Source organism: Nonomuraea guangzhouensis (assembly GCF_019396345.1).
GTDB lineage: Bacteria > Actinomycetota > Actinomycetes > Streptosporangiales > Streptosporangiaceae > Nonomuraea > Nonomuraea guangzhouensis.
Window position 1 is genome coordinate 288,358 of record NZ_JAHKRM010000012.1, and the last position, 50,794, is coordinate 339,151.

Genomic DNA, 50,794 nt, shown 5'->3' on the forward strand with positions numbered 1-50,794 from the left:
ACCCGTGTACTGATGCTCACCGCCTCCGGCACGATCGAGGACCGGGTCGACGGGCTCAGTCTCGGTGCCGACGACTACCTGCCCAAGCCGTTCGCGTTCGCCGAACTGGTCGCCCGCGTCCGTGCCCTGGCCCGCCGCGCCACCCCGCCGCTGCCGCCCACCCTGGCCTGCGGGGACATCACCCTCGATCCGGCCCGCCGTACCGCGTTCCGGGCCGGGCGGCGCCTTGAGCTGAGCCCCAGGGAATTCGGCCTGCTCGAATGCCTGCTCGCCGTGCCGGGCCTGGTCATCTCCGCCGAAGAGCTGCTCGAGCGGGTCTGGGACGAGGCCGCCGACCCCTTCAGCAGTGCCGTCAAGCACACCATGCACCGGTTGCGGGCCAAGCTGGGCGACCCGCCCGTGATCGAGACCATCCGCGAAGGCGGCTACCGCATCGGACCGTCCTGACCTCACGAAAGCTCAGGCGTCACGCAGCCGCAGCGCCAGCGCTCCGGCGACAAGCGCGGCAGCGGCCCAGGCGGCGAGGATGCCGAGACCTGCCCACGGGCTGACGGGCAGGTTGTGGAGATCGGTGGTGGCCTGGATGGCCAGCCCGGCGCTCATGGGCCCGATCTGCTGAAGCAGGCGCCGCCAGTGCGGATCGCCGATCGCCTGGGAGAGGATGGGGAACAGGTAGAGCAGGCCGAGGACGACCCCGATACTGGCCGCGGAGTCCCGTGCGACTGCGGCGACGCCGAGGCTGAGCAGGGCGATCAGCGCCAGGTAGAGGATCGATCCGACGGCCGCACGCAGCGTGGGCCCGTCGGCCAGGGTCAAGGGCGGGTAGCCGTGGTCAGCGGTGAAGCCGTGGCCGGGCAGGATGAGCCGCCCCGCCAGCAGCGACCCGAGAACCGCGACGGTCCCGGCCGCGGCCACGACGCCGGTGAGGGTGACGGCTTTGGCCGCGAGGACGGTGCCCCGGTGCGGCATGGCCGCCAGGGTGGTACGGATGAAGCCCGAGCCGTACTCGCGGCTGATGACCAGCACGGCCAGGATGGCGACCAGCGCCTGGCCCAGCGTGACGCCGGTGAGGCTGAGTTCGGTCGTGTCGTAGCCGCAGCCGGCGGCGCCACAGGTCATCACCGCGGTCGCCACGGCGCTCACGGCCACGGTCAGCGCGACGGTGCCGAGCAGCAGCCACAGCGAGCCGGCGACCGTCCGCATCTTCGTCCACTCCGCGTGCAGGGCCGCTCTCATGCGTCCCTCCTGCGGAGTACGACGGCTGCCACGGCCAGGCTCACCACCGCGTAACCGGCCAGGACGGCGAGCCCTGCCCACGGCGTCAGCGGGTAATAGCCGTTGTACGGCGTATAGACGCTCGTGACCTGGTGATAGGGCACCAACGTCTGCTGGACGGCGAAGGCCGCGGCCGGTGTCACCCGGGCCAGCACGTCCGACACGCCCGCGGGCAGGAACGGGATCTGGGCGAGCAGGATGTAGGGCAGCACGATGGCCGCGGCCACGCTGGTGACCGCCCCGGCACCGCGCCGGAACATGGCGCCGACGGCGAGAGCCAGGATCGAGGCGGCCGCGAGCAGGGCGGCGGTCCCGAACGCGATCCTCAGCTGGCCCGAGAACGTCACCGGCCACAGGTACACGCCGTTGGCCCGCGCGAGCCCCTCGCCGAGCGGAATCGCGACGGCCGATCCCGCCAGCCCGGCGACGAACGTGACCGCGCCCAGGACGATGGCCTTGGCCGCCAGCACCCGGCCCCGCCTCGGGCTGGCGGCCAGGGTGGCGTAGATCATGCCTTCCCGGTATTCGGCGGTGATGAACTGCGTTCCCACGACGATCACCGCGATCAGCGCGGCGAACGTGCCGGTGAGGATCTCTCCGAGGGTGCCGCCGGTGGTCAGAGCCAGGCGAACGGCGGGCGCTATGTCGCCGGAACCGCTCACCGTGAAGCGGCCGCCAGATTCCGTGAACGAACCCGAGGTGCTGGGGGATTTGTGCCCCACCTGGTCGCCTGTCCAGTTTCCACCGGCCCAGCGCCCCTGGCTACGAAGATCCCCGAAGACGGCCGTGGCCACGGTGGGGACCGTGCCCATGCCGTCCACGGAGGGCGGAGACGCGATGAACAGCCCGCCTTGCGCGGTCGCTCCGAGGCCGCTCACGTGCACGGTGCCCACCTTGGTCCAGCGCGTGCCGTCGGCGGAGGCATAGCCGGTGATCGCGTCGCCGGAGCGGTCCAGCCGCAGCCAGCGGGGAGAGATGGTGAATCCGGCCGTGTCGTTGACGTAGTTGTGCTGCATCCGTACGCCGTGGGCGCCGGTGACCATGATCGCCGCGTACGGTGATCCCTGGCGGGTGCCCCCTTTGAGGATGAGCCCGGCCTTCGCCCACGGCACGCTGCCAGGCCGCAGGTTCGCGGGACCCGTGAGGATGCTGCTCCTGAGCGCGGAGACGGAGACGGTGATGCTGCCGTTTCCGGTCAGCGGCCGGTGCACGAAGTAGAAGCTGTCGGTAACCGGTTCGCCATCGGGTCCGATCGGGACGGCCGGCGCGTCACGCTGATCGCTGCTGACCCCGGCGAGCAGGGCGACCAGCACCATCATCAGCGCCGCGGCCACCATGGCGAGCACCCACGCCCGGACGGAGCGGAACTTGGTCCACTCCGCGTGCAGCACCTGGGGGAAGCCGTCGCGCCCGGCCCGCTGGGCCGATGGCCGCCGCGTCATGGTGGGGGTCACCGCCGCACCTGCGCGGGCGTCGCGGCGCGGAACTCGACCGCCTCGCGGGTGAGCTCCAGATAGACGTCCTCCAACGAGGCGCGATGCGCTGACACCTCGGAGAACGCGACCCCGCTCTCACGCAGCAGCGTCACGACACGATCCGCGGGCAGGCCGGAGACGGTGACGGTGTCCGGGCCGATGGCCTCCACGGTCGCGCCGGCCCGCGCGAGCACCGTCATCGCCTCCGGACGGGCCATGGTGCGCAGGGCGACCCGGTTCTGGGACGCGGCCGCGATCAGGTCGGCCACGCCGGCGTCGGCGATGACCTTGCCGCGCCCGACCAGGACGAGATGATCGGCCGTGTCCTGCAACTCGCTCATCAGGTGGCTGGACGCCAGCACGGCGCGGCCCTGAGCGGCCAGTGACCGCAGGAATCCACGCATCCAGATGATGCCGTCGGGGTCCATGCCGTTGAACGGCTCATCGAGCATGATGATCGGCGGATCACCCAGCAGGGCCGCGGCGATCCCGAGCCGTTGCCGCATGCCGAGCGAGTAGCCGCCGGCCTTGCGCCGGGCCGCCGAGGCCAGGCCGACCTGCTCGATCACCTGGTCCACCCGCCGCGCCGCCAGGCCCTGTGAATGCGCCAGCCAGAGCAGGTGGTTACGGGCACTCCGGCTCGGGTGCAACGCCGCCGCGTCCAGCAGCGAACCGAGGTGGCTCAGCGGCTGCCGAAGGCTGCGGTACGGCTTCCCGTCGATCAGCGCGGTGCCCTCGTCCACCGCGTTCAGGCCCAGGATGACGCGCATCGTGGTCGACTTCCCGGCCCCGTTCGGCCCCACGAAGCCGGTCACCTGCCCCGGATGGACGGAAAAGGACATGCCGTCGAGGGCTTGGGTCGCCCCGTACCGCTTGCGCAGCCCGGCGACGACGATCCCTGGGGCGGTTGGGTGTGGTCTCATGCGGACAGGTGTACATCGCTCCTGGTTCCAGCCCGGTCTCAACTGCCGCGACCCGGTTGGAACCTGCGACCTGGCAGTGTTGGGCAAGTGACACGTCAAAACGGCGACCCGTTCCGCATCGGACCGTCATGACCCCCCGGCAGCCCACCAGGAGGTCCCTGCAGACGCGGCTCGCGCTCGCCTACGCGGCGGGCATCTACGCCGCCGGGGTCCTGGTGGTCGTCTTCGTCGCCGTCCCGCTCGCCAGTGTCCAGGCGACCGTCCCCAAGGGCCACCCCTCATCGAGGGCGATCACCGAAACCGGGCCCGGGATCAGCCTGCCCCAACTCCTCGCCGGATGCGCCGTCGCCCTGGTCGTGCTGATTCCCGTCGCCCTGGCTCTGGGCTGGTTCGTCGCCGGCCGGTTCCTGCGCCCGCTGCGCGCCATCACCGCCACCGCCCAGATCATCTCCGCCGGAAACCTCCACCAGCGCCTCGACCTCGGCGAGCCCGGCGACGAGCTGACCGAACTGGGCCACATCCTCGACGACCTGTTCGCCCGCCTGCAGGCCTCCTTCGACGCCCAACGACATTTCATCGCCAACGCCTCCCACGAGTTGCGCACCCCCCTGGCCGGCCTGCGTACCCTGCTCGAAGTCGCGCTCGCCGACCCCGACGCCGACGCTGACGCCCTGCGCGCGGCCTGCCAGGAGGCCCTCGCTCTGGGCGGACACCAGGAGCGGCTCGTCCAAGCACTGCTCGCCCTGGCCACGAGCGAGCGCGGCGTGACCCGCTGGGACACCCTCGACCTCGCCCACGTCGTCGAAGGAGTGCTCGCCTCCCGCCGCGGCCAGGCAACGGAAGCAGGCATCGACCTCGCCGAACACCTGACGCCCGCGGTGACGGCCGGGGACCCGAGGCTGATCGAGAGCCTGGTCGCCAACCTCGTCGACAACGCCGTCCGTCACAACCACCCAGGCGGGCACGTCCATGTCACCACGCGGACCTCCGGCACCCAGGCGGCCCTCACGGTCACCAACAGCGGGCCGGTCATCCCCGACGACCAGATCCAGCGGCTCCTTCAACCCTTCCAGAAACTGGCGCCTGATCGTCACGGCCGCGACGGCTACGGTCTCGGCCTCGCCATCGTCAATGCCGTCACGCAAGCTCACCACGCCACCCTCACGGTCGGCGCACGCCCCGAAGGCGGCCTGTCCATCACTGTGTGGTTCGCGTAGACAGATAGTCTTCGCGTAGATAGTCTTCGCATAGATTTTCTGTCGAGAGCGGGGAGGGCCCACTGATGTGGACGTACGAGCACAGCATCGAGACCAATGCCATGCCCGAGGCGATCTGGCGCCTGTGGGCCGATGTCGAGAACTGGGGAGCCTGGAACGCCGACATCGAGAGCATCAAGATCAGTGGTCCGTTCGCGGCGGGTGCGGAGATCGTGATGATCCCGGCGGGGGAGGACCCGGTGCGCCTGCGCGTGGCCGAGGCGACGGTCGACGAACTGTTCGTGGACGAGGCTCGTATCGACGGCCTGCTCCTGCGCACTGTCCACCGGCTCGACCGGGGCGAGCGGCTCCGCACCCGGGTGGTGTACCGGATGGAGATCACGGGTGCCGCGGCCGACGAACTCGGGCCGCGGATCGGCCCCGCGGTCACCGCCGACTGGCCTGCCACCATGGCCGCCCTCGTCGAGCGGGCCGGCTCGTTCTGACGCGTCGGTTATTCGAATGACCGCATCCCGAAAGACCGGAACAATCAGCAGGCATGCGCCACTGGCCTCTGCTGAACCTGCGATTGATCACGCCCCGGCTCGAACTGCGGCTCCCCTCCCTGGACGATCTCGATGAACTGGCCGACCGTGCCCTGGAGGGTGTCCACCATCCCGATCTGATGCCGTTCGGCGTCCCTTGGACCGACGCGCCCGCAGCCGAACTACCAGGCAATGTCATCCGGTTCCAGCTCGGCATCATCTCGCAGTGGCGGCCGGAGCGTTGGTGCTGCAACTTCGTCGTCGTTCATCAGGGACGTGTGGTCGGCACTCAGGAGGTGTCCGCCGCCGACTTCCCGGTCACCCGTGAGGTGCATACCGGCTCGTGGCTGGGCCGCGCTCATCAGGGCAACGGGCTCGGCACCGAGATGCGGGCCGCTGTCCTGCATCTGGCCTTCGCCGGGCTCGGCGCCCAGACGGCGGTGTCCAGCGCCTTTCTGGACAACCCGGCTTCACTGGCCGTCTCCGCCAAGCTCGGCTACCAGCCCGACGGCCTGTCGGTGCACGAGGTGCGCGGCCAGCGGGCCGTTCAGCAGCGCCTGCGCGTCGATCGCGACGGCTTCACCGATCCGGTCCCGGTGGAGATCCACCACCTGGAGCCATGCCTGCCGCATTTCGGTCTGTGATGACGCCAACCCCCTCGGAGGACACACTATGACCACCACCCCCACGAACGTGCTGCTCGCCGGCATCGTTGGATCGACCGCGTACGGCCTGGCCGGGCCCGACAGCGACGTTGACCGGCTCGGCATCTACGCCGCCCCCACCATCGACCTGGTCGGCCTGGCCCGCCCCAAGGAGAGCATCGTCTCCACCAACCCGGACCGGACGTTGCACGAGGTCGGCAAATGGTGCGCGCTCACCTTAGGCGGCAACCCGACCGTGATGGAACTGCTGTGGCTACCGGACGACCTGTACGAGACACGCACCCCGCTCGGCGACCAGCTCATATCGATCAGGGACGCGTTCGTGTCGGCGCCGCGGGTCCGCGACGCCTACCTGGGTTACGCCACTCAGCAGTTCAAGCGCCTCGATGACCGCGGTGACGGCTCGTTCTCGGCCGACACCCGTAAGCGCACCGCGAAGCATGCCCGCCATCTGGCCCGGCTCCTGTACCAGGGCCGCGAACTGTACGAGACCGGACACCTGCCGATCCGGCTGCCCGACCCCGACGCCATCCGCGCGTTCGGTGAGCGGATCGCCGACGGCGACACCGAGGAAGCGCGGACGTTGCTGGCGGCCACGGAGGAGGCCTTCGACACCGCGCGCACACCGCTGTCCGCCCAGCCCCAACGCGCCGTGGTGGAGGAATGGCTGCGGCACGTCCGCATCACCTACTGGGAGCCGCCCACGTCGGTGCACGTGGCGATCGGCAGCGAATAAGACGGACCCCGAGACTCCGCTGCTCGGATATCCAGGTGCGGCCGGCCCGCGGTTTGGGTGAAGATGGCCGCGCCTGGCTATGGGAGCCGGCACCCCCGGAAGAGGAGTGTGCCATGAGCGCCATCGGATCCGCAGGCCCGGAGGTCCGGGTGACCACGGGGAGGCTGCGCGGGCGGATGGAGGATGGCGTGGCCGTCTTCCGCGGCGTGCCGTTCGCGCGCCCGCCGGTGGGTGACCTGCGGCTGGCCGCACCCGTGCCGGCCGAGCCGTGGGACGGGGTGCGCGAGGCCGGCGCGTTCGGTCCGCCGCCGCCGCAGTCCAGGTTGCTGGGCAGCTCCGGTGCGGACGGCGCGGACGGCGACTGGCTCACCGTCAATGTCTGGTCCCCTGACCTGGGCGCCGCCCGGCTGCCGGTGATGGTGTGGATCCAGGGCGGGGGCTACATGTACGGGTGGTCCGGCGACCCGGTCTTCGACGGCCGCGTGCTCGCCCGGGACGGCGTCATCGTGGTCACCTTCAACTACCGGCTCTCCGCCGAGGGCTTCGGGCACTTCCAGGGGGCACCGGCCAACCGCGGGTTACTGGACCAGGTGGCCGCCCTGCGCTGGGTGCACGACAACATCGCGGCTTTCGGCGGTGATCCGGACCGGGTCACCGTTTTCGGGGAGTCCGCCGGAGCCGGCAGCATCGCGGCGCTGATGGTGATGCCCCAAGCCGCCGGTCTGTTCCGGAGGGCGATCGCGCAGAGCGTGCCCAGCCTGTTCTTCTCCGCTGAGCTGGCCGCCGACATCGCCGCCGCCGTGGCCGGTGAGCTGGGCGTGGCCCCGATCGCGAGCGAAGTCGCCCGCCTGTCACCGGAGCGGCTGATCAACGCCGGGGACACGGTGGCGGACAAGATGGGCGACTTTCCGCAGTGGGGCCGGGTCGCGTACCTCCAGTCGCTGTTGGCGCCGGTCGTGGACGGTGAGGTGCTGCCCGCGGTGCCGTGGCGGGCACTGGCGGACGGGGCCGCGCGCGATGTGGAGCTGATCGTGGGGCACACCCGCGACGAGTATCGGCTGTTCATGATCATCAAGGGCGACACCGGTCAGATCACCGCCGAGCGGGCGGCCACCGCGCTGCGGGAGCTCGCCCCGGACGCGGAGGCCTACCGGGCCGCCTACCCCGGGGCCGGCGAAGAGCGGCTGTACGAGCTGGTGCACTCCGACTGGGTGTTCCGGATGCCGTCCGTCCAGCTGGCCGAGACCCACCAAGGGCGGGCCCACCTGTACGAGCTGACCTGGCCGGCCTCCGGCATGGGCGGCGATGTCCTCGGCGCCTGTCACGGGCTCGGCCTGCCGCTGACGTTCGGCAACCTGACCGCTGGAGCGGCGGGATTCCTGCTCGGACAGGAGCCGCCACCGGCCGCGGCCGAGCTGTCGGCCCGGGTACGCGCGGCGTGGATCGCCTTCGCCACGACCGGGGACCCGGGCTGGCCGGCGTACGAGCCGCAGAACAGGCATACCTGGGTCATCGACACCGAGCCCGGCATAGCCGCGTATCCGGAAGAGGTCTCCCGTGAGTTGTGGGCCGGGCACGCCTTCGCCCCGCTCACGTTGCGGGCCTGACCTAGCCGGTTCAGCGCCGTCGTGGGGGATCAAGGTCTGGCTGATCCCTCAGCTGGGCGGCGAACAAGGGCTCCAGGGCGTTCACCATGAGCGTTCTGGAGCGCTCGGTTCCGCCGGCGACCCTGCCCGCCATCGCCAGTGACACACAGCCGTGCAGGAACGCCCAGATCGTGTCGACCGCGCCGGGAGGATCGGCCAGCTCGGTGCCCCGCGCTTCCGCGATGCCCTGCAACGCGATGCGGAAGACCCGGAAGGCGTTCTTGGCTTCCCGCGGGGTCTCGGGCGTGCCGAACGGCACCCCGTCCATGCCGTTCATCGCCTGGTAGAGCTCCGGTGAGGCGAACGCGAACGCCCAGTACGCCTCGGCCATCGCGACCAGTCGCCCCTCAGGGGAGCCCGCCGCGGCCAGGCGCAGTCGCTCGGCCAGTTCGGTGAAGCCGACCATCATCAGCTCGACGAACAGTTCCTCCTTGTTCGAGAAGTGCTGGTAGAGGATCGGCGCGCTGTATTCGAGCTTGCCGGCGATGCGGCGGATCGTGACCGCGTTCCAGCCCTCCTCGGAGGCGATGATCCGGGCGGCCTCCAGCAGCCGGACCCGCATTTCCCGTCGCTCCCGCTCGCGCCGCTTCTGGCTGGCGCTCGGTTCGGGCTGGGCCTTCGTCGTCACGTTGCGTCCTCCCATTGACGTCGGCATCCTATCGTCGGTCTAATGTCTATCAATGTTAGATTTATGAACGATGTTAGGAGAGAAGCATGATCGTCGTGTTCGGCGGGACGGGCAGGGTCGGCCGTCAGATCGTGGAGCGGCTCCACCAGGAGGAAAAGGCAGTGCGCGTCGTCACTCGTGATCCGAGCTCGGCAACCGCGGTTCGGGGCGTCGAGGTCGTCGCGGGCGACATCCACGACCAGCGCACGCTGGTGCGGGCCGCGTCCGGCGCGGAAGCGATCGTCTGCACCATCCAGGGCGGCGACGGCAAGGGGAACAACGGCCCCAAGGGCATCGAGGGCGCGGGGATCCCGCGCCTCATCGGCGTCGCACGCGACACCGCGGTCGAGAACTTCGTGTACATCTCGTCCGCCAGTGCCCGCGCCGACAGCCCCGTCGGGTTCTTCCGGCTCAAGTTCGAGGTCGAGCGCCTCCTGCGCGCCAGCGGCCTGCCGTACTCGATCCTGCGGCCCACCCACCTGATGGACACCTGGGTGGAGCTGCTCGCCGGGTCCATCACCGGGAAGGGGAAGGCCACCGTGTTCGGCTCAGGCGCCAGTCCCGTCTCCTGGGTGGCCGGGAAGGACGTCGCCAGGGTCGCCGCCGCGCTCGCCGTCCGCCCCGGCGAAGGCTGGTCCGCCGACCTCGGCGGCCCCGAGGCACTGTCGCTGACGAAGGTCAACGACCTCATCGCGGCCACGCTGGGCCTGCGGATCAAGAGCGAGAACAGGATGCCGGTCGGGATGCTCCGGGCGATGAGCCCGCTGACAAGGCCGTTCAACGAGGTCCTCGCCCGGCGGATGCAGATGGGGGCACTGCTGGACACCCAGCCGCAGATCGTCGACTCCAGCGCGGTCTGGGCCCGGTTCGGGGAGCCGCTGTCCCTGTCGGCGTGGCTGGAGATCAATCGCCCGAGCCTTCCCGTACCCGTGAGCGACGTTGATCGGTGAGGCCGTACGTGATGAGAATCAGATCATGGGGACAGGGGATGCGGGCGGCCTCCGCCGAGCGGAGTCCCGGGAGTGGGATGGGGGGTGCCCGTACCAGGGGTTGGCGCCGTTCGAGAGTGACAGGAGCGAGCTGTTCTTCGGCCGTCGGCGGGCGATCCGCAACCTGCTGGAGCGGCTCGGGCCGAGGTTGACGGAGGACGGGTGCGTCCTGCTGGTGTCGGGTGCCTCGGGTGTCGGCAAGTCGTCGCTGTTGCGGGCCGGTCTGATGCCCGCGCTGGGCGAGGGGACGCTGCCGGTGCCCGGCTCGGGGGAGTGGCCCCGGCTGCTGATCACACCCACCGCGGACCCCTTGCGCGCGCTGGCCGAGGCGTTGACGGAGACGTACGGCGGGCCCGTCGAGACGGTGTACGAGACGCTTCGGGACGATCCCGAGGCGGCTCTCGCGGAGGCCGGCCGCTTCGTCCTGGTGGTCGATCAGTTCGAGGAACTGTTCACCCTGGTGACCGACGAGCAGGAGCGGCAGGCGTACGTACGGGTCCTGCGGGCCATGGCCGAAGGCGCGCCGCGCGCAGGGGTGATCATCGGGGTGCGCGCGGACTACTGGGACCGTTGCGCGGCCTATCCGCAGTTCGCCGGGGCCATCCAGGACGGCCAGGTCATCGTCGAGCCGATGGCGGAGGCGGATCTGCGGCTGGCCATCACCGGTCCCGCCGCCGCGGTGGGCCTGGAGATCGAGCCCGGCCTGGTGGAGACCATCCTGGGGGAGCTGACCGCCGGCGATCGTTACGAGGCAGCCTCCCTGCCGCTGCTGTCACAGGCCCTGCTCAACACCTGGGAGAGGCGCGAGAACGGCAGGCTGACCACCCGAGGCTATGAGGAGTCCGGCCGGGTCCGTGACTCCGTGCGGCGTACGGCCGACGAGGTCCTCGGGCGGCTGTCGGCGGAGGACCGTAAGGCCGCGCTCCGGATCTTCCGGCGGATGGCGCTGATCACCGCGGGCGGGCGGCTGGCGCGGCGCAGGGTGACACTGGCCGAGATCCACGCCGCCGGGTCCGCGCACTCGGCGGAGCGGCGTGCCCAGGTCGAGGAGCTGCTCTCGGCGTTCGCCGACCGGCGCCTGCTCACGCTGCACGAGGACGGCGCCGAGATCGCCCACGACGCCTTGCTGACCGCCTGGCCCACGCTGCGGCAGTGGCTCGAACCCGACATGACCGCGCAGGCGGTGTACGACCAGCTCGTCGAGGACGCCACGCAGTGGGCCGAGAACCACCGCGACCCCGCATACCTCTACCGGGGCGGTCGGCTGCTGGCGGTCCAGGACAGCCGGCCCCGCTGGGACCGCGACCCCGGGAGCTTCCCACCGCCCGGCCCCACGGTGGAGCGCTTCGTTACGGCGTCGACGGGGGCGGCACGGCGGGCGGGCCGCCGCCGGCGCCTCGTCATGGCCGGTCTCGCGGCGCTGTCGGTGCTCGCCCTGGTCGCCGCCGGCGCCGCCGTCAACGCGGCCGGCAACGCCGACCGGCAGGCGGACAACGCCGACCGGCAGCGACGGCTGGCGCTCTCGGGCGAGCTGGCCGCGGAGAGCGAGGTCGCCGATGATCCGGTGACGTCCGCGCTGCTGGCCGTGACGGCGTGGCGGATCGCGCGGACTCCCGATGCCCGCCACCGCATGCTGGACGCGGCGGCGCATGCGGACCGGGGGGTTTTCGCCGCGCGGAACGGCTCCGTCACCGAGCTGCTGTTCAACCGCGACGGCTCGATCATCGCGACCGGAGGCGACGACGGCGTCGTGCGGCTGTGGGACACGGTGTCACACCGGCAGCTCGGCGCCCCGATCGTCCACAAGGGGAACTTGTGCGTCCTGGCCTTCCAGGCGGCCTTCAGCCCGGATGGGAAGGTCCTGGCCACGGCCTGCTTCACCGGCGTCCTGTTCTGGGACGTGTCCACGCGCCGGCCGCTGGGCGGCCCACTGGACGCCAAGGCAGGGGTGTCGGCGATGACGTTCAGCCCGGACGGCAGGACCCTCGCGACCTCGACCCCCGAGGGCGCCGTACGGTTGTGGGACGTGGCCACCCGCCGCCAGATCGGAGCCGACATCGGACGCCCCGACCACGGGTCCGTCCGGAAGGCCATCAAGGAGGTGGCCTTCACCCCGGACGGGAAACGCCTGATCACCGCCGGGGCCGACGACACCGCGCGGATCTGGGACATCGCCACCCGCCGCCAGGTCGGCAAGGCGCTCACCGGGCACACCGGCGACATCAACGGCATGTCCCTCAGCCCGGACGGGTCCACGCTCGCGACGATCAGTGTGGACCGGACCCTCCGGCTGTGGAACCTCACCACCCGCAAGCAGATCGGCGGCGCCCTGCGCGACCCCGGCGGCTTCCGCGGAATCGCCTTCAGCCCGGACGGGAAGAGGCTCGCCACCACCGGAGGAGACGGCCTGACCAGGCTGTGGGACACCGCCGGCCGCCAACCGGTGGGCCCGCCGCTGACCGGCAGGCGATCGAACGTCGCGCGCGTGGCCTTCAGCCCGGACGGCAGGACCCTCGCGGCCGCCGGCGGGGACGGCAAGGTGTGGTTATGGGACCCGAGGGCGCACCGCCAGATCGGCACCGGGATGCCCGCCACCTTGGACGTCGTCTTCAGCCCGGACGGAAAGATCCTGGCCGCCTCCGACCCCGTGGTCGCCCTGGGCACCGGCGCGGCCGATCGTGGCGTCCGGTTCTACGACGTGGCCACCCAGCGCGAAGCCGGACCTCGCCCGCGCCCCGAAGGCGACCCCGCGCCTGATGACAACGCCGTCGTCCACTCGATCAGGTTCAGCCGCGACGGGAGGACGTTCAGCACGGCGAGCACCGACGGCACCGTACGGCTGTGGGACACCGCGACCCGCCGTCAGATCGGCGACGCCGCCCAGCTCGGTCCCAACGCGGAGTTGAGCCCCGACGGCCGGCTGCTCGCCACCTGGGTACGTGGCGGTTCCATCGGATTCTGGGACGTCGTGGGCCATCGCGAGGTCGGGCCCCGCATCACCGTTCCCGGCCACACCGACCTCGTTCCGGCGATGGCGTTCAGCCCCGGCGGCGCCACCCTCGCCGTGGCGGGCAATGACCATACCGTGCGGCTTTTCGACGTGGCCACGCACCGCCAGATCGGCGCTCCGCTGAACGCCGGCGTCACGAGCTTCCACACCGCTCTGACGTTCAGCCTCGACGGCAGGACCCTCGCCACCACGGCGGAGGACGGCACCGTACGACTGTGGGACGTGGCAGGTCAACGCGAGATCGGCGCCATCCTGACCGGTCACACCGACGTCGTCGCCGCGATGGCGTTCAGTCCCGACGGCAGGACCCTCGCCACCGGGTCCGCGGATCACACCGTACGGCTCTGGGACGTGCCGACCCTCCGCCAGATCGGCCCCCCGCTGACCGGTCATACGAAGAACGTGGTCGGGGTCGCCTACAGCCCGGACGGGACCACGCTCGCCACGGTGAGCGCCGACAGGACCCTGCGGCTGTGGAACGTCGCCGCCCCCGCCGACCCCGCCGCCACGGTCTGCGCCGACGCGGGCCGCTCGTTCACCCGCGCCGAATGGCAGCGCTATGTGGTCGGAGAGGCATTCCGGCAGGTATGCCCCTAGGTGGTTAGCCGAGCAGGGAGCGGACGTACTCGCCGACCGGCCTGGTCGGGCGGCCGATGAGGTCGCTCAGCGTGCCGGGGGTGTCGGCGAGCCAGCCACGGGAGATGTTGACGTCCACGTCGGCCAGGAGCCCCGCGAACGGAGCCGGGACGCCGGCGCCGGCCAGGACACCCGCGAAGTCGTCCTTCGGCAGGTTCTGATACGCGACCTCCTTGCCCGAGACCTGGGCGATCTCGGCGGCCAGGTCGGCGAGGGCCCAGGCGGTGTCACCCCCCAGCTCGTACACCTTGCCGTCGTGGCCCGTTCCGGCCAGCACGGCGGCCGCTCCGGCGGCGTAGTCCGCGCGGGCGGCCGAGGCGATCCGGCCGTCGCCGGCGGCGCCGTAGACGGCGCCGAGCTGGGGGGCCATCGCGATCGACTGCTCGTAGTTCTCGTGGTACCAGTTGTTGCGCAGGATCGTGTACGTCACGCCGGACGCCTTGACGTACTCCTCGGTGGCCCGGTGGTCGGCGGCGAGGCCGGCCTCGGTGGTGTCGGCCTTGGGCGCGCTGGTGTAGACGAGCGTGGCGCCGGCCTCCTTGGCCGCGTCCACGACCGCCGCGTGCTGTTGGACCCGGTTGGCGTCGATGCCCGAGATGAGCAGCACCTTGGTGGCGTCCTGGAGCGCGCTCTTGAACGTCTCCGGCCGGTCGTAGTCGAGCTCCCGGACCTCGACGCCCAGGTCGGCGGCCTTCTCCGGGGTGCGTACGGCCGCGACGATCTCCGCTGCCGCCACGCGCTGCTTCAGGTCCTCGATCACCAGTCGGCCCAGATGTCCGCTTGCTCCGGTCACCACGATCATGATTGTTGTGCTCCCTGGAAGTTAGTACTTTCGAAAGGTAAGTGCTTGCTAGGGGGTAAGCTAGCACGTATGGAGGAGTTCGAGAACCTGGTGGCCGATGTCTTCTCACGCAAGTGCACCTCCCGCTCGGTGCTGGAGACCATCACCGGCCGGTGGGCGATCCTGGCGCTGGTGGCCCTGCATGAGGGGTCCTACCGCTTCAACGCGCTGCGCCGCCGCGTCGACGGGGTGAGCGAGAAGATGCTGTCCCAGACCCTCCAGGCCCTCGAACGCGACGGCATGGTGCTGCGCGTCGCCGAGCACACGATCCCGCCCCGGGTCGAATACAGCCTCACCCCGCTCGGCCGCGAAGCCGCCGAGCACCTGGTCCCCCTCATCTCCTGGTCGGAGGACCGCATGCCCCAGGTCGCCGCCGCCCGCGAGGGCTACCAGGGGCGTTAAGCGCGCCTGGCTGTTTCCGGCATGTCACGATTCGGTATCGCGCTCTTGACGTCCGCCGCCTCGTGAGTAAAAGTCGAGCCACATCGTTGAACCGGTTCGCTTGATTTCGAGGAGCCGTAGGCGGATACCCCGCGAGTCGCGGGGGCGTCAGCATGGCAATCCCCAGGGAATAGTGCGTTCTGCTCGACTTTTCTGGCGTTATCGTCGAACCGGTTCGACAGTTATGGAAGGTGAATGTGGCGACGATCGGAGACGTGGCCCGGGAGGCCGGGGTGAGCCGCAGCACGGCGTCGTACGCGCTGTCGGGCAAGCGGCCCATCTCGGAAGAGGTCCGCCTGCGCGTGCTGGCGGCGGCCGAGGCGCTCGCGTACACGCCGAACGCGGGCGCTCGCGCCCTGGCCACCTCCCAGACCAAGGTCCTCGGTCTGCTCGCCCAGTTCCACGAAGACGAGTTCGCGCCCGCGATGATGCAGTACATCCTGGGCGTCACGGACACCGCCCGCGACCTGGGCTACGACACGCTGCTGGTCACCGAGGCCGACGGCGCGCGGGCGCTGCGGCGCATCACCGACTCCCGGATGGTGGACGGCGTCGTCCTGATGAACATCGCGCAGGAGGACTCACGACTGCCCATCCTGCGCGCGGCGCCGCAGCCCGGCGCGCTGGTCGGCCTGCCGGGCGACTGTTCGGGGCTCGACGTGTTCGACCTCGACTTCGAGGAGGCCGGAAGGGGCATGGTGGACCACCTCCACCGGCTCGGCCACCGCGAGCTCATCCTGGTCTCGCAGCCGGAACACGTCGTCGAGCGCGGCGGCGCGTACGTGTGGCGGCTGAGGGACGCCGCACTCGAACGCGCGCGGCAGCTCGGTGTCACCCTGCACGCGGTGTACGGCGAGTCCCGGCAGCCGGCCGTCGGGCGCCTGCTCAACGCCTTGCTAGACGCGCACCCCTCGGCGACGGGCCTGCTGATCAACAACGAGGCGGCCGCCGCGGCCCTGCCCTCCGTCACCTACGAGCGGGGACTCCGGGTGCCCGAGGACCTGTCGGTCATCGGGCGCTACTCCGCGGAGTTCGCCGCCACCTTCTCTCTGCCCTATTCGTTCATCGAGAGCGCACCCGACCGGTTAGGAGCCATGGCGGTACGCCAGCTCGTACGCCGCGTGGAATCGGCGGCGGCCCGGACCGAGCCGTTCGTCGTGCGCTTCATCTCTCCCGAACTGGTGTCCCGGGGAAGCACCGCACCCCCGAAAGCCCCGCCCGCCCGCTGAACTGCGGGCCACAGCCCTGCGACCGTCCGGCCACAGTAAAATGTGAGCGCTAACATTGGAGGAATCCAATGCCCCGTCCATCCACGTCCACGAAGATCGGTGCCGCCGTCCTGGCACTGTCCGCCCTGGCCGCCTGCTCATCCGCTCCCCAGGGCGGCGGCGCCGCCACCAGCAGCGCGTCCGCCGGCGGCGCCTACACGTGGTGGGACCCGTACCCGCAGCACGACCCGGCCTCCGCCTGGGCCAAGCGGGTGAACGCCTGCGGGCAGCAGGCCGGTGTCACCATCCAGCGCACCGCGTACGACACGACCGCGCTGACGAACCAGGCCCTGCTCGCCGGCCAGGAAGGCAACGCGCCCGACGTCATCCTCCTCGACAACCCGGCCGTCTCCACCCTGGCGGACGCCGGGATGCTCACCTCGATGGACGAGTTCGGCCTCGACACGGCGAAATTCGACAAGAACCTCATCGCCGCCGGAGAGCTGGACGGCAAGACGTACGGCATCCCCATCGGCGCGAACACCCTCGCCCTGTACTACAACAAGAAGATCCTCGACGCCGCCGGCGTCGACCCGAAATCGATCAAGGACTGGGCCTCGCTCAACGCGGCGCTGAAGAAGGTCAAGGCGGCGGGCAAGAAGCCGATCACCTTCTCGGCCATCGGCACGGAGGAGGGCTCGTTCCAGTTCCTGCCGTGGTTCTGGGGCGCCGGCGCGCAGCTCACCCAGCTCGACTCGCCCCAGGCCGCCGAGGCGCTCACCCTGTGGAACACGTGGATCAAGGACGGCACCGCGCCCAACTCGGTCATCAGCAACTCCCAGAACACCACCTGGGAGGAGTTCCTCACCGGCGAGTTCGCCTTCGCCGAGAACGGCACCTGGCAGATCAACAGCGCCGCCAAGGTCGGCTTCCCCACCGGCATCGTGCAGATCCCGGGCAAGGACGGCGGGGCCGCCCCCACGCCGACGGGCGGTGAGTTCATCACGGTCCCGGTGCAGAAGGACACCCAGCGCTACACCACCACGAAGAAGATCCTCGACTGCATGACGACGCCCGAGGGCCTGGTGGAGACCGGTACGACGTTCGCGTACTACATCCCGTCCACCGCGGACGGGCAGAAGGCGATCCTGGCGAAGGAGCCCAGCCTGCGGCCATGGGTCGAAGCGGTGCGGTCGGCGAAGGGCCGGACGAGCGACAACCTCGGCACCAAGTACCCGAAGATCTCCGAGGCCATGTGGACGGCGGTGCAGAAGGCGCTGAGCGGCACGGCGAGCCCGGCCGACGCGCTCAAGGCGGCCCAGGCCCAGGCCAAGCGGGCGATCGGCGGCTGAGCCGTGCTGACCAGGACCCGCACCCAGGAGGTGGCGGCCTTCGACGACAGCGTGGTGAGCCGGGCGGCGGCGGGCTTCACCGCCCGGCGCCGCTCGCGGCAGTGGACCGCCTTCGCCTTCCTCGCGCCGCTCGTCGTCTACCTGGCCGTCTTCTACGCCTATCCGCTGTATCGCAACATCGACCTCAGCGTGCACGACTACACGCCGCGCGCCTTCGTGCGGGGCGACCCGGAGTTCACCGGGCTGGACAACTACCTCGACGTCGTCTCCGACGACACGTTCCTGGCGGCCCTGCGTAACACGGCCCTGTTCACCCTGGGGTCCATCGCCGTCCAGTACGCCCTCGGCCTGGCCCTCGCGGTCTTCTTCCACCGCAACTTCCGCCTGTCCGTGGTGCTGCGGGCGATGTTCCTCGTGCCGTGGCTGCTGCCGCTGATCGTCTCCGCCTCGACCTGGTCGTGGATGCTCAACAGCGACAATGGCATCGTCAACACGGTCCTCCAGGCGTTCGGGATCGGCCAGATCAACTGGCTGACGTCCCCCGACACCTCGCTGCTGTCCGTCACGGTCGCCAACATCTGGCTTGGGATCCCCTTCAACCTGGTGATCCTCTACGCCGGGCTGCAGAACATCCCGGCCGACCTGTACGAGGCCGCCGGCCTGGACGGGGCGAACGCGTGGCAGCGGTTCTGGCGCATCACCTTCCCTCTGCTGCGCCCGGTGTCGGCGATCACCCTGCTGCTCGGGCTGATCTACACGCTCAAGGTCGTCGACATCATCTGGATCATGACGAAGGGCGGGCCGGCGGACGCGTCCACGACGCTGGCGATCTGGTCCTACCGAGAGGCGTTCGGCACCGGCCAGCCCGACTTCTCCCCGGCGGCGGCTGTCGGCAACCTGCTCATCCTCATCGCGTTCACCGCCGGACTCGTGCACGTGCGCCTGCAGCGCAAGGAGGAAACATGAAAACAGCGAGGGAGCGCCGTCGCCTGGAGGAGGAGCGCCGGGAGCGAAGCGACCAGAGCGACGGGGGAAGGCGGCGGCATCCAGGCGACCGAGCCGCCGAACGGAGTAAGGCCATGAGCATGCTCGGTGTCGTGCTGGTGGCGGTGATGCTCTTCCCGGTCTACTGGATGTTCAACGTCTCGCTCACCAAGACGGGCGACATGCGGGCCGATCCGCCCCATTGGTTCCCCTGGAACCCCACGTTCGAGGGTTACACCGCGGCGCTCGGCCAGCAGTTGCCCGCCCTCGCCACCAGCCTCTTCATCGGCCTCGGCACCGTCGCGCTCACGCTGGTCGTAGCCCTGCCCGCAGGTTACTCGCTGGCGAAACTGCGGCCGCGCGGCGCCCGCGGGCTCGACTTCGTGCTGCTCGTCGCGCAGATGATCCCGGCCGTCGTCATGGCCATGGGCTTCTACACGATCTACATCAAGCTCGGGATGCTGAACACCGTGGGGGGCCTGATCGTCGCCGACTCGACGCTGGCCGTGCCGTTCGCGGTGCTGCTGTTCCGGGCGTTCATGGCGAGCATCCCGCGCGAGCTCATGGCCGCGGCCCAGATCGACGGGGCGAGCACCTGGCGGACGTTCCAGTCCATCATCCTGCCGCTGAGCCGCAACTCGGTGATCACGGTCTCGCTCTTCTCCTTCCTGTGGGCCTGGTCGGACTTCATCTTCGCCTCGACCCTCAACCGCAACAGCGACACCATCCCGATCACCCTCGGCATCTACCGGTACATCGGCAACAACACCACGCAGTGGAACTCGATCATGGCGACTGCCGTGATCGCGTCCATCCCGGCGGCCTTCCTGCTGGTCCTCGCGCAGCGCTACATCGCCGCCGGGGTCACCGCGGGGGCCGTCAAAGACTGATCGAAAGGCTCACGACATGACCGAAGGCACGCCGGACGGCGTCTGTCCCGTGCTGCCGTCCCACGGCCGGGTACGCCCCGTCGCGCAGGCCGCCATCACCGGCGGCTTCTGGGCCACCCGCCAGGCCGTCAACGCCACGGCGACGCTCGCCCACTGCGAATCGTGGATGGAGCGCCTGGGCTGGCTGGCGAACTTCGATCGGGTCGCCGACGGGACGACCGCGCCCGACCGGCCCGGCTGGCCGTTCTCCGACTCGGAGGTCTACAAGCTCCTGGAGGCTCTGGCCTGGGAGACGGGCCGTACCGGCGATCCCGAGGCGGAGGTCGCGATCAAGCGGCTCACCGCGCGTGTCGCCCGGGCGCAGGACCCGGACGGATACCTCAACACCTGCTTCGGGCACGGCGAGCAGCGGCCGCGCTACAGCGACCTCGAAGGCGGGCACGAGCTCTACAACCTCGGCCACCTCCTGCAGGCCGCGGTCGCGCGCCTGCGCACGGCGGGGGAGGACGACCTGGTACGGCTCGCGCGCCGGGCCGCCGACCACGTGTGCCGGACCTTCGGCGCGGACGGCCTGCCCAAGATCTGCGGGCACCCGGAGATCGAGGTCGGCCTGGCGGAGTTCGGCCGGGCCCTGGGGGAGGAGCGTTACGTCGAGCAGGCCAGCCTGTTCCTCGACCGCCGCGGGCACGGCACGCTCCGCGACATCCCGCTGGGCCGCGCCTACTTCCAGGACGACCTCCCGATCCGGGAGGCCGAGGTGTGGCGCGGCCACGCGGTCCGCGCGCTCTACCTCACCGCCGCGGCGGTGGACGTCGCGGTCGAGCGCGGCGACGACGAGTTGCTGGGCGCCGTGGAACGGCAATGGGAGCGCTCGGTCGCGCGCCGGACGTACATCACGGGCGGCATGGGCTCGCGTCACCAGGACGAGGGGTTCGGCGAGGACTGGGAGCTGCCGCCGGACCGGGCGTACTGCGAGACGTGCGCGGGGGTCGCCTCGATCATGGTCTCGTGGCGGCTCTACCTGGCCACCGCCGACGTCCGCTACACCGACCTGATCGAGCGCACGCTCTACAACATCATCGCGACCTCCCCGAGCCCCGACGGCCGGGCCTTCTTCTACGCCAACCCCCTGCACCAGCGGGCGCCGGGCAGGCCGGCCGACGGGACCGAGGTGAGCCCGCGCGCCGAGGGGGGCAGCCGGGCCGCCTGGTTCGACGTCTCCTGCTGCCCCACCAACGTCGCGCGGACGCTGGCCGGCCTCGGCGGCTACCTCGCCACCGCCGACGGCGACGGCCTCCAGATCCACCAGTACGCGCCGTGCACCATCAGCACCGAGCTGCCGGACGGCAGGCGGGTGGCCGTGGACGTCGAGACCGGCTACCCCGAGACCGGGACCGTCCGCGTCCGGATAGCGGCCGACGAGCCGTCACCCTGGACGCTCGCGCTGCGGGTTCCGGCATGGGCGGCCGGAGCCACGCTGATCACCGACGCGGTGGCCCGGCCCGTCGAGCCCGGCATGGTCGAGGTACGGCGCGTCTTCCGCGCGGGCGACGTCATCACCCTCGAACTGCCGATGGCGCCACGCGTCACCTGGCCGGACCCCCGCATCGACGCCGTACGCGGCTGCGTCGCCGTCGAGCGCGGCCCGGAGGTCCTGTGCGTCGAGTCCCGCGACCTCCCGCACGCCGACGCGCTCGACGCCCTGGTGATCGACCCCCTGTCCGGCCCGCGTACCGACGCCGGCGGCGTCCGGGTCCGCGGCCGGCTGCCCCGACACCCCGACAGGCCCTGGCCCTACCCCTCCGCCACTGATTCCGTCGACAACCCCGAATGGTTCGACGTGCCGCTGCGGCCCTACCACTCCTGGGCTCATCGCGGTCCGTCGAGCATGCGCATCTGGTTGCCCGCATCCCTACCCCCCGAAGGAGAGCAACGTGCGTAAACCCCTCTTAGCCGTGATCACCGCGGCCGCGACCCTGGCGACCTTCGCACCCCCGGCCGAGGCGGCGGGCGCGACACTGACCGTCAACGTCGCCCAGCCGTTCCGGCCGGTGACCCACGTCGCCTCGGGCGGCCTGTACGGCCTCGCGGAGAACAGCAGGCCGGCCGACTCCACGCTGTTACCGATCAAGGTGAACTCGCTGACCCAGCCCGCACCCGGCGTGGGCCAGCGCCCCAACGGCCAGCCACCCGGCGGCGACTCCCTGCTGGTGGCGCCGCAGGCCACCCGCGTCGGCGCGGGCGAGTTCATCCGGATGCCCGACATCTACCCGGACTTCCCCTACCGGTGGGTGAGCTGGAACGACTGGCTGGCCAAGGTGAACACCATGGTCAACGCCCGCCTCTCGGCCACGACGGTCACGAACGTGATCGGCTGGGAGCTCTGGAACGAGCCCGACTGGACCTGGAACACCGCCGCCGCGGGCGCCTTCAACGACGGCTGGGTACGCACCTACCGGGCGGTACGCGCGCTCGACACGCTGACGCCGATCGTCGGCCCCAGCACCGCGACGTACAACCGCTCCTGGATGCAGTCGTTCCTGACCCGGGCCAGGGACACCGGCACGCTGCCCGACGTCATCTGCTGGCACGAACTGGTCAACCCCGACCGGATCGCCGCCGACCTCGCCGACTACCGGAACCTGGAATCCTCGCTGGGCATCAGCCCGCGCCGCGTCTCCATCAACGAGTACGCCGCCACCAGCGAGGTGGACGTACCCGGCCGGATCGCCAGCTACGTCGCCAAGTTCGAGCGCGGCGGCGTGGAGTCCGCGCACCGGGCCTTCTGGTACGAGTACGGCACCATGAACGGCCTGGTCGTCAACAACAACCAGCCGACCGGCACCTGGTGGCTGTACAAGTGGTACGGCGACATGGCCGGCAGCATGGTCACGACGACGCCGGCCACGCAGACCGGCCTGGACGGATTCGCCTCCTACGACGGCAGCCGCAAGATCGTCAACGTGGTGTTCGGCAACGAGTCGGGCACCAACACCGTCAACCTGACCGGCATCGGCGCGCTGGGCGCGAGCGTCCGCGTCACGCTGCTGTCCACCCCGTCCAGTGGCCGCTTCACCGCCGTGACCGCGCCCACCACGATCTCCACGACGACCCGGACGGTCAGTGGCGGGCAGCTCAGCGTGTCGGTGCCCAACATGTCCGTCAGCAGCGCCTACCAGCTCGTCGTCGAACCGGTCAGTGGCGTGCCCGCCTACCAGCAGCGGTACGAGGCCGAGAACGCCTCGGTCTTCCGCGCCCAGCGGCTGAGCGCCGCCGGCGCGTCGGGCGGCGGCTACGTGGGCCGGATCGACAACTCGGGCACGCCGCGTACCGACAGCTACGTCGACTTCGTGGTGAACGTGCCGGCCGCCCGCGCGTACACGATGACCATCGGCTACGCCAACGCCACCGGCGCCACCGCCACCCAGGGCCTGGCGTACAACGGCGGAGCCTGGAGCACGGTCAGCTACCCGCCCACCCCGGCCTGGGGCCAGTTCGGCGCCACGATCGCCACCTCCGTCACGCTCGCGGCCGGTTACAACGTGATCCGCCTGGCCAAGGGCTCTCCGCACTTCGCGGGCGGCACCGGATACGCCGAACTGGACTACATCCAGCTCACCTGACGGCGTTCTCAGCCGTCGACGACGGTGAGGCTGGTCGCGTCGTAGCGGGTGCCGGGGATCGTCGCCACGTCGCCCCGATGTCGAGCGCGGCCCGGAGATCCTTTGCGTCGAGTCCCGCGACCTCCCGCAGGTCGGCGGGCTCGACGCTCTGGCGATCGACCCCCTGTTCGACGTGCCGCCCCGGCCCTACCACTCCTGGGTTCATCGCGGCCGTGAGCTGACCGACCGGGCCTGGCAGCGGATAGAGCCGTTACCGCCCACCGTCCTCCCGCCTTCGACGACCGCAACCTGGTCGAGCGGTGTTTCGCCAAACTCGGGCAATGGCCGGCCATCGCCACCCACAGAGATCCGCCGACCGTCGCAGGGGCCGTTACCCGATCTCCGTCACGACCACGAACCGTAGCCGATCTCTGCGCGTGCCGGAGGGGTGCTGATGTCGTTGGGCAGCGATCTTGGCAGGCATGGGCACAGCCCGTCAACCCACGCTGTCACGACCGGCCGCCAAGGGTCCGGACCTGTTGATCACAATCTTTTGAATCTTGACGCGTGAGTGATCGACTCGGTGCTATAACGGCCTGACGCGCACGAATGCTCGGATTTGCACGAAAAGCGGGCCGCCGATGAAAGGGGGCGCGGGCATTGACGACGTCGAGTCCTGCGGGCACGCAGCCTGGTCTTGTGTCCGACGATGGGATCCCGCAGTCTGCTGAACTGCTTGTCTGCTTTGATCGCGGGGATGCCGGTGATGGGGTGATGACCGGTATCGCATGCCGGCTGAGGTGGCATCACGACGAGCAGTGGCAGGCCGAGGATCAGTCCCGGGACGCGGCCGACGACGACGAGGTGCTCGCCAAGATCAAACGGCACATCGACACCATGAATCTGACGCGCAGCCGGTTGGTCGATGAGCTGGACGCTTGGCTGACGGAGTGCCTTTCGCAGAACCTGTCAGCGCCGCTGCACACCGAAACCCTGGGCTCCGTGGTGGATCGGCTGTCCATTGCCTGGGTCCGTGCGGATCGGCTGGGGAGGCGAGAGGATGGCGGATCGCGGAGCCAACACGCCGCACGACAGCTTGAGGAGCTCGCCCACGCATACGACGTTCTCGTGAGTGAGATCCGCGCGGGTTCTCGGCGGGTTCCCGATTGGCGAGCGCTGAAGTCCTATGGGGAGCGTTCTTGACGTGAACTTCGACGGTTGGCGCGTTCGGGACACGCAGTGCCTGCGTGGGGGGCCGCTTCGCGTTCCGCCCGGTGATCTCCCCGTGGGATGCCGCCTTCCCTATCGCCGTGCTGTGGGCGAGGTGCCTCCTGGCCCTTCCGAACTACTGGATCGGGTGCTGGCGGACGGCTGGCGGGTGGAGTTCCTCACCAGGTCGGAGATCCCCAGTGGGCCTCCTACCGAGCCGATCCGGCTTGGTGACTTCCTGCTGTCCATGGTCGTCGTTCGTGCATTGCGGGAGGCAGCCGAGATCGTTGGTGTGGAGGTCCCGCCGATGTCCTACACGGGCAACCGCGGCCGGCTGATGCGCCGGTGTGAAATCCCGGTGACGGTCGAGGAGGATGCTCCGGGCTGTATGGTCGCCGCGAAGGGGCGAGATCCGATAAGGATCGAGGTACGTCCCGTGCGGCCGCCACGCTGGGTTGGTTTTCCCCGTCATGCGGATCGCATGACCGTGGCGATGCCGATCTGGCATGACCCGTGCGGTGACCTCGTGGACGTCCACGCGACCATGCCGCTCCGTCTCTATCTCCAGATGGAGCAGGATCTTGGCGTACGCCTCCCCGGCAGCGGAGACATTGTGCCGCGCTACCGATCCGAGGTCGTCGAGCCCGATGCGGGGCATGTCGTCTTCGTCGGCACGACGAGCAGTCCTACCGGCAAGGACTACGGAGTCGATGGATTCGCCGACGTGGCGCGTCACCTTCTCCGGCGGACGGGGCTTGATCTGCGCTTCACCCTGCTGACCAACGATCCGGACCTGCCTCCGGTGCCGATCGCGCCGGGCGTCCGCATGCGAGTGGTCTGTGGAATGGACGCGGCGGACTGCGTGGACTTGTTCGGCTCAGCGGAGCTGGTGATCGGCAATGACACGGGCCTTACTCACCTCGCCGCTCTGTCGGTGCGTCCAGGAGGTGGCGGTCCACACGTGGTCGGGCTCTACAACATCTTCAGCCCGTTGAAGTGGAACACCGGCTCGCCTCGCCACCACAGCGTGTCCACGCCGCTCGCCCAGATGCTCGCGCTCGCTGACATCGACATCTACATCAACCAGTCGGGCTTCTACATCGACCCCTCGCTCTGGGCCGAAGGGGCGGAACTCTCGACCGCACCCGCGCACATCGTGGCGGAGTTCGCGGCGAACTGCGTCGGCTGGATGTAGAGGATGGTCCTGTCTGCGCCGCTTCGTGGCCTCGCCATGGCATTGGTCCTGCGGAATCTCGCCCTCGGACTGGTCAACGTCTTCCTGCCGTTGCTGTTGCTCGAGCGGGGCGCGCAGTTGTGGCACATCTGCTTGTTCTACATCGGCTACGCCTTGTGCAAGCTCCTCATCAACTACCCCAGCATCGTCCTGGTGGAACGGCGCCATCCAGGTTTTGGCCTGGGGGTGGCACTGCTGGCCTCTGCGGTCTATCTGATGCTTCTTGAGGCTTACGTCAGTGGTGCCGGAGACTGGCTGATTGTCCTGGCGCCGGCGGCCCTCGCCTGGATGAACGCCTTCTTGTGGAACTCCCAGCACATTCACATCTCACGGGCGCTGGACGTCGCACGGCGTGGCCGTGACATGGCGCTGCTGAATACGTTCACCCACCTGGCGCTCCTGGCCGCCCCGCTGATCGGCGGGATCCTGATCGCCCTCGTCGGACAGCAGGCGCTCCTGTACGCAGCCATCGGGATCATCGTTGTGGCGGCGTTCCCAGCAAGATCAGCTCGACACCTCCCCAGGTTCCCCGTACCCAGCCTCGGGGACCGCCGCCCCGCGCCGACCCGCGATCTCCTGGCCAACCTCTCCTTCAACGCGCACAACATGGTCCATTTCCTCGTGTGGCCGGTCTACCTCGCCGTCGTCATCGGCGAGTTCGCCACCATCGGCATCCTCACCGCGGCGGCCGAGGCGGTCGGCCTCATGCTGCTGATGGTCGCCGGCAAGCGCGGAGACCGAGGCGCGACGCGGCGCGTCCTGGTCGAAGGCACAGCGGCGACCACGGTCTTACACATCGCACGACTCGCGGCCGTAACCACTCCTGCGGCGATCGTCCTCATCGGCGGAGCGGCGGCGGCGGCCATCGGCTACCAGCAGATCCCCTGGGTGAGCACCTACTACGCACACGCCCGGCGACGCGGCGCGGGCTACGTGCTCTGGATGGAAATGGCCGGTGACATTGGGTATGTGCTGGCCTGGTCGGCACTCCTGGTCATCGCACTGGTGTCGGCCACCCCGCAGGCCTTCTTCGCCATGGCGTTCCTGCTGGCCGCATTCTTCACCCTGGGATGCCTGCTCCTCGGCAAGGAACACAAAGAGGATGTCCCAGGCAGTGTCCACAGTCCGAAGGGTCCCATGGCGACGAGCAGGACATAAACGGAGGTCATTAATGACCCTGCCATGACAGGCAGGCCTTTCGGCCGACCCAAGATCAAGCCTTGACGACAGACCCTTTTCTACCTATTGTTTCGCCCAGAATAGCAAGATCGATCCGGTACGAGAATACAGACGCGCCTCTATCCGCGCCCTGTCGGCGCAAACTTCTTGGCCACCTCGTTGAGGTAGATCAGAAAGCGAGGAATCGCTTGCCGAAGCGTGCTCATATAACGGATGCCATGCAGCGGCCACTCGGCCAGCTTCGACTCTCGGTCACTGACAGATGCAATCTGAGATGCCAGTATTGTATGCCGGAAGAAGAATATGAGTGGCTTTCGCGGTCGGACATTCTCGACTTCGACGAATACCGGCGCCTGGTCGAGGTGTTCGTCGGGCTGGGCGTCGACAAGGTTCGGCTGACCGGTGGCGAGCCGCTGCTTCGAGCCGATCTGCCGAAGCTGGTGGAGGCCCTCTCCGCCATCCCGGGCGTCGAAGACCTCGCGCTTACGACGAACGGGGTGCTCCTGCGAAAGCACGCCCAGGCGCTGCGCTCCGCCGGTCTCGATCGACTCACCATCAGCCTCGACACCTTGAGTCCAGATCGCTTCGTCAAGCTCTCTCGGCGCACCACCCATTCCAGCGTCTTGGATGGATTCCAGGCCGCGATCGAGGCAGGCTTCACCCAGACCAAGATCGACACCGTGGTTATGCGTGGCACCAACCACGACGAGTTACCACAACTTATCGAATTCGGAAAGAACGTCGGCGCCGAGGTGCGCTTCATCGAATACATGGACGTGGGCGGCGCGACCAACTGGAACCAGGAAATCGTCTTCAGCCGCGCGGAGATGCTCGAGTCCCTGACCGCCACGTACGGAAGCATCAAAGAGGTGCCCAAGCTGGATCGTGCCCCCGCCGATCAGTTCGAGCTTCCGGACGGCACCGTGTTCGGCATTATCTCCTCCACCACCGAGCCTTTCTGCGCTGCCTGCGATCGCAGCCGTTTGACGGCGGACGGCACCTGGTATCGCTGCCTGTACGCCATGGCCGGCACGGACCTGAGGAAACCGCTACGAGAGGGTGCGACGACCGAAGAACTTACGGAGTTGGTGGCGACTATCTGGAGTCGCCGCCGTGACCAGGGTGCCGTGAACCGCCTCAACGAGCAGGAGCGATCAGTGTTCGTCGGCCTTGATCGGCTCAAGAAGGATCCGCGGCTTGAGATGCATACACGCGGCGGCTGAGTCTCGCTCAAGGAGTCATGAATGCCAGAAGAAGCCGATTCCAACCACCTCGACTCGGCGGGGAACGCCCATATGGTCAACGTTACGGAGAAAGCGACGCGACGCCGTCGCATCGGGCGAAGCGGCCACTACACACGGCAAAAGAACTGATACACGAAGGGTCGTGGAGGCGACGGGTGGCATCGACTGACGTGGCCGTCTTCGACCTCGACGGCACACTTGTCCGCGGGGATTCCCTCCGCCAGTTCAACAAATGGCTGCTGCGCCGCGGCCGAGTTCGCCATGTGATCTCGTTCCTGACGAGCCCGATCTTCAACGCCCTCATGGCGATGCGACCGACCCACATGGCGGGCCACACCATGCAACTCTGGTTTGCCACCTTCGGGCTTTCAGAGGACGGCCTCACTACGGCCGCCGAGGAATTCGCCGCACTCCACGCAGGCCCCGACAGCGGGAACCTGATGAGCGCGACTCTCAACCGGCTATCAAAGCATCTGGACGACGGCGATACCGTCATCGTGGCCACAGGCACGCTACGCCCACTGGCCGAGGCTCTCTGCCGCCAGATCGGACTCACAGGGGTGCACGTCCTGGCGTCCACACTCCGCAAACGCGTCGGCGGACACGTCCCGGATCAACACTGCTTCGCGGAGACGAAAGTAGACAGACTCCGGGATGCCGGATTCAGCCTCCCGATCGCGTACGCCTACTCGGACAGTCCGTCCGACATACCCCTCCTGCGAGCTGCACGTCACGGGGTCGTCGTCGATCCAGATCCACGACACATTCGGCGCATCCAGCAGGCCACCGGCCACACATGCGAGGTCCTATGGAATCAAGCCTCAAATCCGTAGGTTTCCCTGGGGGCCCTATACAAGGCTGGGAGTCGTAGTACCTCCAAGAGTTGGGTGATCGAGCCATGAGAATGGTGTTCGATCTGCGCGAGGAGACCGGCGGCAAGGCCGGGACGATCGCCCGGGTGGCCGACCGGCTCGGCGTGCACCGTGAGGTGCCGCACTCATGGGTGCGGCAGACGGAAATCGATGAGGAAAAGCGTTCGGGTGCTACGTCGAGCACGCGCAGCGGATCGCCGAATTGGAGTGGAAGTCCGTGAGCCGCGCCGATCAAACGATATTCTGAAAGCCGCGTCGGCCTATTTTGCCCGAGAACTCGGCCCGAGACCGCCGCGCTAATCGAGTTCGTCGACCTACATGAGGCCAGTAACAGATCTTGGCAAGAGTGCTGCGAGTGCGCAATAATTCTCAAAGTTGGCAAGCTATGGATGCTTCGATCCCTGAACCAGGAGATGCGCATATGTCGACGACACCGTACTGCCTCCTCACGGAGGCGCCGCTGAGCCTCGACGAGGTTATGGGCGCGGTAACCTGGCCCGGCCAAGGCGGCACAGTGGTCTTTGTCGGCTACGTTCGGGACAACAATGAGGGACGATCTGTCACCCGGCTCGAATACGAAGCCTACGGAACGATGGCGCAGAATAGCCTGGTGGATATCGTGGCTCGTTGCGAGGGCACCGCAGAAAATGTCCGGGTGGCAGTGGCGCATCGAACAGGGAGCCTCCAGGTCGGCGAGGTGGTAGTGATCATCGCAGCATCCGCGCCACACCGCGGGGAGGCATTCCACGCTGCTCGGCTCTGCGCTGAGCTTCTGAAGGCTGAGACGCCGATCTGGAAGAAAGAGATCGGGCCTGACGGCGAAGAGTGGATCGGTGCTCCTGACGATCTTTCAGTGACGAGCACCGATTAGCCGGCTGCCCAGAAGTCCTCCTTCAGGCGGGACGGATGCCCCGAGCCACCGGCCGCCCTGGATCCGAGATCCAATGGCTCCATGAGCCCGGATACAGGGCAGCTTTTACCCCTGCCAGCTCCAGCGTCAATATGGTGTGTGTAGCGAGGATGCCAGAACCGCAGTAGGCGCCGACTTCGATACCTGCCCGGCAGAAACCGAGATCTCGAAACTTCCGCTGCAGCTGATCGACCGGCAGGAAGGTTCCGTCGGCTCGTACATTCTCCTCCGCCGGGATGCAGACCGCGCCCGGGATATGACCCCCGGTAAGATCTGATGCTTTTGCTTCACCCTCATATCTTGATCGAGACCTGGCATCGACCAGGGTGCCACTCTCGGCTATTGCGTACGCTGTATCAGCGTCAACAATAGTCATTCCCCCGGGTTGGGATTGGAAGTCGCCCAAGGCTGATTTGTGGCCGTCGCCGATTTCAACAGAGTGGCCGGCCTCGTACCAGGCGGCAAGCCCTCCGTCCAGTACACGCACATCGGAATGGCCAAAGTAGAGCAGCAACCACCAGGCTCTCGACGCGGACGTCGAATCAGCGCCATCGTAAACGATCACGGGATTTTCGGCACGGACTCCATGCCGCCGCATGTCTCCTGCAAAGCGGTCTCCGTCTGGGATCGGCCGACGTCCGTCCGAACTGGGCTGACCGCACAGCTCTCGATCCAGGTCGACGAACACTGCCCCGGGCACGTGCCCTTGCCGGAAAGTAGAGAGACCTTCCGACCCATCGAATCGCCATCGGACATCGAGAAGGGAGAGAGGATGACTGTGATCGAGCAGCGCTTTCAGTTCAGATACCGTAATTAGCGGGTTGCGCCTTGTGTCCATCTACTCCCTTTCGATCGGGCGCCGCGGAGTGGCTTCGGCTCGAAACGTCAATCGTCAGGTGCTTCGGTGATGGGAGATGGCTCATTACGGCTGCGGCATCTCCACGTCTGGTGGCTTCCCAGGCGAAGTCATTCGTATGCTGGAAGCCCGAGAACATCGCCTCTGTGCTTGAGGAAGGCAGCGAACTAGCCGCCGGCCACCGGAGGAATGAGGGCGACATCGTCCCCTTCATTTAGCGCTTCGCTTATTTCTACTATGGACTCGTTAACAGCGATACGGACGTGACTACGAACCTTGTTGAGTCCAGGATGCGCTACGTTGAGCTGCTGCAGGAGATCCGACACGGTCGCTCCGGATTCAAGAGTTACCATCTCGGAACGAACCTTCGTCACCCTGTCGTGAATTGCACCGAAATAGAGGACCCGCACATTCATGGTCAGTCGTCTCCGTACGTTAGGGTTCGCTGTCTTTACCGGATCGTCCGGCGCGCCTGAGAGATGGCTAGGTTGCCTTGGCCGCCCGTCGATAATGGCCGCTTCTGCCGCCGATCTTCTCCTTGAGGTGTATCCGTCCTACCTCCATCTCCTTGTCGACTGCCTTGCACATGTCGTAGACGGTGAGACCAGCGACGGCGACTGCCGTCAATGCTTCCATCTCGACGCCTGTGCGCCCGGTGACACCGACGGTGGCCGTGATGAGTAGTTGATCTTCTCCCGCAGGCTTGAGCTCGACGGCCACGCTCTCGATGCCAAGCGGATGACAGAGTGGGATCAGATCTCCGGTTCGCTTGGCCGCCATGATGCCGGCGACTCGTGCCACGGCGAGGACGTCCCCCTTTGCGGCTTTGCCCGACATGATCAGGGACAGGGTCTCCGGACGCATGGTTACGCAGCCCTCGGCTATGGCGAGCCGGTGAGAGACGGTTTTTTCGGATACATCGACCATGCGGGCGTTTCCGGCCGCATCAATATGGGTCAGGTCAGGCCCTACCGCGGTAGTTGGCTGCTCGTCCGATTCGATCAACGTGAAACTCCCTACTGGGGACGGTTGCTTGCTGATGGACGGAGGCCAGAGGCCTGTCCGCCCCGGGCAGTCAGCGCGGACAACTCGGCCTCGATCGCACCCTCCCCAAGGGGATTACGCGGGTCGGCTCCATTCTTGGCATACAGGCACCTGAACCGAAGCCCATCCGCGGTGGGTCTGCTCCGATCACCGTTGGCACAGAATGGCATCGTGGCCGCCGCTGTGATGCCGAAGATTGCTCCATCCGGCATCAGACAGGGTCCGGCAGTTGCGAGCGGATAAGGGGCTCGCCACCGGTTGTCCGCACCTTGTCTACGCCCCACCGGTAAATACGGCTGCGATTCGAGGTGGCTCGTCAAAGGTCAACAGCCTGTCTTTCTGAAGCCAGTTGTACTCCTCTGGCATGCAGCATTGACATCTGAGATCGCACTTGTCGATGACGGACATCGGGAGCGCGGCCGGCGGTCGCCCAAATGTATCGATGGCCTCTTGGCGAGGAGGGCCCGGCAGGCTGGTCGGTCCCGGTCCAAGCTCTGTGGCGTGCGAGGGACGTACTTCACCTGCCTGATCGGGCACCGGCCAGCCTCCCAAGGTCTGTTTACGGATCATGATCCGCGCCTCGACGGAAGGTTAGGGCATGATCGGGTTCAACGGAAGGGGCGGACTTGACCTGCACTGGAGGCGAGCAGAGCTGCCCAAGGCAGCCACAGAGCCGCTACTAAACGTGCTTCTGATATTGCATTAAGTGATGAGCTGGGTCCCAGTATTTTGAAGGTCAAGCTGACGTGTTTCCGACGATTCCGGCTGCAAAGGAGCTTGTTCTTTATCCTCCAGATTGTTGTAGCGCCGCCAGGGCGCGGCCGCGTTTGACGGCCTTGCCGACGTCGTAGCGGGGCGCCGGTCGGCGATTAGGGATGTCGGGCGGGCGTCCGGGGCCGGGCCTGGCAGGTTCAGGTGCGGCGGCTGGCAGGGCGAGTGCGGGGCGGAGGTTCCGAAACGCGCGCCGGACGCGGGCGGGAGTGAGCCGGCCGGACGGAGTGGGCTTCTCTCATGGGTGTCGCAGGTCCTCGATCAGTCGGCGAGCGAAGCGAAGCCGTCGACGAGGGCAAGGCCGCGGGCACCGGGGATCGGTGCGGACCGGTCAGGAATCGAGAAGCGCGCACCCTCGAGCCGCACCTAGCCTGACCGTCATGGACATCACCACCACGACGTCAGGAGAGATCATGACCGGCTCCACCACCCAGGGAATCAAGACCGTGCTGCACCCCGTCTCCGACCTGGCGGCGGCCAAGAAGGTGTACGCCGCGCTGCTCGGCATCCAGCCACAGGCCGACGGGCCCTACTACGTCGGCTTCGAGGCCGAGGGCCAGCACATCGGGCTGGTGCCGGGCGGTGGGCCGCAGGGCATGAGCTCGCCGGTGGCCTACTGGCACGTACCGGACATCGAGGCGAAGCTGGCCGAGGTGACCGCCGCGGGCGCCACCGTGAAGGAGCCGGCGCACGACGTCGGCGGTGGCCGCCTGGTGGCCACCGTCATCGACCCCGACGGCAACGTCCTCGGGCTGCTCCAGGACCAATGAGCGGCCGCAGCCCCGAAGAACCGGACGTACTGCTCGAAGCTGGTTAGATCGACCCTGACGACGTCGTGACGGCGGCCCCTGCGTTAACAGATATGGAGACACGATGAGCACCACCACGAGGACGGACACGCAGTCGCCTGCGCCGCACATCGCCGACAGTCACGATCTGATCCGCGTACACGGCGCGCGGGTGAACAACCTCAAGGACGTCAGCGTCGAGATCCCCAAGCGCCGGCTGACGGTGTTCACCGGTGTCTCCGGCTCGGGCAAGAGCTCGCTGGTGTTCGGTACGATCGCCGCGGAGTCGCAGCGGCTGATCAACGAGACGTACAGCGCCTTCGTACAGGGCTTCATGCCGACGCTGGCCCGGCCCGAGGTCGACGTGCTCGAAGGGCTGACCACCGCGATCCTCGTCGACCAGGAGCGGATGGGGGCCAACGTCCGCTCCACGGTCGGCACCGCCACCGACGCCAACGCGATGCTGCGCATCCTGTTCAGCCGGCTCGGGCAGCCGCACATCGGCTCGCCCAACGCGTACTCGTTCAACGTCCCCTCGGTGCGGGCCAGCGGCGGGATCACCATCGAGCGCGGCGACGGCAAGACGAAGACCGAGAAGGCGACGTTCAACCGTCTCGGCGGCATGTGCCCGCGCTGCGAAGGCATGGGCTCGGTCACCGACTTCGACCTGACCGCGCTGTACGACGACAGCCTGTCGCTCAACGAGGGCGCGCTCACGATCCCCGGCTACAGCATGGACGGCTGGTACGGCCGCATCTACCGCGGCAGCGGCTTCTTCGACCCGGACAAGCCGCTCCGCAAGTACACCAAGAAGGAACAGCACGACCTCCTCCACAAGGAGCCGACCAAGATCAAGGTCGATGGGATCAACCTGACGTACGAGGGGCTGATCCCGAAGATCCAGAAGTCGATCCTGTCGAAGGACGTCGACGCGCTGCAGCCGCACATCCGCGCCTTCGTGGAGCGGGCGGTGACGTTCACGACCTGCCCCGAGTGCGACGGCACCCGGCTCGCCGAGGCGGCCCGGTCGTCGAAGATCAACGGGATCAACATCGCGGACGCCTGCGCGATGCAGATCAGCGACCTGGCCGAATGGGTCCGCGACCTCGACGAGCCGTCGGTGGCGCCGCTGCTCACGACGCTGCAGCGGACTCTCGGCTCGTTCGTGGAGATCGGCCTTGGCTACCTCTCGCTCGAACGGCCGGCCGGCACGCTGTCCGGCGGCGAGGCGCAGCGCGTCAAGATGATCCGCCACCTCGGCTCCTCGCTCACCGACACGACCTATGTCTTCGACGAGCCCACCGCGGGTCTGCACCCACATGACATCCAGCGGATGAACGACCTGCTGCTGCGGCTGCGGGACAAGGGCAACACGGTGCTCGTCGTGGAGCACAAGCCGGAGACGATCGGGATCGCCGACCACGTCGTCGACCTCGGCCCCGGCGCCGGTACGGCGGGCGGCGCCGTCTGCTTCGAGGGGACCGTCGAGGGGCTGCGGGCCAGCGACACCATCACCGGCCGCCATTTCGACGACCGGGCCGCCGTCAAGAAGACGGTGCGCAAGTCCACCGGCACACTGGACATCCGCGGCGCCAGCGCGAACAACCTGCGGGACGTCGACGTCGACATCCCGCTCGGCGTGCTGGTCGTCGTCACCGGGGTGGCCGGCTCCGGCAAGAGCTCGCTGATCCACGGATCGATCCCCGCCGGCGCGGGTGTGGTGTCGGTCGACCAGGGCGCGATCCGCGGCTCGCGACGGAGCAACCCGGCGACCTACACCGGGCTGCTCGACCCGATCCGCAAGGCGTTCGCGAAGGCCAACGGTGTGAAGCCGGCGCTGTTCAGCGCCAACTCCGAGGGTGCCTGCCCCACCTGCAACGGTGCCGGCGTCATCTTCACCGACCTGGCGATGATGGCCGGCGTGGCCAGCACCTGCGAGGACTGCGAGGGGAAGCGGTTCCAGGCCTCGGTGCTGGACTACCACCTCGGTGGCCGGGACATCAGTGAGGTGCTCGCGATGTCGGTGAGCGAGGCCGCGGAGTTCTTCGGCGCCGGCGAGGCGCGTACGCCGGCCGCGCACACCATCCTCGGCCGGCTGGCCGACGTCGGCCTCGGCTACCTCAGCCTCGGCCAGCCGTTGACCACGCTGTCCGGCGGTGAGCGGCAACGACTCAAGCTGGCCACCCACATGGGCGCCAAGGGCGGCGTCTACGTCCTGGACGAGCCGACCACCGGCCTGCACCTGGCCGACGTCGAGCAGCTGCTCGGCCTGCTCGACCGGCTCGTCGACGCCGGCAAGTCGGTCATCGTCATCGAGCACCACCAGGCGGTCATGGCACACGCCGACTGGATCATCGACCTCGGCCCCGGCGCCGGCCACGACGGCGGCCGGATCGTCTTCGAAGGCACCCCCGCCGACCTCGTCGCCGCCCGCTCCACCCTCACGGGTGAGCACCTCGCGGCTTATGTCGGCAGCTGACCCTGGCAACTTCGGGGCTGGTTGAAGCGCAGCAGGTTGCCGGAGGGGTCGCGGAAGGCGCAGTCGCGGACGCCGTACGGCTGGTCGATCGGCTCCTGCAGCACCTCGGCACCCGCGGCGCTGATGCGTTCGAAGGTGGCGTCGCAGTCGTCGGTCCTGAAGATGACGCCGCGCAGCAGGCCCTTGGCCAGGAGTTCGGCCATGGCCTGCTTGTCGGCGGGGGAGGCGTTCGGGTTCGCGACGGGTGGTTCGAGGACGATGTCCACGTCGGGCTGCGACGGCGCCCCGACGGTCACCCAGCGCATCCCCTCGAACCCGACATCGTTCCGCACCTCGAGGCCGAGAACGTCCCGGTAAAAGGCGAGCGCCTTGTCATGGTCGTCGACCGCGATGAAGCACTGTGAAAGCTTGATGTCCATAAATGTCACGATACGGAGCGGGGGTCAGGCTTCGTTTCTCCGTTCCTGACCGGTCGCGTGTGGATCTTGGCGACGCATGCCGGAATGGCGGCGCCCTCGTCATGGGGACGGGCCCGGTATGCGCTCGGGCTCTCCCCGACCAGCTCGGTGAACCGCGAGCTGAACGACCCCAGCGACGTACATCCGACCGCGAAGCAGACCTCCGTCACCGTCAGGTCACCCCGCCGCAGCAGCGCCTTGGCCCGCTCGATCCGGCGCGTCATCAGGTAGCTGTACGGCGTCTCGCCGAAGGCGGCGCGGAAGCTGCGGGAGAAATGGCCTGGTGACATGAAGGCACCGTGCGCCAGCGCGGGAACGTCGAGCGGCTTCGCGTAGTCGCGGTCCATCCGGTCACGGGCCCGGCGCAGCCGTACGAGGTCCTCCAACGTCACGCGACCAGCATCGCACAGCGCTACCGGCGCGTCGGCGGTGGCTAGAGTTGGGCGCCTTGATCGGCGAGAAGGGGGCGGCAGGACATGCGGGTGACGATGACGAGTGCGGCGGCACGGACCGGCCGGGCGAACGAGGACTTCACCGGCGCCGTACCGACGGCGGCGGTGCTGATCGACGGCGCCGGCATCCCCGGCACCGAATCGATCTGCCGGCACGGCGTGGCCTGGTACGCCAGCCGTCTGGGAAGCGGGCTCTTGTCACTCGCGGGGGACCGCAGCCTTTCGGCTGTGCTCGCCGAAGCCATCGAGCAGGTGACGGACGATCACCGGGACACCTGCGACGTCGCCGACCCCATCAGCCCGTCGGCGACCGTGGCCATGCTGCGCCTGGCCGACGGCCTCATCGAGTATCTGGTGCTCGGCGACTCGTACCTCGTGCTCGACAGGGTGGAGGGGGCGCCGCTCGTCGTCTCCGACCCCCGGGAGGTGATCATCAGCCGGTCGTACGAGCCCGCGCTCGCGGCCGCCGCCGCGGGTAGCGAGGAGTACCGCCGAATCCTGCGAGACCTGCGCGCCAACCGGAACCAGCCGGGCGGCTTCTGGCTGGCCAAGGACGACCCGCGGGCAGCGGACGAGGCGATCACCGGCAGCTGCCCGATCTCCGAACTGACCGGTGCCGTCCTGCTCAGCAATGGAGCCAGCCGCATCGTGGACCGGTTCCGGCTCACCGACTGGCCAGGGGTCATGGCCGTCCTGGCGTCGAGCGGGCCGGCCGAGATCATTCGTCGGGTCCGGGAGGCGGAGGCGCGCCACGCGGTGACGGCGGACGATGCGACGATCGCCCACTGTACGGACCTCGGCGAAGCCGGAAACTAGTCGTCTTCGTCGACGGTCATGGCCGCCTCATAGGCCCGCAGAGTTCGGACGAACATCTGCCGCTCTTCGGGGGCCAGCGGACCCAGCGCCTGCCGCCAGGCATGCGCCCCCCGCGCCAGCCAGCCGTCGATGGACGGGCGTTTGCCGTCGGTGATGCTGATGATGCGCCGACGCCGGTCCGATTCGTCCTCGCGCCGCTCCAGGATGCCCTTGCGGCTCAGCTCGCCGACCATGAGGCTGACGGTGGTCGGGGCGACCTCCAGGCGGGTGGCCAGCTCGTTCACGGTCATCGGGCCGTCGAACAGCAGGTAGGACAGCAGCGACAGGTGCCGCGGCGCCAGCGCGAGCGACTGGAGCTCTTCGGGCACCCGGATCCGCTTCGCCCGCCCGACCATGCGGGGCATGAGCAGCAGCAGCGCCCTGATCGCGTCGTCGACTCCCGGCTCTGGTGCGCCCCGGTTGCCCTCGGTTGACATCGATCACTCTTCCATTTAGCTTTGGAGGCAAATATATTTGGCTTGCAAAGCAAAATCGTCTTCATGGTAGCGAACGGAGCTGTGATGCCGCACTTCGAAGTACGGATCCACGAAGAAGAGCTTGACGGAAAAGCCGAGCCGAAACTCATCGCCGCCCTGACCGACGCGCTGGTCAAGGTATACGGAGAGCGAGCACGTTCGATGGCGGTCGTCGAGCTGTTCGGCATCCCACGCCACCGCTGGGGCATCGGCGGCGTACCCGCCACGGTCAACGCCCCGATCGTCTCGCTGAACCTACGTGAAGTGGCGTTGAACCGTCCGGGTGTCGACAACGCCCCCACGCGGCTGATCGCGTCCATCACCGATGCCGTGGTCGAGGTCTTCGGCGAGTCCGTCCGGCAGCATGTGACCGTGTACGTCGTCGGTGTTCCCGCGGGACGTTCCAGCGTCGGCGGCGAAGTCGATCCGCCCCCGGGCGGCTGAGCGTCAATCGCGGGTGGAGCCGCTTTCGCCGTCCTTCAGGCGCTTGCGGAGTTCCAGATAGTCCGCGCCGTCATCGGTGATCTCCACGTAGTTCTTCAGGTCGAATTCATTGGGATCGACCGCGTGGTCATCCACTACGGCGTTGAGGCCGCGTACCTCGTCCTTGGGCCTGATGAAGCCCATCGCGTCGAGCCGCTCGAGTTCCAGCTGGAGTTTTCGGTCCTCGCGGAACCTGACCATCACCATCGGCTGTTCCATCAGCCGCCGCAGATGATCCCACTCGTATTTCGTCACCAAGCCGGTCAGCGCGATCCGTAACGCGTTCACTTCGGCTTCGAGTGAATTCTGGCGCTGCTCATACTGGGCGAGTCGCGCGCTGAATCCGCTCGGTCCGATCGTGAAATCGGTGATGGAGTAGGTGGAAGCCGAGAAACTCGCACCGACGAGCAACGTGATGGCCAGCACGATCTCTGGAAGCTCCAGCCGGTCACCACTGTCGACCAGCCCGAAAGGAATCACCGCCAGATAAGCGAGATATGCGATCACCAGCACCACGGCGCAGACCGCGCCGGCCCGGCGCAAGGCCACGCTCGCCGTCCTTTGGCGTGCCGGTTGGTCGCTGCTGGGGTCGGTGGTCGCCATGTCATTCCCCCTTGTTCAGGCATCGAACGGAGGCGTATCGGTGGTGTTCGGCCATCATCGACCACGTGTCGTCGCCGATCCAGCCGAAATCGGTTGACCGAGGTCAGGGTGTCTGTGGGACGGTGTCGCTGTGCTCAAGCGACTCCCGTACACCGTGGACGAGGCGATCGCCGCCGAGCAGGCGGGCCAGATCCTGCGTTACCTGTTCTTCTGGGGACACCGGCCCACCCGTGATGGGAGCGTCGGTCCCGGGTGCCTGTCGCAGTGGTGGCCGGTCTCCTTCACCGAGGCCGGGCACGTCTTCGCCTCGGCCGAGCACTACATGATGGCGCACAAGGCCTGGCTGTTCGACGACCACGCCACCGCCGCCCAGATCCTCGCCGCGGGTCACCCGGGGGAGGCCAAGGCGCTCGGCCGGACCGTGGGCGGCTTCGACGAAGCGGTGTGGGACGCTCGCCGGTTCGACATCGTGGTCCGCGGCAGCACCGCCAAGTTCGGGCAGCACCCCGAGCTACGGGAGTTCCTGCTGGCCACCCGCGACCGGGTCCTGGTCGAGGCCAGCCCGGTGGACCGCGTCTGGGGCATCGGCCTGACCGCCCACGACGAGCGCGCCGCCTCCCCGGCAACCTGGCGGGGCCCGAACCTGCTGGGCTTCGCCCTGATGTCCGCCCGCGACGCGCTGGAGGCAAGCGGATGAGTTCCGGCACCTAGAAATTTTGTCGGACCGTCGGCTCACACTCGCCATGACGTCACCCATTCAGGAGGCACTCATGGCGAGGGGATCCAGGCGGGGAACCGGCAGGAAAAGGCCACGGAGCAGGCAGGACCTTTGGCTCCTGGGAGCTGTGGGCGTGGTCATCGCAGGGGCGGTCGTGGTGCAGTTCGTCCGCCACTACCCGGGATGGGCGGCCATGATCGCCTGCCTGGCCGTGGCGGTGCTCGGCGGCGGGCTCTTCCTCCGCTACCGGGTCATCGAGGCACGGAGACAGCGGTTCCTGGCGGCCAACGTCGAGTTGGAGAAGGTCGACCGGATGTCCGGGCCGGAGTTCGAACACCTGGTGGCCGAGCGGATGATCGCCGACGGCTTCCGCCAGGTCCGGGAACGAGGCCGCAGCGGCGACGGCGGGGTGGACATCACCGCCATCGCCTCGGGACGCGGGAAGTACGCCGTCCAGTGCAAGCGCTACAGCAAGACCGTGGGTGCGCCCGAGGTCCGCAACTTCCTGGGAGCGCTCGCCAACACCTTCGCCGGGCACACCGGAGTCCTGGTCACCTCGGGGCGGCTGACCCGGCAGGCCCGGCTGGAAGCGCTCGGCGCCCGGGAGCCGTTGATCCTGGTCGAACGCGATCGGCTGGCGGACTGGCTGCTGGGCGCGGCCTCGCTCCTGCCCGTACAGCCGGCCGGGATCCTGATCGAAGGCGACGAGCCCGCAGGCTGATCTCATGAACTTTCGGCGCAAATATTGGGTCGAAAGTGAAATTTGGGGAATGACATGATGCCCGGGTGACGGGCATCATGGATCGCTTTCGGCAGCTCATCGGGCATAAAGTCATGCCCGATGAGCCGATCGTCGACTCGATTCATCGATTGACAGCCGAGGCGGTCGACGGGCGCCGCCCCGCTTTCGCGGAACTCGCCGACGCTCTGTTCGCCGTCGCCTCAGACGCCGAGCTCGCGGACTCGGCCCTGGATGTCCTGGCCGCGGCGGGGCCGAAGATCTGGATCGATCTCGACGTCGTACTGAGACCCGGCCGGTACGGCTACCGCGACCCGCGCATCACGCAGCCGACCGCCGTACACGAGTTGAGCAACCCTCTCGCCGTCGCGTTGGCCGCGTGCGGGCGGAACGGCCGCGAGCGACACCGAGCCATCGGACATCCGGCCATGCGCACCGATGTCCGCCTCTTTCCGGTGCTGGCCATCCGGACCGCTGACTGGGCGGAGACCGTACAAGATCGGGCGCTGCGTGTCCTTGGCGACGTGCTCACGGACGCGGACGCGGCGGCGCTGTTGGCCGTCGTGCCGGTGGTGGCGCGTATCGGCGACCGCAGCCGCGGGAACCGAACCGTCGAGACGGTCCGCGACGCTCTCCGCCGCGCCGACGACAGCACGCTGAGCATCGTCCGCGGATGCGCGGATCTGCACGGGCGGCGATTCGTCTTCGACGTCTCGCTGGAGGCCGGTCGGATGGACCCGCGGCAGCTCGCCGCCGCGTCGCTCCACGAATCCGACATCATTTCCCGTACGCGCTGCGCTGAAGCCCTCGCCGCCCGGGCGATCGACCGTGACCAGCCCGAACTCATGGAGGAGCTCCTGGCCGGCAGGTCGGCGCGGGTCCGCGTAACAGCGTTGACGACCTTGGTGCGCCTCGGTCATCCGCGGCACGGCGCGCGCTTCCTGGACGACGACGCCTCCATGGTCCGGCTGACCGCGCAGTGGGCGGTCCGGCGCGCGGGCGGTGACCCGGCCGAGCTCTACCGGCAACGCCTCCAGGACGCCGCCGACCGGGGACGGCGACGCGGGCTGCTCGCCGGCCTCGGTGACTGCGCCACCAGCGCCGAAGCTGCCCTGGTTCTTCCGTATCTGCGTGACCACAGCTCACGCGTCCGGACGGAGGCGGTACGGACGCTGCGCCGCCTGGATGCGCTGGCCGACGTTCTGGACGCGCAGGGCGACGTCGTCGCGCTGCTGGAGGACCCGGCACCGGTGGTGGTCCGCAACGTGGCCGACCTCCTGCGGGCGTCTGGTTCGAAGGCGCCGGCCGAGCGGTTGTGGGGGCTGCTCGGGGACGCCGACCGGCCCCGTCATGTACGGGAGACCGCCCGCCGGTTGCTCGCCGACCGTGACGCCTGGACCCGGATCAAGGCCGACCTCCTCCTGAGCGGCGATCCGGATGCGCTGTTGAGCAGCCGCGCCAGCGCCGACCTGGCCGCCTTGTGCGGGCGCGACGCGGCGTATATCCACCAAAGATGCCCGGCCGAACTCCGCGGTGAGCTGGAGGAGCTGCTGGTTGCGGCGGAGGATGCCGTAGGGCCGGAGACCACGCGTCTGCTCCGCTGGCTGGTCCGGTCCGGCCGATGATGGAGTTCACCGGCGTCTTCGACATCCACCTGACCGTCGCGGCATCCGACGACCTCGAACTGCTGGGCCGGTGGGCGGCCATGAGCGATGCCAAGCTCACCCATATCGTGCTCGCGCGGGGCGAGGTTCCTTCGCAGCCCATGCTCACGCTCGCGGGTCGCGGCACGCTGACCGAGCAACGGGCGATCGTGGTCAGGTGCACGGAGCGGCTGCAGGTCGCGGGGTTCGACGTCGTCCGCGGCAAGATCGAGGCGGCCCCCTGGAACGAGGACGTCCCGCAGACCGCCGCGGCGGCGGCGACCCTGGCCGGGTGCTACTTCGAACATCATGTCAAGGTCGTGGCCCTCGATGACGTGGCGGGGCTGGCCGAGATCGCTCAGCGGCACGCGGCACACGTGTCGCGCAACGCCCGGCGGCAGTGCGCGGACGGCCACCACGAACGGTTCGTCACCCAGCGCTGCCGCGGCATCGGACTGCCCACGGCCCGGCGCAGTGGGTCGCGGCCCGAGGGCTGCCGGATTTTCCCCCGACCTACCTGCCTGTCGCGCACAGCGAAGGCGTCCGCCAGCCGCCGATCTTCGACCCGGCGTTGAAACAGTTCTCCCGGGCCTTCCGAGCGGGTGAGCCGGCCTTCGAAGAGGAGGAGACCGGACGACGCTGGCGGCGGGCCCGGCGGTCGGCGATCGACCATCTGGTCCGCGTCGTCGCCGAGTCCCCGTGGAGCGAGAACCTCGTGCTACGTGGCAGCCTGCTGCTGGAGGCATGGATCGGAGAGCAGGCCCGTGACCCGGGCGATCTGGACTGGGTGGTGGTGCCGCACACCGTCGACCTGGAGAGCCCCCTGACGGTGACGATGTTCAAGGGGCTGCTCGCCGCGGTCATGGCTGTTCCCGAGATGTCCGGCACCGTGACCTTCGACCCCGCCGACATCGCGGTCGATGACATCTGGACCTACGAACGGGCTCCGGGACGGCGCATGGTGTTCACCTGGCATGCCGAGGGTCTGCCGCCGGGGACGGTCCAGCTCGACTTCGTCTTCAACGAGCGCCTGCCGCTGCCACCGGCGACGGCGCCGATCCCGCGGTCCGACGGGGCGCAGCCGACGCTCGTCCAGGCCGCCACCCCCGAGCTGTCCCTCGCCTGGAAGATCCTCTGGCTGGCCTCCGACATCTGGCCCCAGGGCAAGGACCTCTACGACGCCGTCCTGCTCGCCGAGCGCGTCACGCTCCCACGCGACCTGCTCCGGTACGTGCTGGTCGAGGCTCTGGGCGTACGGGACACGGTCACGTTCGACGCCGAGACGGTCCGATCGTGGGAGATGAACGACTGGGCGGACTTCACGGCGGAATATCCCGACGTCGAAGGGGATGCGAACGCATGGCTGGAGCGCCTGTCCCGCGCGCTCCGTCCGACGTTCGAGACCTGATGAACAGCGATCATTGGATCTGCTGGAGGATGGCCTCATCGGTGATCTTCTTGTCGTGGGCGAGGAGGAAGGCTTTGTTGAGAATGAGCGCCAGCCGGCCGTCCTCCTCGAACGGCAGGAACAGCTTGGCGTCGCGCCTGCGGGCGGGGACGATGCAGAGGTAGACGTCGCCGGGGCTCATCAGGACGTTGCCGCTGCCCAGGTGGATGCGGTAGGTGCGCAGGTCGCCGCGGACGACCAGGTAGCGGTCGGTGAGCGTGCAGCGGTCGGCGACCGCGGTACGGGGGAGGATCCGGGCCAGCGCGTCGCGGCGGACCTCGGCCGACGGAGGCAACGGGCCGACGGAGACCTCACGCCAGTAGCCGCCGAAACGCTCCTCGCCCCGGTCGATCCAGTCCGGGTCGGCGGCGATCGAGGTGACCGCGACGAACAGGTCCACGTCCCGCATCGCCTCGCTGAACACCAGCGGCGGCACCTGCGCCAGTGGCGTCTCCCGCCAGGCACGTCCGTGGCGCCGGTCGAAGCGGACCTGGTCGGTGGCGGCCAGGGTCACCTCATAGTCGGCCACGGCGGCGGTCTCGTACCGGAAGCGGACCCGCCAGGCGCCCTCCGCCAGCTCCTTCCTGGCCACGGCATCGTGCTCGCCGGAGGCCCGGAGCCAGGTGGTCTGCCAGCCGCGCGTCTTGAGCAGCGCGTACAACCGCGGGTGGCCGACTATGTGGGCGGCGAACCGGTTGGAGTAGACACCGGTGGTCTCCTCGGCGGGGGTGAGCAGGTAGACCTCCCGGAAGGCCTGCTTGTACGGCTGGCGCACCCGTCGCTCCGTCAGCGTCTCCCGCCAGGCCGCCACCTCTTCCAGCGGGGCACGCGCCGGATGCCACAGCCGGACCTCGGCCCCGGCCGGGGCGTCGCCGGGAAGGAAGGTCTTCCCATCCGTCTCCCAGATCAGCCCGCGCGCCACCACCGCGGTGATCGGATGGTCCAGGTAGTGACGGACCCAGTCCTCAGGTGACCAGGTCCGGTCGACGGTGAACAGGCCCTCCAAGCGGGCCCGCTCGGCGGCCAGCGTCTGGCGGACCTCTTTCTGGACGGTCTTGATCGCCTTGAGCTCCTTGGCATGGGCTTCACTGACCGCCGGGGGCAGGGCACGGATCGCGGTGTCGTCGGGGGCGGTGAAGCCGAGCCGTACGGTGACTGCGTCCCGGACGGTCAGCACTACGGTGTGGTCACCGAGGCGCCACGACCGGGTTCCGTCGGCGGCGAGTCCGTGTGTCGGCACGCCCTGCTCCAGCAGGCGGGCCGGTGTCGTCCCGACGTGTTCGGCGGCCGTGGCGAGCGCGGCGTCGACCTGCTTGCGCAGCGCCCGGTTCTTGAGCGAGGTCCGCAGCCGCCAGAGCGGCTGTGGGTCTTCGCACTCGCCGAGCGCGTTGATCGCGGCACCCGCGACCGCCAGATCCTGGACGAATCCGGTGCGGTCACCACCGAGCTGGTCAGCCAGCCAGGTCAAACCGGCCACCAGACCGTCGACCCGGGCCAGCGTCGCCGCCCAGATGACCCCGCGGGCCACCTCCGTGTTCGAATCGGACACCACGCGCCGGCACCTGCCGGAGGACGGCTCGCAGACGAACGCCGCCAGCGCGAACCGCACGAGCTCACGCGCGTCGGCGGGCTCCAGCAAGGTCAGGCACCGGGTGCGCCACTTCTGACCGGGCCGCGGCGTTCGCAGCTCGCACAGATGCTCGACCAGCTCGACCAAGTGCGGCGCGGGCGCGTCACCGAGATGTTCGCGCACGGACGAGGCCCAGGCATCGGCGCGTATCAGCGCCGACAGCGGCAGAGCCGCCGGATCGTCGCGCAGGGCCAGCGCGATCCGGCGCTGCAGGTGGCGCCGCTCGTCGGCGGCCAGGCAGCTGTCGGCCACGCCTTCCATCAGCCGGGTGAGCGGTTCCCGCAGGGGATGCCGCTCGGTGATGTCGAACTCCAGCGCCAGATCCACGACCCGGGACACCCAGGTGTCGTCCCAGTGGTAGGACTCCCGGCGGTGCAGGACCGAGATCAGCGCGGCCACCTCGGTGGCGGTCCAGCCGCTCGAGCCGGACAGGGCCAGCTCCAGCGCCCGGGAGTAGTCGGCCAGCTCGGGTCGCGCCAGGCAGATCGCGGCGGCCCGGCGCTCGGCGCCCTCCGTATGGTGCAGCCGCCGCGACAGTTCCCGCCGGACGTGCTCGGCTTCGCGCCAGAGTAAGGAGTGGTCGATCATCTCCATGACCCAGCTCGCGGAGGCGAAGGCGGCCGTGACCGTCTCATCGACGGTGAATTCGCGCATGCCTGGATCTTGCCGTGACCCTCCGACAGAAAGACCGGTCGCACAATGTATCCATGCGATTTCACTAAGTGATATACGCTGGTCAGGTGGCTTCCGAACCCCCCACGGGCGCATACATCCCAGGCCGCTTCGACACCGCACAAGGCGCTGCCGCCGGCCTGCCGCTGGCGCTGATCGAGCAGTGGCGCAACAGCGGTCAGACCGCCACGGACGCGTGGCGGCTCCTGAGCCGGCATGCCACTCGCGGCTACAACGTGGTGTCCGACTCGGCCGGGCTGACCAAGCTCAGTCAGCGACTGGGCCTGCTGGAGGTGCTGGCGGTCATCGACCGGCCCAAGCGGATCCTGTACGCCGGCACCAAGGCGATCGGGGGCGAGGCGGTGGGCGTGTGGGCGGCCGACAACGCCCAGATGTACCACCCGGACACGACGGACGCGCGGGTGCTGCTGTCGGCCCTGTTGCGGGTCCAGGACGAGATCGGACGCCGTTGCCGGGCCCGGGTCGGGATCGGCGTGCATCACGGACGTTTCTACGACCTGTCCGGTGGCCTGTACGGCGCGGAGGCGGACGCGATCGAGGACATCGCGGAGAACCACACTGAAGGCGGGGAGATCGCGGTGACGGCGGCGGTCCTCGACCGGCTGCCCCATGACCATTCCTTCGTCATACAGCGTAAAGACGGCCCCGAGAGTCCGGTCGGCGCCGTCTACCAGGTGCTCGACGGTCCCCGGCTGGATGATGTGCGACCGGTCGAGGATCAGCGCTACCCCATTCCCTACTCCGCGGCCTTCTACGCCGACCTGCTGCGGCTGGAGCACAGTCCCGAGGACGCCGAGCTGGCCGAGCGGCTCACCGCCGAGCACCTTCAGCACCGGACCGTGGTCCTGGTCGAGCGGAGCGTCGCCCCGGCGGAGACGCCGGAGCTCGGGTTGCTGAGGGGGCTGAGCCTGTCGGCGGTGATGAAGGAGACCGGGCTCCGTCTCATGCCCGAGCGGGGCGCCGTGGAGATCAAGATCGCCGGTCCGCTGGCCATCTACTTGTTCGAGGATCCGGGGCCGGCCGTACGGTTCGCGCAGGGCCTGCGCGCGGGGCTGGCCGAGCACGAGATCGGTTGCCGGATCGGGGTGGCCGACGGGCCGGTGCTGGCCGGACAGACGCCTGGTGGCGGCTGGGACATCGCCGGCGCGCCGGTGAATCTCGCCTCCAAGATGGCGCAGGATCTCGGCACGCCCGGTCGCGTCTATCTGAGCGAGGCTCTGCGCGAGCACGTCCACCTGGACGGGTTCGCCGCCGTCCGGCGCACCGTCTCCGGGGTGCAGATGGCCTATTTCGAGGGATGACGGCTCGGCCGTCTCTGGAAACGAAGTCGAAACTCGCTCTTCCCCAGTTCGGGGTCCTTCTTTATCCTCAACCTCAAGAGAGTCTGTGAACGTTCACAGCATATGAGGAGGTTGATTACGCCTAAAAGAGCGAAATGTCCAGGTCTATAGCCGGTAGTAAATCCGTGAACGTTCACAAGGAGAGTCCATGACTTTATCCCGCGTTCGGAGGACTGGGGGCGCGCTGCTGCTGACGCTGGCGACGCTGCTCGCGGTCGTCCTGGTGAACCCCGCGCCCGCCTCGGCCGCCACGCTGACCATGCGCGGCGCCGACATCTCGTCGGTCCAGCGGAGCCTGGACCTCGGCGCCAAGTACTACAACGCCGCCGGTACGGCCGCCGACCCGCTGGACATCCTCGCCGGCGTCGGCGTCAACTACGTCCGCTTACGCATCTGGAACAACCCGGCAAGCGGCTACAACAACAAGGCGAAGGTCCTGGCCTACGCCAAGACGGTCAAGGCCAGAGGGCTCGGCCTGATGATCGACTTCCACTATTCGGACACCTGGGCCGACCCGGGCAAGCAGTACAAGCCGGCGGCGTGGGCGAGTCACGGCATCAGCCAGCTCCAGACCGACGTCTACAACTACACCTACGACATCTGCAACAGCCTGAAGGCGCAGGGCACCACGCCGGACAGCGTGCAGATCGGCAACGAGATCAACGTCGGGATGCTCTGGAACGACGGCAAGGTCATCAACAATGACTTCACCAACCTGAGCCTGCTGCTGAAGGCCGGCTACAACGCGACCAAGGCCTGCAACAGCGGCACCCAGGTGATCATCCACACCGCGGACGCCGACAGCCTCGCGAACGCGCGCTGGTTCTATGACGGCATCAAGGCCAAGGGCGTGCCATGGGACATCACCGCCCTGTCGTACTACTGCTTCTGGCACGGCTCCCTGTCCACCCTGTCCAGCGTGATCACCGACGCGAGGTCCCGGTACGGCAAGCCGGTCATCGTGGCGGAGACCGCCTACCCGTTCACCGCGGCCAACGCCGACAGCGAAGGGAACGTCGTGACCGGCTCGGCGCCGTGCTCGGGCTACCCGGCCACGTGGGCAGGGCAGGCGAGCGAGTTCACCGCGGTCCAGAACACCGCCCGTAGCGCGGGCGCGATCGGCGTCTTCTACTGGGAACCCACCTGGTACGCCATCTCCGGCAACGGCTGGGACCCGGCCAACATCAACGGCACCGGCGACCAATGGGACAACATGGCCACCTTCAACTGGACCGGCGGCATCAACCCCAACATCAGGTGGAATCCGTAGCGAGAGCGGCGCGCGCCCGGACGCCGGGGTGATGGGCGCGGATGTTCACCGCCGCGAGGCTGACCGTCCGGCTGATCCGGCGCTGCCGGGTGTCCGGCCGTTTCGCCTTCGCCACCCACTCCAGGATCAGCCGTTTCGAGGAGGGCGGGAAATTCTGGAAGTTCCGGGCGGCAGCCTCGTCACGGTCGAGCGCTTCCTGGAGATCGTCAGGTATGACGTCCGTGTCGGGCACGACCTCCCAGGTCCCCGTGGCTCTGGCCAGGTCGATCAGGGCCTGACCGTGCTCGGTCATCAGGCCCAGCTCGGTCATCTTCGCGGCACGCTGCCGGTTCGCCCTGCTCCACGTGCTGCGCGGGTTGCGGGGGGTGAAGCGGAGGTGGGAGCTGTTCGCGTCGCCTCTGCGGGCCTGGCTGTCGATCCAGCCGTAGCACAGCGCGTGTTCGATGGCCTCGTGATACCGCATGCTCGGAATGCCGCTGTCCTTGTGGTACATGACCAGCCAGATCTCCTTTTCGGACTGGCAGTTCCGCGCCAGCCAGGCCCGCCAGTCGGCGGTGGTGCTCGCGTAGAAGGTCACGCCTCCGCCCGCGAGCCGAGAACGTCCAGGTAGTGCTGGTTGTACATCACGCCGAGGAGGTTCCCGAAGGGATCGACCACGGACGCGGTGACGAATCCGGGGCCGCGCTCGACCGGCTTCTCATGCGCCGTGGCGCCCAGGGACAGCAGCCGCTCGAAGGCGGCCTGGACGTCGTCCACGTGCCAGTAGGTCACCGCGCCGCCGGCCTGGCCCGAGTGGCCGTGGGGGGCGAATCGGCTGTCGACGATGCCGAGCTCGTGCTGGTAGTCGCCGATGCGGAACTCGACGTACGCGGGCGGCCCCTCGATCGGGCGGACGAAGTACGGCTCGATGCCGAGCAGTTCGGTGTACCACTCCTGGGCGGCCTTGATGTCGTCGGCGAAGAAGCTGACGGTGGTGAGTCCTCGCAGCATCGCTGGTTCCTTCTTTCCGGTCGAGGGTCGGTGACAAGGACTATCCTCCAAGCTAAAGTGCTCACCAATTGAGCACTTTCCTGGAGGGATATGCGCGCTGATCGACTCGTCGCCACCCTCCTGCTCATGCAGAGCCGTGGCCGGGTGACCGCCGCCGAGCTGGCCGACGAGCTGGAGGTGTCCGTCGCCACCGCGCGCCGCGATCTGGAGGCGCTGTCCGCGGCGGGCATCCCGGTATATCCGCAGGCCGGACGTGGTGGCGGCTGGTCGCTCGTCGGCGGCGCCCGTACCGACCTCAGCGGCTTGTCGGCGACCGAGGCGCAGGCGCTGTTCCTGCTGGTCGGCCCGGCCGCGGCCGTTTCCGGCGAGGCCAAGGCGGCGCTGCGCAAGCTCGTACGAGCGCTGCCGCAGACCTTCCGGGCCGACGCCGAGGCAGCGGCCAGCGCCACGATGATCGACCCCACCCGGTGGGGCGAGCGCGATCGGCGCCGGCCCGAGATGGTCGACCTGCTGCAGGCCGCCGTGATCCGCCGGCGGAAAGTCCGCCTGACCTACACCAGCGGCGCCCGCGAACGGACCGAACGGCTGATCGACCCGTGGGGCCTGGTCGACAAGGACGACATCTGGTACCTGATCGCCGGGACCGAACGCGGGCAGCGCACTTTCCGCGTAGACCGGATCGTCGAGGCCGAGCCGACCGGCCGGCCCGCCGAGCGCCCGGACGACTTCGCGCTCGATGCCGCCTGGCAGCAGGTCGTCGGCGAGGTGGAGCAGAAGCGGTCACGTACCTGGGCGACCGTGCTCATCGAGGCGAGATTCGTGCCGATACTGCGTACCCACTTCGGGCGCCACTGCCACACCGACGGCGAGCTCGATGACGGCCGGGTCCGGGTCCGCCTCGCCGCACCGACCCCGCTGGACATCGCCAGGAACCTCGCCGGCTGGGGTGCGATGATCGAGGTGGTCGAGCCGCGATCCGTCCAGGCCGAGCTGGCGCGGATCGGCGCCGAACTGACGGGCCGCTACGCGGGCGAGCACTGACGGAGCAATCCGCCGGAAGTTCCGGGCGCAGACTTTCCGAAAGTCCGCAGAAAGTCTCGGTCTTCAGGACTCCGTTGCCCAATTCGGCGTGTCTTCTGGGAAGCCGATGATGTCCTGAATCAGGATGATCTGCCGCGCGGTTCCTCGTCTGCGAGCGGTGAGAGGATGGTGGACTGATGTCGATGCAGCCGCGTCCGTGGCCGGAGATTCCCGAGTTGACAGCGCGTGTGGCGCGGGCGGCGTTTCCCAAGGGGACGATGGCGATGCGGGTTCGTGACGCGCTGGGTCC

Annotated in this window: 49 protein-coding genes (1 of these 49 cut by a window edge); 34 read left to right on the plus strand and 15 right to left on the minus strand. The window is 68.6% G+C overall.

The window, feature by feature from the left end:
* Positions 1-447, plus strand: partial view of a response regulator transcription factor gene (locus KME78_RS25985; RefSeq protein ID WP_219531943.1) — the 3' portion only. The gene continues 216 nt to the left of window position 1, outside the view; 447 of the gene's 663 nt are visible here — the last part of the coding sequence; its start codon lies off the left edge, out of view; it ends in the stop codon at positions 445-447.
* A 12-nt stretch (positions 448-459) separates the two neighbouring features.
* Here KME78_RS25985 and KME78_RS25990 read toward each other — a convergent pair whose 3' ends face one another.
* From KME78_RS25990 to KME78_RS26000, 3 genes are read right to left on the minus strand one after another with little or no spacing between them, the layout of a single operon-like run.
* On the minus strand, positions 460-1,236 hold the full coding sequence (locus tag KME78_RS25990; RefSeq protein WP_219531944.1) for an ABC transporter permease subunit: 777 nt from the start codon (positions 1,234-1,236) through the stop codon (positions 460-462).
* Positions 1,233-2,729 carry an ABC transporter permease subunit gene (locus tag KME78_RS25995; protein ID WP_308127137.1) on the minus strand — a complete coding sequence of 499 codons (1,497 nt, stop codon included), beginning with the start codon at positions 2,727-2,729 and terminating at the stop codon, positions 1,233-1,235. Before KME78_RS25995 ends, KME78_RS25990 begins: the two co-directional genes overlap by 4 nt.
* Complete coding sequence (locus KME78_RS26000) at positions 2,726-3,673, minus strand: ATP-binding cassette domain-containing protein (protein ID WP_219531945.1); 948 nt, start codon at positions 3,671-3,673, stop codon at positions 2,726-2,728. The genes KME78_RS25995 and KME78_RS26000 overlap by 4 nt, the downstream gene beginning before the upstream one ends.
* 128 nt (positions 3,674-3,801) lie before the next feature.
* Between KME78_RS26000 and KME78_RS26005 the strand changes: the two genes are divergently transcribed.
* The 5 genes from KME78_RS26005 (at position 3,802) to KME78_RS26025 (ending at position 8,422) form a co-directional block, all read left to right on the plus strand.
* Positions 3,802-4,890 carry a sensor histidine kinase gene (locus KME78_RS26005; RefSeq protein ID WP_219531946.1) on the plus strand — a complete coding sequence of 363 codons (1,089 nt, stop codon included), beginning with the start codon at positions 3,802-3,804 and terminating at the stop codon, positions 4,888-4,890.
* A 65-nt stretch (positions 4,891-4,955) separates the two neighbouring features.
* Positions 4,956-5,375: an SRPBCC family protein gene (locus KME78_RS26010; RefSeq protein ID WP_219531947.1), complete on the plus strand. Its 420-nt coding sequence runs from the start codon at positions 4,956-4,958 to the stop codon at positions 5,373-5,375.
* 53 nt (positions 5,376-5,428) lie between these two features.
* Positions 5,429-6,058, plus strand: coding sequence for a GNAT family N-acetyltransferase (locus tag KME78_RS26015; protein ID WP_219531948.1), 630 nt, complete (start codon positions 5,429-5,431; stop codon positions 6,056-6,058).
* 28 nt (positions 6,059-6,086) lie between these two features.
* On the plus strand, positions 6,087-6,815 hold the full coding sequence (locus KME78_RS26020; protein WP_219531949.1) for a nucleotidyltransferase domain-containing protein: 729 nt from the start codon (positions 6,087-6,089) through the stop codon (positions 6,813-6,815).
* Between the two features lie 113 nt (positions 6,816-6,928).
* Positions 6,929-8,422: a carboxylesterase/lipase family protein gene (locus KME78_RS26025; RefSeq protein ID WP_219531950.1), complete on the plus strand. Its 1,494-nt coding sequence runs from the start codon at positions 6,929-6,931 to the stop codon at positions 8,420-8,422.
* Positions 8,423-8,432: 10 nt separating this feature from the next.
* Here the strand turns inward: KME78_RS26025 and KME78_RS26030 are convergent, their stop codons facing one another.
* A complete protein-coding gene (locus tag KME78_RS26030) occupies positions 8,433-9,089 on the minus strand; it encodes a TetR/AcrR family transcriptional regulator (RefSeq protein WP_219531951.1) in 657 nt (218 codons plus the stop codon).
* An 86-nt stretch (positions 9,090-9,175) separates the two neighbouring features.
* On the opposite strand from KME78_RS26030, the gene KME78_RS26035 reads away from it, so the two are divergent.
* Positions 9,176-10,078 (plus strand): SDR family oxidoreductase, encoded by a 903-nt coding sequence (locus KME78_RS26035; RefSeq protein WP_219531952.1) that lies wholly within the window; start codon positions 9,176-9,178, stop codon positions 10,076-10,078.
* Between the two features lie 25 nt (positions 10,079-10,103).
* Positions 10,104-13,724, plus strand: a complete 3,621-nt coding sequence (locus KME78_RS26040; protein WP_219531953.1) for an NACHT and WD repeat domain-containing protein — start codon at positions 10,104-10,106, stop codon at positions 13,722-13,724.
* 4 nt (positions 13,725-13,728) lie between these two features.
* On the opposite strand, the gene KME78_RS26045 is transcribed toward KME78_RS26040, so the two are convergent.
* Positions 13,729-14,565: an NAD(P)H-binding protein gene (locus KME78_RS26045; protein ID WP_219531954.1), complete on the minus strand. Its 837-nt coding sequence runs from the start codon at positions 14,563-14,565 to the stop codon at positions 13,729-13,731.
* 69 nt (positions 14,566-14,634) lie between these two features.
* On the opposite strand from KME78_RS26045, the gene KME78_RS26050 reads away from it, so the two are divergent.
* From KME78_RS26050 to KME78_RS26115, 14 genes are all read left to right on the plus strand, one after another.
* Positions 14,635-15,006: a winged helix-turn-helix transcriptional regulator gene (locus tag KME78_RS26050; RefSeq protein WP_219531955.1), complete on the plus strand. Its 372-nt coding sequence runs from the start codon at positions 14,635-14,637 to the stop codon at positions 15,004-15,006.
* Positions 15,007-15,242: 236 nt separating this feature from the next.
* Entirely contained in the window at positions 15,243-16,274 is a 1,032-nt protein-coding gene (locus KME78_RS26055) for a LacI family DNA-binding transcriptional regulator (RefSeq protein WP_219531956.1), read from the plus strand.
* Between the two features lie 68 nt (positions 16,275-16,342).
* Positions 16,343-17,605, plus strand: coding sequence for a sugar ABC transporter substrate-binding protein (locus tag KME78_RS26060; protein WP_219531957.1), 1,263 nt, complete (start codon positions 16,343-16,345; stop codon positions 17,603-17,605).
* Positions 17,606-17,608: 3 nt separating this feature from the next.
* Positions 17,609-18,571 carry a carbohydrate ABC transporter permease gene (locus tag KME78_RS26065; RefSeq protein ID WP_308127138.1) on the plus strand — a complete coding sequence of 321 codons (963 nt, stop codon included), beginning with the start codon at positions 17,609-17,611 and terminating at the stop codon, positions 18,569-18,571.
* Positions 18,568-19,479 carry a carbohydrate ABC transporter permease gene (locus KME78_RS26070; RefSeq protein ID WP_246651856.1) on the plus strand — a complete coding sequence of 304 codons (912 nt, stop codon included), beginning with the start codon at positions 18,568-18,570 and terminating at the stop codon, positions 19,477-19,479. The genes KME78_RS26065 and KME78_RS26070 overlap by 4 nt, the downstream gene beginning before the upstream one ends.
* A 16-nt stretch (positions 19,480-19,495) precedes the next feature.
* Positions 19,496-21,421, plus strand: a complete 1,926-nt coding sequence (locus KME78_RS26075; protein ID WP_219531958.1) for a glycoside hydrolase family 127 protein — start codon at positions 19,496-19,498, stop codon at positions 21,419-21,421.
* Complete coding sequence (locus tag KME78_RS26080; protein WP_219531959.1) at positions 21,414-23,102, plus strand: carbohydrate-binding protein; 1,689 nt, start codon at positions 21,414-21,416, stop codon at positions 23,100-23,102. Before KME78_RS26075 ends, KME78_RS26080 begins: the two co-directional genes overlap by 8 nt.
* 678 nt (positions 23,103-23,780) lie before the next feature.
* On the plus strand, positions 23,781-24,284 hold the full coding sequence (locus KME78_RS26085; protein WP_219531960.1) for a DUF4254 domain-containing protein: 504 nt from the start codon (positions 23,781-23,783) through the stop codon (positions 24,282-24,284).
* Positions 24,285-24,405: 121 nt separating this feature from the next.
* Positions 24,406-25,485, plus strand: coding sequence for a glycosyltransferase family 9 protein (locus tag KME78_RS67305; RefSeq protein ID WP_219531961.1), 1,080 nt, complete (start codon positions 24,406-24,408; stop codon positions 25,483-25,485).
* 36 nt (positions 25,486-25,521) lie between these two features.
* The gene (locus KME78_RS26095) at positions 25,522-26,682 is read left to right on the plus strand and encodes an MFS transporter (protein ID WP_219531962.1); all 1,161 of its coding nucleotides are present in this window, start codon (positions 25,522-25,524) and stop codon (positions 26,680-26,682) included.
* A 239-nt stretch (positions 26,683-26,921) separates the two neighbouring features.
* Complete coding sequence (gene moaA, locus KME78_RS26100; protein WP_219531963.1) at positions 26,922-27,926, plus strand: GTP 3',8-cyclase MoaA; 1,005 nt, start codon at positions 26,922-26,924, stop codon at positions 27,924-27,926.
* 176 nt (positions 27,927-28,102) lie between these two features.
* On the plus strand, positions 28,103-28,780 hold the full coding sequence (locus KME78_RS26105; RefSeq protein ID WP_219531964.1) for an HAD family hydrolase: 678 nt from the start codon (positions 28,103-28,105) through the stop codon (positions 28,778-28,780).
* Between the two features lie 71 nt (positions 28,781-28,851).
* Entirely contained in the window at positions 28,852-29,040 is a 189-nt protein-coding gene (locus KME78_RS26110; protein WP_219531965.1) for a hypothetical protein, read from the plus strand.
* A gap of 200 nt (positions 29,041-29,240) precedes the next feature.
* Positions 29,241-29,690, plus strand: a complete 450-nt coding sequence (locus KME78_RS26115; protein ID WP_219531966.1) for a molybdenum cofactor biosynthesis protein MoaE — start codon at positions 29,241-29,243, stop codon at positions 29,688-29,690.
* Between the two features lie 22 nt (positions 29,691-29,712).
* Here the strand turns inward: KME78_RS26115 and KME78_RS26120 are convergent, their stop codons facing one another.
* The 3 genes from KME78_RS26120 to moaC all read right to left on the minus strand — a co-directional run bounded on the left by KME78_RS26120 (position 29,713) and on the right by moaC (position 31,590).
* Positions 29,713-30,567 (minus strand): sulfurtransferase, encoded by an 855-nt coding sequence (locus KME78_RS26120; RefSeq protein ID WP_219531967.1) that lies wholly within the window; start codon positions 30,565-30,567, stop codon positions 29,713-29,715.
* A gap of 185 nt (positions 30,568-30,752) precedes the next feature.
* The gene (gene moaD, locus KME78_RS26125; RefSeq protein WP_219531968.1) at positions 30,753-31,001 is read right to left on the minus strand and encodes a molybdopterin converting factor subunit 1; all 249 of its coding nucleotides are present in this window, start codon (positions 30,999-31,001) and stop codon (positions 30,753-30,755) included.
* A gap of 67 nt (positions 31,002-31,068) precedes the next feature.
* Positions 31,069-31,590, minus strand: a complete 522-nt coding sequence (moaC, locus tag KME78_RS26130) for a cyclic pyranopterin monophosphate synthase MoaC (protein ID WP_281428854.1) — start codon at positions 31,588-31,590, stop codon at positions 31,069-31,071.
* Positions 31,591-32,780: 1,190 nt separating this feature from the next.
* On the opposite strand from moaC, the gene KME78_RS26135 reads away from it, so the two are divergent.
* Both KME78_RS26135 and KME78_RS26140 read left to right on the plus strand, forming a co-directional pair.
* Positions 32,781-33,170: a VOC family protein gene (locus KME78_RS26135; protein ID WP_246651858.1), complete on the plus strand. Its 390-nt coding sequence runs from the start codon at positions 32,781-32,783 to the stop codon at positions 33,168-33,170.
* A gap of 103 nt (positions 33,171-33,273) precedes the next feature.
* Positions 33,274-35,667, plus strand: a complete 2,394-nt coding sequence (locus tag KME78_RS26140; protein ID WP_219531969.1) for an ATP-binding cassette domain-containing protein — start codon at positions 33,274-33,276, stop codon at positions 35,665-35,667.
* Here KME78_RS26140 and KME78_RS26145 read toward each other — a convergent pair.
* Positions 35,652-36,086: a VOC family protein gene (locus KME78_RS26145; protein WP_219531970.1), complete on the minus strand. Its 435-nt coding sequence runs from the start codon at positions 36,084-36,086 to the stop codon at positions 35,652-35,654. The genes KME78_RS26140 and KME78_RS26145 overlap by 16 nt on opposite strands.
* Before the next feature lie 5 nt (positions 36,087-36,091).
* Positions 36,092-36,472, minus strand: a complete 381-nt coding sequence (locus KME78_RS26150) for a helix-turn-helix transcriptional regulator (protein WP_246651909.1) — start codon at positions 36,470-36,472, stop codon at positions 36,092-36,094.
* A gap of 141 nt (positions 36,473-36,613) precedes the next feature.
* Between KME78_RS26150 and KME78_RS26155 the strand changes: the two genes are divergently transcribed.
* Complete coding sequence (locus tag KME78_RS26155; protein ID WP_246651910.1) at positions 36,614-37,393, plus strand: protein phosphatase 2C domain-containing protein; 780 nt, start codon at positions 36,614-36,616, stop codon at positions 37,391-37,393.
* On the opposite strand, the gene KME78_RS26160 is transcribed toward KME78_RS26155, so the two are convergent.
* Positions 37,390-37,869 carry a MarR family winged helix-turn-helix transcriptional regulator gene (locus tag KME78_RS26160; protein ID WP_219531973.1) on the minus strand — a complete coding sequence of 160 codons (480 nt, stop codon included), beginning with the start codon at positions 37,867-37,869 and terminating at the stop codon, positions 37,390-37,392. The genes KME78_RS26155 and KME78_RS26160 overlap by 4 nt on opposite strands.
* Positions 37,870-37,953: 84 nt before the next feature.
* On the opposite strand from KME78_RS26160, the gene KME78_RS26165 reads away from it, so the two are divergent.
* Positions 37,954-38,352, plus strand: a complete 399-nt coding sequence (locus KME78_RS26165) for a tautomerase family protein (protein ID WP_219531974.1) — start codon at positions 37,954-37,956, stop codon at positions 38,350-38,352.
* Positions 38,353-38,355: 3 nt separating this feature from the next.
* On the opposite strand, the gene KME78_RS26170 is transcribed toward KME78_RS26165, so the two are convergent.
* Positions 38,356-38,994 carry a hypothetical protein gene (locus KME78_RS26170; protein ID WP_219531975.1) on the minus strand — a complete coding sequence of 213 codons (639 nt, stop codon included), beginning with the start codon at positions 38,992-38,994 and terminating at the stop codon, positions 38,356-38,358.
* 130 nt (positions 38,995-39,124) lie between these two features.
* Here KME78_RS26170 and ybiA point away from each other — a divergent pair, with 130 nt between their 5' ends.
* From ybiA to KME78_RS26195, 5 genes are all read left to right on the plus strand, one after another.
* Entirely contained in the window at positions 39,125-39,691 is a 567-nt protein-coding gene (gene ybiA / locus KME78_RS26175) for a riboflavin biosynthesis intermediates N-glycosidase (protein ID WP_308127139.1), read from the plus strand.
* Between the two features lie 154 nt (positions 39,692-39,845).
* Positions 39,846-40,433 (plus strand): restriction endonuclease, encoded by a 588-nt coding sequence (locus tag KME78_RS64650; protein WP_219531976.1) that lies wholly within the window; start codon positions 39,846-39,848, stop codon positions 40,431-40,433.
* A 113-nt stretch (positions 40,434-40,546) separates the two neighbouring features.
* Positions 40,547-42,076: a HEAT repeat domain-containing protein gene (locus KME78_RS26185; protein WP_219531977.1), complete on the plus strand. Its 1,530-nt coding sequence runs from the start codon at positions 40,547-40,549 to the stop codon at positions 42,074-42,076.
* On the plus strand, positions 42,073-42,669 hold the full coding sequence (locus tag KME78_RS26190) for a hypothetical protein (protein WP_219531978.1): 597 nt from the start codon (positions 42,073-42,075) through the stop codon (positions 42,667-42,669). Before KME78_RS26185 ends, KME78_RS26190 begins: the two co-directional genes overlap by 4 nt.
* Positions 42,666-43,502 (plus strand): nucleotidyl transferase AbiEii/AbiGii toxin family protein, encoded by an 837-nt coding sequence (locus KME78_RS26195; protein WP_219531979.1) that lies wholly within the window; start codon positions 42,666-42,668, stop codon positions 43,500-43,502. Before KME78_RS26190 ends, KME78_RS26195 begins: the two co-directional genes overlap by 4 nt.
* A 10-nt stretch (positions 43,503-43,512) precedes the next feature.
* Here KME78_RS26195 and KME78_RS26200 read toward each other — a convergent pair whose 3' ends face one another.
* Positions 43,513-45,825, minus strand: a complete 2,313-nt coding sequence (locus KME78_RS26200; RefSeq protein ID WP_219531980.1) for a DUF4132 domain-containing protein — start codon at positions 45,823-45,825, stop codon at positions 43,513-43,515.
* Between the two features lie 86 nt (positions 45,826-45,911).
* Here KME78_RS26200 and KME78_RS26205 point away from each other — a divergent pair, with 86 nt between their 5' ends.
* Complete coding sequence (locus KME78_RS26205; protein ID WP_219531981.1) at positions 45,912-47,165, plus strand: nucleotidyl cyclase domain-containing protein; 1,254 nt, start codon at positions 45,912-45,914, stop codon at positions 47,163-47,165.
* A gap of 187 nt (positions 47,166-47,352) precedes the next feature.
* A complete protein-coding gene (locus KME78_RS26210) occupies positions 47,353-48,474 on the plus strand; it encodes a glycoside hydrolase family 53 protein (RefSeq protein WP_219531982.1) in 1,122 nt (373 codons plus the stop codon).
* Here the strand turns inward: KME78_RS26210 and KME78_RS67310 are convergent.
* Together KME78_RS67310 and KME78_RS26220 are read right to left on the minus strand one after the other, a co-directional pair.
* A complete protein-coding gene (locus KME78_RS67310; protein ID WP_219531983.1) occupies positions 48,458-49,051 on the minus strand; it encodes a YdeI/OmpD-associated family protein in 594 nt (197 codons plus the stop codon). The genes KME78_RS26210 and KME78_RS67310 overlap by 17 nt on opposite strands.
* Positions 49,048-49,464: a VOC family protein gene (locus KME78_RS26220; RefSeq protein ID WP_219531984.1), complete on the minus strand. Its 417-nt coding sequence runs from the start codon at positions 49,462-49,464 to the stop codon at positions 49,048-49,050. The genes KME78_RS67310 and KME78_RS26220 overlap by 4 nt, the downstream gene beginning before the upstream one ends.
* 90 nt (positions 49,465-49,554) lie before the next feature.
* Here KME78_RS26220 and KME78_RS26225 point away from each other — a divergent pair, with 90 nt between their 5' ends.
* Positions 49,555-50,505 carry a helix-turn-helix transcriptional regulator gene (locus KME78_RS26225; protein ID WP_219531985.1) on the plus strand — a complete coding sequence of 317 codons (951 nt, stop codon included), beginning with the start codon at positions 49,555-49,557 and terminating at the stop codon, positions 50,503-50,505.
* Positions 50,506-50,794: the final 289 nt, after the last annotated feature.

Coding starts and splice junctions, on each gene's coding strand:
- KME78_RS26050 (WP_219531955.1), top strand. CDS start 14,635: ATGGAGGAGTTCGAGAACCTGGTGGCCGATGTCTTCTCACGCAAGTGC.
- KME78_RS26165 (WP_219531974.1), top strand. CDS start 37,954: ATGCCGCACTTCGAAGTACGGATCCACGAAGAAGAGCTTGACGGAAAA.
- KME78_RS26005 (WP_219531946.1), top strand. CDS start 3,802: ATGACCCCCCGGCAGCCCACCAGGAGGTCCCTGCAGACGCGGCTCGCG.
- KME78_RS26170 (WP_219531975.1), bottom strand. CDS start 38,994: ATGGCGACCACCGACCCCAGCAGCGACCAACCGGCACGCCAAAGGACG.
- KME78_RS26120 (WP_219531967.1), bottom strand. CDS start 30,567: ATGGACACAAGGCGCAACCCGCTAATTACGGTATCTGAACTGAAAGCG.
- KME78_RS26075 (WP_219531958.1), top strand. CDS start 19,496: ATGACCGAAGGCACGCCGGACGGCGTCTGTCCCGTGCTGCCGTCCCAC.
- KME78_RS26225 (WP_219531985.1), top strand. CDS start 49,555: ATGCGCGCTGATCGACTCGTCGCCACCCTCCTGCTCATGCAGAGCCGT.
- KME78_RS26135 (WP_246651858.1), top strand. CDS start 32,781: ATGGACATCACCACCACGACGTCAGGAGAGATCATGACCGGCTCCACC.
- KME78_RS26160 (WP_219531973.1), bottom strand. CDS start 37,869: ATGTCAACCGAGGGCAACCGGGGCGCACCAGAGCCGGGAGTCGACGAC.
- KME78_RS26145 (WP_219531970.1), bottom strand. CDS start 36,086: ATGGACATCAAGCTTTCACAGTGCTTCATCGCGGTCGACGACCATGAC.
- KME78_RS26095 (WP_219531962.1), top strand. CDS start 25,522: ATGGCATTGGTCCTGCGGAATCTCGCCCTCGGACTGGTCAACGTCTTC.
- KME78_RS26190 (WP_219531978.1), top strand. CDS start 42,073: ATGATGGAGTTCACCGGCGTCTTCGACATCCACCTGACCGTCGCGGCA.
- KME78_RS26185 (WP_219531977.1), top strand. CDS start 40,547: ATGCCCGATGAGCCGATCGTCGACTCGATTCATCGATTGACAGCCGAG.
- KME78_RS26045 (WP_219531954.1), bottom strand. CDS start 14,565: ATGATCGTGGTGACCGGAGCAAGCGGACATCTGGGCCGACTGGTGATC.
- KME78_RS26150 (WP_246651909.1), bottom strand. CDS start 36,472: ATGGACCGCGACTACGCGAAGCCGCTCGACGTTCCCGCGCTGGCGCAC.
- KME78_RS25990 (WP_219531944.1), bottom strand. CDS start 1,236: ATGAGAGCGGCCCTGCACGCGGAGTGGACGAAGATGCGGACGGTCGCC.
- KME78_RS26040 (WP_219531953.1), top strand. CDS start 10,104: ATGGGGACAGGGGATGCGGGCGGCCTCCGCCGAGCGGAGTCCCGGGAG.
- KME78_RS26110 (WP_219531965.1), top strand. CDS start 28,852: ATGGTGTTCGATCTGCGCGAGGAGACCGGCGGCAAGGCCGGGACGATC.
- KME78_RS26220 (WP_219531984.1), bottom strand. CDS start 49,464: ATGCTGCGAGGACTCACCACCGTCAGCTTCTTCGCCGACGACATCAAG.
- KME78_RS26010 (WP_219531947.1), top strand. CDS start 4,956: ATGTGGACGTACGAGCACAGCATCGAGACCAATGCCATGCCCGAGGCG.
- KME78_RS26000 (WP_219531945.1), bottom strand. CDS start 3,673: ATGAGACCACACCCAACCGCCCCAGGGATCGTCGTCGCCGGGCTGCGC.
- KME78_RS26015 (WP_219531948.1), top strand. CDS start 5,429: ATGCGCCACTGGCCTCTGCTGAACCTGCGATTGATCACGCCCCGGCTC.
- moaD (WP_219531968.1), bottom strand. CDS start 31,001: ATGAATGTGCGGGTCCTCTATTTCGGTGCAATTCACGACAGGGTGACG.
- KME78_RS26210 (WP_219531982.1), top strand. CDS start 47,353: ATGACTTTATCCCGCGTTCGGAGGACTGGGGGCGCGCTGCTGCTGACG.
- moaA (WP_219531963.1), top strand. CDS start 26,922: ATGCAGCGGCCACTCGGCCAGCTTCGACTCTCGGTCACTGACAGATGC.
- KME78_RS26200 (WP_219531980.1), bottom strand. CDS start 45,825: ATGCGCGAATTCACCGTCGATGAGACGGTCACGGCCGCCTTCGCCTCC.
- KME78_RS26020 (WP_219531949.1), top strand. CDS start 6,087: ATGACCACCACCCCCACGAACGTGCTGCTCGCCGGCATCGTTGGATCG.
- KME78_RS26060 (WP_219531957.1), top strand. CDS start 16,343: ATGCCCCGTCCATCCACGTCCACGAAGATCGGTGCCGCCGTCCTGGCA.
- KME78_RS26025 (WP_219531950.1), top strand. CDS start 6,929: ATGAGCGCCATCGGATCCGCAGGCCCGGAGGTCCGGGTGACCACGGGG.
- KME78_RS26115 (WP_219531966.1), top strand. CDS start 29,241: ATGTCGACGACACCGTACTGCCTCCTCACGGAGGCGCCGCTGAGCCTC.
- KME78_RS26140 (WP_219531969.1), top strand. CDS start 33,274: ATGAGCACCACCACGAGGACGGACACGCAGTCGCCTGCGCCGCACATC.
- KME78_RS26155 (WP_246651910.1), top strand. CDS start 36,614: ATGACGAGTGCGGCGGCACGGACCGGCCGGGCGAACGAGGACTTCACC.
- KME78_RS26070 (WP_246651856.1), top strand. CDS start 18,568: ATGAAAACAGCGAGGGAGCGCCGTCGCCTGGAGGAGGAGCGCCGGGAG.
- KME78_RS26035 (WP_219531952.1), top strand. CDS start 9,176: ATGATCGTCGTGTTCGGCGGGACGGGCAGGGTCGGCCGTCAGATCGTG.